This is a genomic window from Bacillus cereus group sp. N21, assembly GCF_016483395.1.
In the GTDB taxonomy this organism is placed as follows: domain Bacteria; phylum Bacillota; class Bacilli; order Bacillales; family Bacillaceae_G; genus Bacillus_A; species Bacillus_A pseudomycoides.
Genome location: NZ_JAEHBX010000006.1, coordinates 1 through 57,338, shown reverse-complemented (window position 1 = coordinate 57,338; position 57,338 = coordinate 1). Strand labels below are relative to the sequence as shown.

Genomic DNA, 57,338 nt, shown 5'->3' with positions numbered 1-57,338 from the left:
AAATGCCAGCCACCCCAACCACCAAGTATCGCGATACAGATAAGGAAAGGATAGCTTCCTACATCTACGTTTATGCCTAAAATATTGGCTATCATGAAAGTAATTCCAACAGCTAATGAAGCGAAAAATACTCGAATCAAATAGTCTTTCAACTGAACCACTCCCGTCATTTGATAGTGATAGTACCTAAATGATGAATTTGGAAAAGTATTGTCTAGACGTAACTATTAGAAGGCTATTTTCTATATTTTAACATAAAAACGGTTGAGATATATCGATATAATAATAAATCCCCTCAAGTGAATTGAGGGGATTTATTGACCGAGCTGCTTGCGCTTTTAATATTATCCAGCTCCAGCGGCTAGAACAGTCGGTCGTTTCACTCCTTTATCTGAGGCGAAAAGCGCCTCTGAATCAGGAGTTCCAACGCCCTCCTGTTCTGAGCGAGCCTCTTGCGCTTTTAATAGTATTATTGATTCAAGAACGCACGTAGCATCCAAGCGTGTTTTTCTAGTTCTGTGTAGATGCCAAGTAGTAAGTCAGATGTCGTTTCGTCGTCAGCACCCTGCGCGATTTCCATACCTTTTTTCAGTTCGCCTAGCATCATTTGGTAGTCTTTCATAATTGCTTCGACCATCCCTTCTGCAGTCTCTCCGTAAGCCGCTTCTTGAACAGAAGATCGTTCTAAGTATTCTTTCATTGTCGCTACTGGTTTGCCACCAATTGCTAAAATGCGTTCTGCAATTTCATCGATGTGTCCAGCTGCTTCTGTGTAAAATTGTTCGAATTTCTCATGTAATGTAAAGAATTGAGGTCCTTTTACATACCAATGGAAATTGTGTAGTTTTGTAAATAATACGTTCCAGTCTGCTACCTGTTTGTTTAATACTTCGATTACTTGTGTGTTCATATGATCAATCTCCTTTTGAGTTATTATATCTTTTATTAATTTATAATTATTATAATCTAGTAATTGATATAAATCAACCATTTACAAACATTATTTTTGAACTATATAAATACAAATTGAAAAACGAGATAAAACCCTTCTTTTTAGGTGGGAGAGAGCATCTAGCCATGCATAGAAGCGGTCAGATCCTTTTCCTGCCCCATGCCAAGTAAAAACAAAGAGAGAAAACAAGTAGGGGTCACCTTTTGTTCTTCAAAGCAGCGACTTATATGTTGAAAAATCAAAATGGATTTATATAGATGTAATGTTGTATTGCAATATGTGTTTATTTTTCCTATATGGTGGCATACATATAGAAAAAGGGAATATAGAAAGGAGAATGGAGGGCAATGGAACTCCAGTTTCAAAACGTATATCAGCAAGCTGGAAATTGGTATGTGCTGGACTCAGAGTTTCCGTGGGATATTCAGCGGGTGAAAAATGATATATTTTCACTTATTGAGAAACGCGAAATTCCAGTTATTTTTTGCGATACGTGTGATACAAATAATGTGCTTGTAAACTTAGGAGAAGAGGAAGAAGAATTTTTATTTCCTTTAAGCGGTTTTTATCATAAAGAAAGACAAATGATTTTTGTTTGTATGTGGGAACAGTATGAGCAAGTGCTCAAAACATTACTACATGAATTCAGGCATTCAATGCAACATGAGAAAAATGTATTATACATTGGAAAAGAAGCGTATGAAGCACGTTGGATTGAAAAGGATGCCCGAGCATTTGCAGAACGTAAAATGAATGAATATATAAGAAGAAACTTAAACTAAGGCATAGTGAGAGAAATTGAATATTCTTTTGTTTGTTACTTACTAAAATAAAGTGATTGACATTTTTAAAGTTTAGTTCTAAACTAAAGATATCAAGTAGGCGAGGTGATGGAATGAAAACAGAAGAAAGATTAGGATTATTGTTATGGTTTCGTTTATCACGCTTTTATAACAAAAGCATTCGTGAGACAAATCAACATTTGAAAGAATGGAGTTTATCTGCTGCCCAGTTTGATGTTCTAGCCCAAATTGGTGGGCACGATCGATTAACACAGCAAGAACTCGGGCGAAAGCTATTTGTTACAAAAGGGAACATCACGCAGCTTTTAAATAAAATGGAGCAGCTTGATTGGATTAAGCGAGAACAGGAAGGTACTACGAAATACCTTTCGTTAACTGAAAAGGGCAGAGTTTTGTATGAAGAGGTTGTTCCACCGCAAGAGACGTTTCAAGCAGAACAATTTGATAAGTTAAATCGTAATGAACAAAAACAACTACTAGAATTACTTCGAAAGTTACAATAAAAAATTTTAAATAAATATCTCGAATTCGAGATAATATGAGGTGAAGGATATGTTTAAAAAAGTTGATCATAAAAATATGGGAAGAGCAAATCACGGTTGGTTAAATACACATTTTCATTTTTCATTCGCAGATTATTATAATCCAGATAATATGAGATTTGGGGCGCTTCGCGTTATTAATGATGATTTAGTAGCAACGCAAACAGGATTTGATATGCATCCGCACCGTGATATGGAGATTATTTCTTACGTTGTAGATGGTGCATTAACACATCAAGATAGCATGGGGAACCGCGGTACAATTGAGCGTGGACATGTACAATATATGAGCGCTGGTACAGGTGTTTTTCATAGTGAACATAATTTAGGGAATGAGACATTACGCCTATTACAAATTTGGATTTTACCAGACCGCGCAGGGCACACACCAAACTACGGCGAGTTCAAGTTTGATTGGAATAAACGTGAAAACAATTGGTTCCATATGGTATCTCCAATTGATGGTGGTGCACCAATTGAAATTCATCAAGACGCAAATTTATATTCACTATCTTTAGAAGCAGGAAAAGAAATCACTTTCCCTGTTAGCGAAGATCGTCAAGTTTATCTTGTGCAAATTGAAGGAAGCGGTGTTGTAAATGGTGAGACACTTGTAATGCGCGATGCAGCAGAAGTAGTTGAAGAAGATATTCGTATTCAAGCAACAGAACAATCGCATTATTTAGCGATTGAGATGAAAAAGCAATAAGAGACACTATGATTGAACTACTCCCACCTTCACTTCGTTTAGAGGTGGGGGTCTTTCGGTTAAAATGATAAAAAGAGATAGCGCATTATTTTTCATGCGCTATTTCTTTTGCACTTTTTTAATTCTTCATAAGAAACATCCTGAATAATTTTAAGATTAGAATGAAAAATAGATGTGCTAATGCTGTACCTATAAAGAAAATAGCGAGAACAAATTCATTTAGCCCGTTAGTGAATAAAAACTGAGCATAGCAGAGAACGCCTAATATTGTTGAAACGATAGTAGGTAGAAAATATAAGATTGCTTTTTGCTGTAGTTTTATGAAAAGGAGGAAAGTCGCTAATAATGTTATCGGACAGAAGGAATACATAATAATTTGCGGTAACATTATATCACCACCTTTCAAAGATAAAATATGATTCTAGTTAAGAAGGCTATGCAATTTTATCTTTATTTTTTATATGTAGATATTTTTAAGTGTAATATAATGGGAATGTTTTGTGAATTTAAAACGGGGATTTTTGGATGGAATTGTAAAAAAAGTTTCTCAATATTTTTTAATAGGAGATATTTTCCTTTTCTCGAAATGTATAAGAGTGTCAAAAATTTTTGGGGAATGGGGAGTGTTAGATTGAAAAAGCAAGTCGTTTCATCAGCATTAGCTTTATCCGTTATCGTTGGGGGTTTTGGTGCATTTGGAGCAACAAAAACACAAGCGGCAGAGCAGCAAATTCAGTATCACCAAGAATTTAAAACACCGGCTTACATAGGTGAGGAATGGAAAGCACCGCAAGGATTAGATAAAAAAGAAACAGTATTTCAGTATTTAGAGAGTAAGAAGGATATGTTTAAATTAGCAGGAAATATTGACAAACATTTTAATATTGTAGGGGAAGAAAAGGACGCTGAATCGGGTACAACACATGTGAAGTTAATTGAGAAACATAATAATGTTCCTGTATATGGATCAGATCAAACAGTCACGCTTGATAAAGACAATAACGTAAAGGCGTTCTTCGGGCAAGTTATCCCGAATTTAGAAGATAAAAATATTCCAGCTGCAGCTAGCATTACTGATGAGAAGGCGGTAGAAGTTGCAAAGGCTGATATTGAGAAAGAAATTGGCAAAGTAGATAAATATGATGGTGTGAAAAAAGATTTATATGTGTATGAAAAAGATGGACAATACTATCTTGCATACCTTGTTAAAGCGTCTATTTCAAAACCAGCACCAGGATACTGGCATTACTTTGTTGATGCAACAAATGGAAATATCATTGAGAAATATAATGCAATCGACCATATTACTGGTTTTGGCTATGGCGTTTTAGGAAACAAGCAATCATTTGAAATTGCTCAAGATGAAAAAACAGGAGCATTTAACTTGTTTGATGGAAAACGTGGAAATGGTGTTCATACGTTTGATGCACAAAATATGGATGAGAACTGGTTTAATCTCTTCTCACAATGGCTTGGATATACAGGTGAAGAAGTAGAAAGTAAATCAAAATTCTTTGAAGATAAAGCGGCTGTTGACGCACATGTAAATGCAGGAAAAGTATACGATTATTATAAAAAGACATTTAACCGTAATTCTTTCGATAATAAAGGTGCGAGGCTGATTTCTACTGTTCACGTAGGTGAAGGGTGGAATAACGCAGCTTGGAACGGTGTACAAATGATGTATGGAGATGGGGATGGAAAAACATTCATTCCATTATCTGCAGGTTTAGACGTTATTGGACATGAGCTAACACATGCTGTAACAGAGCATACGGCGAATCTTGTTTACAAAGATGAGTCAGGAGCATTAAATGAATCATTATCTGATATTATGGGTGTAATGGTTGAGAAGAAAAGCTGGGATTTAGGTGCTGATATTTATACACCTGGTGTTGAAGGGGATGCGCTTCGTTCTCTGAAAGATCCAGCATCTATTCCGAACCCATTAAAACCTGGTGAAGGTTACCCAGATCATTACAGCAAACGCTACACTGGAAAAGCTGATAATGGCGGCGTGCATATTAACAGTAGTATTAATAACAAAGCCGCATATTTAGTATCTGAAGGTGGCACGCATTATGGTGTGAAAGTAAATGGCGTAGGCCGTGAAGCAACAGAAAAAATTTACTACCGCGCTCTTACAAAATATTTAACTGCAAACTCTAACTTTAAAATGATGCGCCAAGCTGCACTTCAATCTGCGACAGACTTATATGGTCAAAACTCTAAAGAAGTACAAGCTGTAACGAAAGCTTATGACGCAGTTGGTGTGAAATAAGATGAAAAAAGACCTGACTTGGTTGTCAGGTCTTTCTTTGTTATTTAATCGCGAATACCGAGAGCGATTTTTGCCATACGTGACATACGCTCTTTTGACCAAGGTGGATTCCAAACCACATGGACCTCTATTTCATTTACTTCGGGTACATTTGTTGATAATACTTTTTTGACATCCGATACGATCTGCCCAGCCATTGGACAACCGATAGAAGTCATCGTCATTGTAATAACAGCATTATTATTTTCATCTGCTGTCACATCATATACTAAACCAAGATTAATAATATCTACACCTAATTCAGGATCGATAACAGCCTCTAAATTGGCATATAATTTTTCTTCGAACGCTTGCGACATGCACAACACTCCTAATATTAATGATATCCATTCTCATTATAAAGGAAATAAGATAAAGATGCAGTGAAATAGCTCACAGTGTTTTTTTAGAATCTTTCCTATACTGATTATAAGTATGTAGGAAGGAGCAAGATTGAAAATGAACTATGATGAAAATCCTTTTATCGTGATATGGGAAGTTACACGAGCTTGTGAATTAAAATGTCTGCATTGCCGGGCTGAAGCGCAGTATAGGAGAGATCCGAGAGAATTAACTTTTCTTGAGGGGAAGAGATTAATTGATGAAATATATGAAATGAATCAGCCGATGCTAGTTTTTTCAGGCGGGGACCCGCTTATGAGAGAAGATATTTATGAGCTAGCAAATTATGCAGTGCAAAAAGGACTACGCGTTTCGATGACGCCTAGTGCGACTCCAAATGTGACGAAAGAGGCAATACAAAAAGCAAAAGGGGTTGGACTTGCACGCTGGGCCTTTAGTATCGATGGTGCTACAGCTGAGACACATGATCGTTTTCGCGGTGTGGCAGGGTCTTTTCAGCTTACGATGGATGCGATTCAGTATTTAAATGAGTTACAGATTCCTGTCCAAATCAATACAACTATTTCTAAGTACAATGTTCATGAAGTAGAGGAGATGGCGGCGCTTGTTGAAAAGTTAGGTGGTGTACTATGGAGCGTGTTTTTCCTTGTTCCAACTGGAAGGGGAAGTGTAGAGGATATGATTTCACCAGTAGAACATGAACTTGTATTTCGTAAATTATATGAAATAGGAAAAAGGGCTTCATTTGATATAAAGACGACAGCTGCTCAGCATTATCGCCGCGTTGTGATGCAGCAAAAGAATAAGGAAGGTAAAAGCAAGCAAAGAATGTGTTATGAAGATGCGCTGCAAAATGGGTTAACTGGAAAAATTGATGGTTTAGGACGAGCGCCAAAAGGAGTCAATGACGGTAACGGCTTTGTTTTCATTTCGCATATTGGTGATGTATATCCAAGCGGGTTACTACCGATTCAAGCTGGGAATGTGAGAGAAAAGCGTTTACGAGATATTTATCGTGATTCTCCAATTTTTCAAGCATTACGTAATCCAGATAGCTATAAAGGAAAATGTGGGAAGTGTGAATACCGTTATGTGTGTGGTGGTTCTCGCTCAAGAGCATATGCGATAACCGGTGATTATTTAGAGAGCGAGCCATATTGTGTATATGTACCGAAAGCTTTAAGAAGCTAGCTAATAAAAAATGTGAGATTCCTATTGTCTTTTTAGGATACATCATGTATACTTCTAATTAGTTGATAACGATTATCAGTATCAACTAAACGTTACTCTTCGTTATGTTGGTCATACCCCTTTTGACTGCGTAAGTCAGAGACAAAATGTTGAAATACCTTGTGTCCTATTCTACAGAATTATGGTAATCTCCAACCTCAACTTATATGCGTTAAGCATGCAAAAAGGATCCTATCCGTGAAGGGATCCTTTTTTGCATGATCCCGCTAACGGAAATGGGCAACAATAAGTAATCAAAGAGCCGCTAGGATAGACCAAAATCACCATAATAACTCTCAAATTAGATAGTTAATATCCATATAAAAGTAAGAAAAGCTGTCTCCAAAAGGTCGTTATTCAACGACCTTTTGGGACAGCTTCTTTCATTTAATCTGCTTCCGTAAATTTCCCATATTGACGCTTATGCATCCAAGTTAATGTACCAATTGTTCCAAGTGATAACAGAACGATGAACATCATTAAAATGCCTGCGTTTTGCCACATAAAGCTGTAGTCTCCACTTGAAATAACCGCTTTATATCCTGATACAGAATATGTCATCGGGAACCATGCGTTAAAGATTTGCAGCGGTTTTGGAATTAACTCAAGTGGGAATGTACCCGCACTTGTTGTTAATTGTAAAATCAATGTCAAGATCGCAATAAAACGTCCTGCATCGCTGAAAGTCGTTACTAAAAATTGAACTAACGCAATAAACGATAAGCTTGTAATAATACTAAACAATATGAAGTATGGAACACTTTGTACTTCAACACCTAACCCAAGCAGTAACACTGCGTCTGCCACAAGTGCTTGAATCACACCAACGGCAAGTAGTACACCAAACTTACTAACAAACCAGCTAAATCCTGATTTCGGTATACCAACTGTTTCGCGTAATGGGAACACGATAGATAATAAGAGTGCCCCAACGAATAAACCAAGAGATAAGAAGTACGGCGTAAATCCTGTTCCGTAGTTTGGAACCTCTGTCACTTTCTCAGTTTCCACTTTCACAGGACTCGCGAACATGTCATATTTGTTCTCGTCACCTTTTGTTTCACTTGTTTTCTCAGCGCCTTCGCCAAGTTTTGTTGCGAGTTCTTTTGAACCGTCATTTACCTTACCAAGACCCTCTGTCACCTTACCAGAGCCATCTGCTAGTTGGTTAACACCATCTGCCATTTGTTTCGAACCAGAAGATAATTCACCTAAGCCACCTGACAATTGGTTTGCTCCTGTAGATAATTGACCTAAGCCTGCTGTTGCTTTACTAGACAGTTGATTTAAACCGCTATTTAAATCACTTGCACCTTTTGATGCTTCTCCTAATTTCTCACCAAATACTTGGAAATTCGTTACAAATGACTGTTGACCTTCTGCTAATTTACCGGCACCGGCAACAAGTTGCTGTTGACCATTTTGTAATTGATCAACACCGTTTTGAAGCGCTACCTGACCAGCATGAATAGCATTTGCGCCACCGGCAAGTTTTGTAGCACCGCCTTGAATTTCATCTGTTTTTCCAGCAAGTCCTTTCACACCTTGTGAAACTTGTTTTGTACCTGCTGCCACATCTTTGCTACCTGCTTCTAATTGTTGAACAGTTGCTTGTAATTTTTGTTTCGCTTCACCATCAGGTAGATTTTTGATTTGTTCATTTAAAGCAACTAAACCGTCCGCAACGCCTTGAGCGCCTTTTGCTGTTTTCTCAGCGCCACCACTTAACTCATTTGCTTTTTGCTGCCAATTTGTTGCACCCTGCGCTAACTCAGAAGCACCTGCGCTAAGACCTTCAGTTCCTTTTGTTAACTCTGGCAATTTCTTTTGCATTTCTTGAACGCCAGCTGATGATTTTTCTAAACCACCATGTAAATCATTAATACCTTTTTGAATTTCTTTTGCTCCACCAGCTAACTTTCCTTGTCCTTCTTGAAATTGAACAAGCCCATCTGCTAACTGTTTAGAACCGTTTGTTAATCTTCCTAGACCGCCTTGGAAGTCTCCTTTTGGATCTACAAATTGACCTAATCCTCCTGAAATTTTCTGGGAACCATCTAATAATTTTCCAACTCCAGTTTGCATTTCACCAGTCTTACTATTTAAAGTATTTAATCCATCTGTTACTTTTCCAGACCCATCCTTTAACTCACCTGTTCCATCATGAATCTTACCAGCGCCCTCACTTCCATCAGCAAAGCCTTTAGAAACATCTTTTAATGAATCAAACATTGTCTCAGCATATGTTTTTGTTACTGAAGCTGATACTTCACCTTTGATTTTTTCAATAGCTGATCCACCAATTTGTGAAGATAAGAAGTTTAAGCTTTCATTTGGAATGAACTCTAGTTTTGATTTTTTAGGGTTTGCATCCAACAATGTTGTTGTATTTTCAGAGAAGTCTTTTGGAATGCGGATCGTCATGTAGTATTTACGATCGTCCATTCCTTTTTTTGCTGTTTTCTCGCTGACAAACTCCCATTTGAAGCCTGTATTTTCTTTCAAATTATCAACAAGTTCCTTACCGGCTTCAACCGGTTTTCCGTTATACACTACACCTTTATCAAGGTTTACAACTGCAACTGGTAAATCATCTAATTGGTCATATGGATCCCAAAACGCCCATAAGAACATACCAGCGTACAATACTGGAATAAATAAGACTGCAATAATTGGAATTAAGATTTTTTTGCTTGTCATAATCGTAGCAAACTCTTTTCCAAGCAGTTTCAATCCTCGCATTGTTTACTCCTCCTTTTTTAAATAATTGACTGCTTTGCTCGATTGGTCAATTTTTGCAAAAAAAAGAAGAAAATAACGACCAATTCATCTTCTCGTATATGTTGCTATTTTCTTGCAATTTTCCCTTTGCTAACCAATGACCGAAACGTTCAATTAGTCATATTTTATGATAATAAGAGGATTATCTCATTTCGACAATCCTTTTAATAAATATAATTCAAAAAGTTCAGCGATATGCTCTTTTTCTAACGGTTCATGATGTTTTTCCCAATCAAAAATGAGCGATACATATAAACGAAGCATAATAAATGCTGTAATTTCTGGATCACATTCTGTAATCTCACCTTTTGCAATTGCAACTTCAAGACGCGATTTAATAAACGTAATAATTGTGGAATCCAATTTTCTCATCACATCTTGCACTTCTTTTGTCCCCATATCTCGCTCTTCTTGAATAAGCTTAATCATGAGTTGATGATCTTTTCGAAACTCTAAAATACGATATAAAGAACGATGTACGTTTTCAAAAAATGGTACATTTGAATCAATTGCCATTTCTGCTACTTGCTTCATTTCTGCAATTAGATCGGAAATGATTTCACCAAACAGTTCTTCCTTATTTTTGAAAAACGTATAAATTGTCCCTTTTCCAACATTGGCAAGCTTTGCAACTTGATCCATTGTTGTTGCTTTATAACCAAATGCAGAAAAAGACTTTGTTGCCACTTCAATAATTGCTCGTTTTCGATCAATTGCCACGTTTTCACCTCCTGAAAATGACTAAATGGATATTTCGGTCAAGTGGTACGTTTGTGATAATACCATAGATTCCTAATGTTCTCAAGTTTTATTTTTACAAACGTACATCTTTACTCCGTCACAAATAAAATTTATTGTATCAAACGAACATGAAAATAAACAAATGCACCCTTCTGTATAATGGCAGGTGCATTTTATTTTCTTCTTATGAAGCTTTCTTTAAATAAATCTGTGCAAGCACCGGATCATGATCACTCATTTGGCCATTCTTTTCCATAAAAGCCCGATTAGTGAGGACTGATGAAAAGTTTCACTTTATGTTGTAGCGATTAATGTGTATAGCCCTGGGATGCGTTTTTCTATTTCTTCTGGTGCAGAAGCGGGAAAGACCCAGCGCTGGTGTGGACCACGTTCCTCAATAAGTTCTTCAATGCGTAAGTTTGCTTTAGCAATCTCTGTAATAATTTCTCCTAACGTCCAGCGACGAATCTTCGTTTTTGGTAGTAGATCTCGCTGCGTTTTATCCAGTAGACTGCTATAAGCAACGTTATCTTCAATAATCTCTTCATAAAAATAATTCCCGTTTGCCTGGAACATTTCATGATCTATCGCTACTAACTTTGTATAGAGAGGATGATAATCCCGAAGTATGAAAGTGCCACCGTCTTTTAGCAGCCCAGCGATTAATTTAAAGAGTGGCTTAAGATCTAAAAAATAGTGGAGTACACCTAGCTCTAATAAAACAACATCGAATGTTTTGGAAGAAGAAATGTCTAGTACATCAGAAACAATATATGTAATAGAGGTTCCTGCAGCATCCGCTAGCTCATTTGCATATTTGGCATTGCTTTCAGAAATATCTACAACTGTTACGTCAGCACCTAATAATGCGAATGCCACAGCTTTATTTCCTTTCGAACCAAGTAAATTTATGATGCGTTTTTCCTGTATATTCTCTATGTAAGGTAAGTAATAGGATACTTCATGGGCTGGATCTTGTAATAATTTCTTTGCATATTCCTTGGGTGTACCGTGCCGATTGGTCCACGCCTCATAGGCAGCAGCGTTCCAACTTTGCTTATTAATTGCGCTTAATTGTTTTTGATTCAATGAGATCGCTCCTTTCTTTAAACATGTATATATTCGGAAGGGATTATTTATTTCCTGTTTTCTTTTATAAAAAGTTTGATTTTTCTGTATTTTAATTGTAAAATACGTGTTATATATGAAAAGCATTGAAAAGGAAAAGTAGAATGAAACCATTCTTTCCAGAGAGCTTCGGGAGCTGAGAAGAAGCAAGAATGTTCATTTGAACAATGGCCTTTGAGCTGCGTCCTGAACTTATCAGATGATAATAGTAGGCGGCGACGAGAGTTGGTTCTCGTTATCAAAACCACAGTATAAGAGCGTAATATTGCTCCGTACTTGACGAGGTCAGTTGTGTGAATAGCTGACGAAATAAGGTGGTACCGCGACTGTTTATACAGCCCCGCCCTTATCTTTTTAGAAGATAGGGGTGGGGCTTTTTATATTTAAAAGGAGGAATAGATGATGAGTACTTTTATTGGTGGAGCTTGGCCGTATGCGAATGGCTCTTTACATCTTGGGCATGTTGCGGGTTTATTACCTGGGGATATTTTAGCTCGCTATTATAGAACGAAAGGTGAAAATGTTCTTTACGTATCAGGAAGCGATTGTAATGGAACTCCGATTGCTATTCGGGCAAAACAAGAAGGGGTTACTGCAAAAGAAATTGCAGACTATTATCATGAGGAATTTGAGCGATGTTTTAAGGAGCTTGGTTTTACGTATGATTGTTATACACGTACAGATGCACAGCATCATCATGAAACGGTACAGAAGATTTTCTTACGTTTGTTAGAAGAAGGATTTATTTATAAAAAGACAGTTGAGCAAGCATATTGCGAAACGTGTACACAATTTTTACCGGATCGCTATGTGGAGGGGGGGTGTCCACATTGCCATGAACCAGCACGTGGGGATCAATGTGATGCATGCTCAGCTATTTTAGATCCACTCGATTTATTAGAAAAGAAATGTAAGCTGTGTGGAAATACGCCAGCAGTTAAGGAAACGGAGCATTTCTATTTTGCCTTGCATAAATTTCAGCCGCAGATTAAAGATGCCGTAGCAGTTGCAAAACGAGAAGGAGCATGGCGTGATAATGCAATCCAATTAATAGAGCGTTACTTAGAAGAAGGATTACAGGACCGGGCTGTATCACGTGATTTACCAATTGGAGTGCCAATTCCAGTTAAGGGATATGAGGATAAGAAAATTTATGTGTGGATTGAAGCTGTTGCTGGTTATTATTCAGCGAGTAAACGATGGGCTGAAGAAACAAGGCAAGATGATGGGGAGTTCTGGAGTAGCAGCGCGAGGACATACTATGTTCATGGGAAGGATAATATTCCGTTCCATTCTATTATTTGGCCAGCTGTATTACTTGGGATAGGAGAAAAGGCAATTCCGCGTCATATCGTTTCCAATGAATATTTAACTGTTGAGAAACGAAAGTTATCGACAAGCAAAAACTGGGCAGTATGGGTACCGGATATATTAGAGCGGTATGATCCAGATTCGATTCGTTATTTCTTAACGATTAATGCACCAGAAAATCGCGATACCGATTTTTCTTGGCGCGAATTTATTTATAGCCATAACAGTGAGTTACTAGGCGCATATGGGAACTTTGTAAATCGTACATTAAAGTTTATTGAGAAATATTATGACGGTGCGGTACCAAAAGGGCATATAAATCTAGAGCTAAAAGAAAGAATAGAGGAATTATATCGCAGTGTAGGAAATGCAATTGAGCAGGCTCATTTTAAAGTAGCAGTAGAAACAATCTTTGAAACGGTACGCTTTGCGAATAAATATTTTGATGAGCAGGCGCCTTGGAAGCAAAGGGAGGAAGAGCCTGTTGCTTGCGAAGAGACGATTTACACCTGTGTATATTTTATTGTGAATTTTGCGCAGTTACTGGAGCCGTTTTTACCGTTTTCAAGTGAAAGAGTGCGGAATATGCTAGCTATTACGAATACGGGCTGGAAATGTGAAAATATATTGCCAGAGCGGATAAGTCATGTACAGCCTTTATTTGAAAGAATTGATATAAAACAAATTGAAAAAGAGGTAGAAAGGTTATATGGAGCATGGAAGTAAAAAGAGCACATGATGTGCTCTTTTTTTAGGCGCTATGCTCTATGCTCTTTTTCTTCTCCTTCCGTGCAGTCAAAATTTGTGGTGTGAAAATACCAAGCAATATGCAAACAATGCCGAGCCATTGCATCGGTGATACGACTTCATGAACAAGAGTGATAGAAGCAATGATTGCTGTTGGTAGTTCTGCAGCACCTAAAATGGTTCCCAATCCTATACCGACCTTTGGTACACCGATGGAGAAGCAAATTACCGGTACAACAACACCGAAGAATCCAAGGAAGAAAGCGTACTTCCATAATCCAGCTTGCAAGGCACCATCCATTAAAAAGGTTGGTGGAAAGAATAAACACACAATAAGTGTAGCACTTGTTGTCATAAGGAAGCTTTTTGTATAGGGTGGTACATTTGTAGCAACGCGGCCACTTGCAAAGACATAAAAGGAAAAAGAGACAGCGGCTAATAGTCCAAAGATAATACCCTTTGTAGAGAAGTTTTGACCAAGCCCTTCAAACACACCGCCTGCAAATAATGTTCCGGCAAATAAAATAATAATAGATATTACCTTTTCGCGGCTTGGTAATGTCTTGTTAGCGACTGCTTCAATGACTACTCCAATCCAGGTAAATTGAAAGAGTAGAACAACAGCGATGGAAGCAGGTAATTCTTCTACAGAAATCGCGTAGAAAATCCCGGTCATGCTCATTGTTGTTCCGACAGCTAATAAGGTCAATGCTTGTTTTTTCGAGACTTTATGACGCGAGAAGAAAAGAACGAGCAATAAAAGTCCCACCCAACCAAATACATATTGTCCACCTAGTAACTCATGTGCAGAAAACCCGTTCATAAAGCCAAGTTTGAAAATTGTAGAAAGTACGCCGTAGCTGCAGGCGCCAAATAAAACTAATAATGAAAACTTAAATTTCTCCATAAAAAATCCTCCTTCGACAAATAAAAAACGCCCGCTGTCCAATTCAGGACAGCGGGCGAACGAAACAGAGTGAAAACTCTACAAAATTCCGCCACTCACAATCGTGTGTGAGTTTGGATATAAAACATTTGATAATGACTATGACTCTAGTTTATAGCAATCTCTTTTACATTTTCAATATAAAGTAGATGTAATTCTTTTCGCAAGTTTTGTGTGTTTTTTTAGAAATCACATGTGAGAAGAGTTGCGCGTATCTTCTAAAATAAGGATAAGTGAATTTCTAAAAGTTAACTATGCGAAAATGAGAGAAAAACGCAATTTTTTCGTATATAATAAAGGAGAAATGAAAAAATTTGAAAATATATAATAGATATTAGGAGAATTTGCATGAATATGGGGTATTTTAGTATTTCCCTTACAAAAATGTAATCTAAATGTAAGCTATTGTGATAGTTATTTCGACAATTTTTTTATACAATAATAGTAACAGTTTGAACGTGATAGATGCTGTAGATAAGAGAGAAAAGGAGAGATCGACATGGAATGGATTCATGAATTATTTCAGCAATACGGTTACTATGTAGTACTTGTAGGGTTGCTGTTAGAGTATATCGCGCTTCCGTTTCCGGGAGAGCCAACACTAGCATACGCGGGTTTTTTGGCGCATCAAGGGGATTTACAATTACCACTTTTAATTATCTTATCATGTATTGGAACGAGTGTTGGGATGACAATTCAGTACTTTTTAGGTAATAAACTTGGTATGCCGTTCGTACAGAAGTATGGGAAGTATGTGTTTTTAACGCAAAGAAAAATTGATTTAACGAGAATGTGGTTTGATAAATATGGATACTTCCTTATTTTTATCGGATTCTTTATTCCAGGTGTACGCCATTTTACTGGATACTTTGCAGGCATTATTAATTTACCATTCCGTCGCTTTGCTATAACGATTTACTCTGGTGCTCTATTCTGGGTATCTTTCTTCTTAATCGGTGGCTATTGGTTAGGTGGAAACTTACATGATATATTTGGAGTACTTGGACAACACATTGGGAAAATTATCTTTGGAGTGATTGTTATTGTAGCAATTACGTTAGGAGTTCGTTTCCGCAAACAATTAAAACGCGTATTTGTACAAAGTGCAAATTAATATGGAATCCATTCTATGTCGGAAATTGGAAGAGGTAGTGCTGATAGGCACTGCCTTTTTTATTTTCCTTTTAAGTTTCATGTGAAAGTTTGTTTTATAGAGTCATTTTGACATACATTAATGTCAAAATGACAATGATAATTGACAACTATGAGGATATTATTTACAATTTTAATTAAATAAACGAAAAAGAGGTCGAATATGAAGCTTCAAAATCGAGTGAGAGAATTTCGAGCAAAGCATCGAATGTCACAGGGTGATTTAGGGAAAGTAATTGATTCATCGCGGCAGACGATTAGCTTAATTGAGCGCGGAGATTATGCGCCTTCAATTGTTTTGTCGCTGAAGATTGCGCATGTTTTTGGAGTACCGGTGGAGGAGATATTTACATTAGTAGAGGGGGAAAAGGACGATGAGAAGTAAAAAGAAAGGGAATTTGTTTACGATTTTGAAGATTTTAATGGCTATGATGGGTGGTTTTGGTGTTGGTTTTATATTAGCGGATGCTTTTGTACCAGGACGAAGAATAGTACCTGCGCCTAGTTATTTAGTAATCATTGCGCTTATTTTATTTGCCGTAGGGATTATGTATCGAATTTGGAAAACGACACGTTTCTTAAATAAATTACGTGATGAAGAGGAAAGCATTCAAGGTAGACGGTTAGGAGCACAATTAATTTATTTACGTGCAAGTGAAATCATTATACCGTCTTGGGGAGTTTATGCATACATATCTTGCTATCGCTCTTATATAACAAATACAATGTCATTATTTGAAGTTGGAAATGTAATTGCATCTTCAGTAGGGATCATTGTCGTTATCTTATTAGGCGTTATTATGAAAAATCGATACAACGCACTGTATCCAGAACAGAGCGTAACATATTCACAATCACTTGAGATGTGGGCAAAAAATGCAGATGAAGGACAAACTCACATCGTTCATGAAGCAGGGTATCGAGCTTATCAATCTACAAATATTGTTCTTGTATGCGTATGGTTGGCTGCGATTATTTATACGCTTTGGACGGGAGAAGGTTTCTTCTTTATTGGTATGATTTCATTTGTATGGGTATTGCATATTGGGAAATACATGTATGAAATGCATAAGGAAATGATTTATTAATGTTAAAGATTACTGAGGGGAGAAACAAGGTGGATATTTTGAAAAGGCCAGTTTTTTCTATAGTTATTGCTTTTGTTTGTTCAGTTATATATGGATGGATCAGACCAGAAAAAATGCAAGGGTTTATGGAAATATGGGGAGTACTGCTTATTGGAGTACTTGTTCTTGCAATTCATGAACTTGGGCATGTTATTTTTGGTTTGCTAAATGGTTTGAAGTTTAAATTTATGGTAGCAGGCCCTATTACTATCCAAAAAGAGGGAGAGAAAATACGGATAAGAGAAAATAAATTGTGGTTGTATTTTGGAGGCGTAGCTATGTTGTTACCTCCGTCTATACATACACCAAATCTTTCAAAGAAATGGGCATGGATGACGCTAGGTGGACCGATAACAAGTTTGGTGTGCGGTTTGTTAGCTGGTTATGTATACATGGTGAGCTACTACCAATTTCTTTTATATTTTTCTGTATTACATTTAGCAATCTTTTTAGCTACAGTGATTCCAATGAAGGGAATTATGCTTAGTGATGGCAAACAATTTTTAATCTTAATTAAAGGTGATGAAACGGCGCAGCAGCATTTACATAGTATTCAAGTATCTAGCGAGTTGTGGAGCTTCAAGCGGCCAAAAGATTGGGACGAAAAGTTAGTAGAAATAAGTGAAGAAAAAATAAAGGGCGATGAAGAGGTAAGGGAAGTACTGAGTGATCTTATGCTCACGTTTTATTCGCGATGTGATAGAGAAGGAATGGAAACAGGGATCATTTGCCTAGAACAGGTTTTACAAATACCTGTTACAAAAGAAAATAAATATTTTGTTGGTGGTTTTCATAGCTGGTATTTGTTATATAAAGTGATATATGATATGGACGATGTTTCTTTACAAGATATGAAGCAGCACGCGAAGGCTATAACAAAATTGGACCCGCATGGGTATTACCGTACACATGCAATCTTAAAATATTTAGAGAAGGATGCGGAATCCTTTCATGCATATATGAAGAAGGCAGAAAGTGAGTTAAAGAATGCTGAAAAGAGTGGAGTCGGTTATTTACAATTAGAACGAGAATGGTTCCAGCTTTTGCAAAAGAAACTCGTAATCTAGAGGATATCTTACGCTGAGTAAGATATCCTCTTTTCTATATATAATTTTATATAGCTTGATATAGTGAATGGTGAGGATCAAGGCGTGTCGTATTTTGTGGAACGGTCGATATATTGCAAAAAGAGGCTGGAAGATTCATCTTCCAGCCTCTTTTGTATTAAGAGTTGCTCTCGATCCCTCGACCATTTTCTTCTTCAGGGTCTTGTAATAGGTTAAACACATCTGCTAAGCAAAATGCGATAAACCAAGTCCAAAGACCGTGGAAGAAAGCTGAGCTTAATTGTAATGGTAATGTGTAATTCGTCATTGAGAAGGAAATACATCCTCCAACGATTCCGATCATTGTTAATAACATTGTTTTTTGAGCATTTTCTTCTGGATTAAAGAGGAAGAAAATGTATCCGCCTAATATTGAAGCGCTTACAAGTGATTCGATGCCATTAAAAATGATATGTTCTCCAAGCTGAATGTTTGTCCAGAAGAAAATCATGCCGCCGATAAGAGCAAACAGGACAGCTACCATGTACCGTATATGTTGATTCATATGTTCATCTCCTTATGTAATAAGATGATTTGGAAGTCAAAAAGGTAGGTATAGTAATAGAAGTAAATTTTAGTTGTACGTATCTTTTTTAGAGTAATGAAGAATAATTAAGATAATTGGTCACTTTGAACCGTTTCTTGTATGATGCGAAAATGATTCGTTATTACGTAAACTTGCACTTGAGATATACCCGACTTCTCGTTTCTTTTTGCTTATACAAGTAAGAGAAACTCCCAAGTCTATACATTCTTTTTTGTGAGTCTTATTGTATTATAACATATTTAGTTTAATAATAATAATAGAATTATCTGATTTTACAATGAGTGTAAAAATAAAAGCGCAAGGAATTCGAATTCCTTGCGCCTTCTTATATACGTTTGAAACGTCCAACGATTTCAACGGTTTCTGTAATATTCATAAACGCATGATTGTCTACATGACGAATGATACGCTTTATTTCTCCTAATTCGTAACGGGTTACGACAGTGTAAATCATTTTTTTCTTATGGTTGGTATAGCCGCCGACAGCGTCTACCATCGTTACACCACGTATGCCGTGATGCAGTAGTGCGCTTTTAATTTCCTCGCCTTTTTCTGTAATTGTCATTATCGTTAATTTAATGTGTTTTGTATGTACAGCATCAATTACTTTGCTGACAACAAAACGACTAATTAATGTGTACAGTGTAATATCCCATCCGAAAATAAAGCCAGCGACAACAAGTAAGATTAAGTTGAAGCCAAAAATAATAGCACCAATCGAAATGTCTTTATATTTCGCTACAATCAATCCAACAACATCAAAACCACCTGTTGAAGAAGCAAATCGGAATATAATCCCTGAGGCTGCACCACAGATGACCCCACCAAATACAGAAGAAAGTAAAATATCATCTGATACTTGATGTACTGGGATAATGTTCATGGCAAGTGATGATACAGCCACGAAATACGCTGTTAAAAAGGTTGTCTTCTTTCCTAAGTAAAAGTGACTTAAAATGAGAAGAGGGATATTTAGTAAAAAGATAAGTGCACCGATATTATAATGCATTAAATAACCGATAATCATCCCAACTCCAGCGAAACCACCGCTAATCATATTATGCGGGATAAAAAACATATTCATTGAAATAGCATACAAAATGGAAGCTATAAAAATAACAATCAACTGTATTACAAATTCTAAATGAAATGTTCTAGCTGCTGGGAAGGATAAAAAGGCGGTGTCGGGAACGTAATCGGCGTCTCCTAATTGACCCATAGTATGTTTCATCTCCATATTCATTTTTGATTACAAGAAGAGAATAATGCTTTTTTCAAAAACTGGCAATAGTTTTATTATAATACGAAAATTTTATAAATTTCTAACAAATCAAGCCTATTCAGTTATATGTGTGAATATACTAAAGAAAGCGAATACAATGATTTTCTATATTGTTTTTGTGAGAGAATATGCAAAATTCATTTTTTGAAAATAAAAGGAAATAGAGAATGTTTGTTGAATGTGCTACAATGAGCTCATTAAGGATGTGAAGCAATGGAATTTTTATTGCAAGATGCAATTCTATATATAACTTTTGTAACGACAGCGCTTTGTTTATTAGAAGTCTTTTTTCTCGCTAATGTTTCTCGCTTTGTACGCCAACAAACATCAAGCGGTAGACAAAAAGCTTTCGCGATAGTTGATACGTGTGAAGAGCGTATAGGGAATATCCCGCTTTTCTCTATCTTCTATAAATATGGAATGGTTCGTTCGGTTCGCAGACAAGAATCGAGCGGAGAGAGTGACGAGGTCGGTCCGTATACACCAATGTTTCGCTAACTAATTACGAAACATTGGAGGAATAAGTATGTTAAAATCATACCGAGCTGTGCTCGTTAGTTTATCATTATTACTTGTTTTTGTTTTATCTGGTTGTAGCAGTACGGCACCAATTGATGCACATAGTACGGGGGTTTGGGATCACTATTTTGTTTATCCAATCTCGCTTATGCTTCAATTTGTTGCTCATCATGTACCTGGTGGAAGCTTTGGGATTGCGATTATTATTATTACGCTTTTGGTTCGCTCAGCAATGATCCCATTAGCTGTTTCGCAATATCGTAGTCAAATGAAAATGAAAAAAATGCAGCCACAGATGCAAAAGTTGAAAGAAAAACATGGTGATGTAAGCAAAGATATTGAAAAACAAAAACAATATCAAAAAGAAATGTCAGAACTAATGAAAACAGGCGGGTGGAATCCTTTGGCTGGTTGCTTGCCACTTCTAATACAAATGCCGATTTTTTCAGCATTGTATTATGCGATTAGCAGGACTGAAGAGATTCGTACATCTTCATTTTTATGGGTAAACTTAGGACATGCAGATCCGTATCATATTTTACCGATTCTTGCAGCGCTAGCAACATTTATTCAAATGAAGGTTATGCAGTCAAATGTGACACCTGGAGAGCAAGTTCAAATGCTGAAAGTGCAACAGTTCATGATGCCAGCAATGATTTTATTTATGGGATTTGCGGCGCCATCAGGACTTGTATTGTACTGGATTACAGGTAACATATTTACAATGCTACAAACCATTGTGCTTAGAAAAGTAATGGATCGTGAAGAAGGACAATTACAAAATGCATAGAAGAAAGCCGCTCAATTGAGCGGCTTTTATTGATTTGTTGAAGTTTATCTAATGGTTAAGGAAAAATTAAGAAAACCAATTTACTATGTGAATTGTATACGAAGGTGTACAAGTTTTAGAAAGTTATTTGATATGAAATGAAGGAGGAATTTTCATATGAAGAAGAAAACAATTGGGTATGTAGTAGCTGCAGGAGCTTTATCACTAGGAATTATGGGAGGGGCAGGTATCCCTGCTTTTGCTGCAGCTAGCACAGACAATTCTACACAAGCCACAGAACAAACTAAGAAAGGGACTTCGTATCAAAACTTGGATGAAGCAACGAAACAAAAAGTGCAAACGATCATGCAGGAAGCGAAAAAGCAATTAGCAGAACTAGGTGTGAAACTTCCTGAAAAAGGGAAACGAGGAGAAATGTTTGCTAACCTGGATGATCAGGCAAAAGAAAAGGTAAAAGCAATCATGGAGCAGAAAAAGTCTGGTACATTAACACATGAACAAGTAAAAGAGAAATTGGCTGAGCTAGGTGTGAAGCTTCCTGAAAAAGGGAAACGAGAAGAGATGTTTGCTAACCTGGATGATCAGGCGAAAGAAAAAGCGAAAGCGATCATGAAGAAAGAAAAAGCAGGAACATTAACTCATGAACAAGCAAAAGAGCAATTAGCAGAACTAGGTGTGAAACTTCCTGAAAAAGGGAAACGAGGAGAAATGTTCGCTAACCTTGATGAGGCGACGAAAGAAAAAGCGAAAGCGATTATAGAGCAGAAAAAAGCAGGAACATTAACTCATGAACAAGCAAAAGAGAAATTGGCAGAACTAGGTGTGAAGCTTCCTGAAAAAGGGAAACGAGAAGAAATGTTTGCAAACCTTGATGATGCGACAAAGGAAAAAGCGAAAGCTATCATGAAAAAGGCAAAAGAGCAATTAGCGGAGCTTAACGTTAAATTTCCAATCAAGGATTAATGGGAGCAAGCGAATAATTGATTAAAATACAGAAGATACGAAGACTTTTAATAGAACGGTCTTTCGGATGGTGAAATGAAAGAGACTGTGTATAGGATTTATTTGAGGCTAAACTTCTCCCACTGGAGAAGTTTGGCCTTTTTCATTATGCAAATGATTTCTATACCAGAAAGAATTTATTCGGTATTGGGCAGTAGGGCACCATACGAGGAAGATAGATGGGGATTATTATATTAGGATTAAAAAAGTGTTAAAATAATTATGAAATGAGCGTTTATGAAGCTTGTAGAAAATTTTAAGAAAAAAATTTTTCATATGATATATATATAAACACTCTTGATTTTTTTGAAAAATTCAATATAATGAACATTAACTACAAAATTCGACATCAAGAAGTGATGATGAGGACACGATCGATTTTTTACGATTCTCAGAGAGGGAAGTCTTTGGCTGTGAGCTTCCTAATACGGAAAAATAGATTACCACCTCTGAACTGCAGCAGTGAACGAACAATTAGTAATTGCTTGCCGGCAAACACCGTTATCTAGACTTGAGGAATTGGTGAAGTATGTTATTTTACTGATGAAACAAGGGTGGAACCACGAATACAACACTCGTCCCTTTTTTAGGGAGGAGTGTTTTTTTATTTTATTTTTGCATCACACTAGAATTGGAAGGAGGATACGCAGCATGCATCATGATGAGAAAAACAAAATTGGTTTAACTGTAGCACTATCTATCGTTGTGGGGACTATTATTGGGTCTGGTGTATTTATGAAGCCAGGAAGCGTATTAGATTACTCGGGGAGTTCGAATATGGCAATTCTCGCTTGGGTAGTAGGTGGCTTGTTAACGCTAGCTAGCGGTTTAACTGTAGCTGAAATTGGAGCGCAAATTCCGAAAAATGGTGGATTGTACACGTATTTAGAGGAGATTTATGGGAGCTTTTGGGGGTATTTATCCGGCTGGATGCAAACAATTGTATACGGCCCAGCTATTATTGGAACATTAGGTTTATATTTTAGCTCTTTAATGATTAACTTTTTCTATTTAGATAAAGTATGGAATTTACCAATTGCAATTGGAACAGTTGTGTTCCTTGGTGTTGTTAATAGTATGGGAACGAAGTATGGGGGGATTGTCCAAACAATTACGACATTCGGAAAGATGATTCCAATTGTATTAATTGTTGTGTTAGGTTTTTGGAAAGGGAATAGCGATATCTTTAATGTAGTTGTACCATTATCAGAAAACCAAAGTATTGGAATGGCAATTTTAGCAACGTTATTTGCTTACGATGGCTGGATTTTACTTGCTTCTATTGGCGGTGAAATGAAGAATCCAACAAAGTTATTACCAAAGGCAATGACAGTGGGGATTTTAATTGTAACAGTTGCTTACGTATTAATTAACTTAGCTCTACTGAAAGTATTACCAGCTGCGAAAATCGTGGATCTTGGTGAAAATGCGACAGCGACAGCAGCAAGTATGTTGCTTGGAGAATATGGCGGGAAAATCATTAGTATCGGTATTATCATTTCTATTTTTGGATGCTTAAACGGAAAGATTTTAACATTCCCGCGTATTCCAATGTCAATGGCGGAACGTGGACAACTTCCATTTTCTAAGTTTATTGCAAAGGCACATGAAAAATTTAAAACACCAGCAAATGCGATTACTTTTGAAATTATATTAGGGATTATTTTAATGATTATGAGTGATCCAAATAAGCTTTCCGAGATTTCCGTATTTATTATTTATATTTTCTATGTGATGACATTTATCGGCGTCTTTATTTTACGAAAACGTAATGAAGGGAAAGAACGTGCATACAGTGTACCACTATTCCCGATCGTACCAATCGTGGCGATTTTAGGATCACTATTCGTAATTGGAAGTGCGATTATTAATGATTGGAAAAGCTGTTTCTTATCGATTGGAATGGTATTTACAGGTCTTCCGGTTTATTGGTATTTAAATAAGAAAAAAGAAACGCAGTCTTAAAGAATAGGGATAGTGAAAAGAGCGGGCATATGATATGTCTGCTCTTTTGTTTGTAAAAAATTTCCGGGTGTGTGCAGGAGAATTTACACTTGATTGCAAATGTCGTTTTGGTTACTATGATTGTAGTAACCAAAAGTGAACGAGAGAAAGTGTGGGGAAAAACTTGAATTTTCGTGTATATATTTTAGCTATTGCGGCATTCGTAGTCGGGACGGTTGAATTAATTATTGGGGGTACGCTGGATTTAGTAGCAAATGATTTAGGCGTATCTATTAGTGTAGCTGGGCAATTAATTACAATATTCTCTGTTGTATTTGCTCTTTCAGGGCCAATTTTATTAGCGATGACAGGGAAAATTGAGCGTAAAACATTATATATCAGGGCATTATCTATTTTTTTAATTGGTAATATCATTTCAGCATTTAGTTTGAATTACGGGATGCTCATGTTCTCAAGGGTCATTTGTGCAGCAAGTGGGTCGTTGATTATCGCATTGTCAGTAACGTTAGCTTCTAGTGTGGTGGCACCGCATTTTCGTGCGCGTGCAATCGGAATTATTTTTATGGGGATTAGCGGGTCGCTTGTACTTGGTGTACCACTCGGTCTTGTCCTTGGGAATGCATACGGATGGCGTGCTCCATTTGTTTTAATTTCAGTATTAACGGTTATAGCAATTGCGAGTATTTCTTTATTCTTAACAAAAGTTCCACCAGTAGCTGTATTGTCGATAAGAGAACAAATTGCTACTTTGAAAGATAAAAAGATCGTTAGTGCGCAGTTAACATCATTCTTATTTTTAACAGGGCATTTAACACTGTACGCATATTTAACACCCTTTTTAAAAGATGTGATGCATGTGGAAGCAAACTGGATTAGCGTATTTTACTTTATTTTCGGCATTGCAGCAGTAATCGGCGGCGGATTTGGTGGTTGGCTTGCAGATAAGTGGGGCTCGAAGAAAAGTATTATCTCCATTATTATCATCTTTGCATGTGCCATCTTTATCTTACCGATGATGACATTTTCATTTCCGCTATTTATTATCATGATGGGGCTTTGGAGTATGTTAAGCTGGGCAATTTCACCAGCGCAGCAAAATTATTTAATTGAAATTGCACCGGAATCAGCTGGTATTCAGCAAAGCTTAAACAACTCAGCGCTTCATTTAGGAATTGCACTTGGTTCAACGGTAGGCGGAGCTGTTATTGAACAATCGTCGGTTATATATAATGCATGGGTAGGCGGAGGCTTTGTGATTTTAGCACTGCTTTGCGCGGTCTTCTCGATTACGAGAGGGCAATCTACTCATGTGGCAAAGAAGGAATCTATCGTTTGATAGATTCTTTTTTGTTTGAAGTGAATTGAAGGATTTACCATTATGATATAGAAGGGTACAGGGAGAGGAGTGATGGTATATGGATTTGGAATCGGCGATTGGCTTTTTTGCGATGGTGTTACCAGTTTTTCTGATTGCTTTTGTACTACGATGGATTCGCTTCCTCTACCATAATTCTGAGAAACAGGTTCAGCAAAATGAGAAGATTATTGAGTTATTAACTGAAATAAAAAAGCAAAATGAAAAATAGCAAAGAGAGCTCCTTTGCTATTTTTAATATCGTAACTTTATTAAAATGCTGCGTATTTCCTCATCATTCATAAAGAGATCGTGATGTTTCTGTGTAATTTTTGCAAGTGCAACATCATGATAGAAGAACTCCGTAAAGAATTTTACGAATGGCGGAGACATTGTTTTCATCGCTTGCCACGATTCTTGCTCTACCCCAGCAAATAAAATTTCACGATCATCAACAATAAGAAGTAAGTAACGTTCTAATGCGTTAGGTTCTTCAGTTGGAATGAGAAAATGAACATTTGACAGTTCTGTTTTCACATCTCCAACTACAAGTGCTTCAATATCAATGCCTTGCTTTGCTTGTTTCTCAAGTAAGGGAAGATATTCTAAAAAGGTATCATTCCAAGCGGAAATACGGATAGATTGTTTCGCGTCTTCTACTAACTGCTTACTTTGTACTTGAATAGAAGACTGCATTTTTAAGCTCCAAACGCGGTCATCTGTAAAGGATCGTTTTGAAATATTTGTTTGAAGTTCTTTAATATTCGATTGAAATTCTGTCGTTAATTTTTGAATGGCAAGATCCAGTGGTAGGGCGGTATATAGCTTTTTCTTTTCTGAGACGGAATCCATAACCATTCCTTTATCGATGAGGCGCGCTAATACTTCATATATTTTTGCTTTTGGAACACCCGAATGTTTTACAATCGTTGTTGTATCTAGTGGTTCATCGCTTGAAACTACGACTTCATATGCCTGGCTTTCGTATTGTGAGAAACCGAATTTTTGTAACATAATGCCCTCCGAACAAGTTAGATTCTATACTAAGATTGAACTACTCCCATCTACCTCTACACGAGCTTGAGGTGGAGGATTCTCCTGTTTCTGCCCTAGCAAAAACAGTTCCCCTCGTTCAACAAAGAGGATACAACGATATAGAAGTTCAGTAGTGTCCTTATGTAAGACAACCCATTCTATCTTCCAAGGAAAGGAAAACAAAACAGGTACAGCTACCTTCTTCTTATATCGAGAGTAGAACACCTTGTCATGCATCCAGTTCCTAGACTTGTTATCTGCTCTGGTAATAAGCGTAAGAGACTGGGACAAGGCGTTCTTTTTTATGATGCAAATAGTTTTGCTAGTTTTTTCTTTTCATTTTCAAATAAGTGTAATCGTTCGGTTTGTAATGCTTCTTTCAGCAAATCCACATCGTATAGCTGATAGAAATGATGCGTGCGAATATCCAATCGATTATTTAGTTGATGCCAATGACTCCAGTGATGTGCGTCTTTCTTTGGAATATAAGAATGCAGTACCTGGGGCACTTTTTCTTTATATCCTAACCCCCGGCGACCGATCGTAAAAGCCGCAGATTGATGAATAGAGATACCGAATTTCCGCATATATTTCATCTTTCCTGCAATCGAAGTGTAAGCGGGATTGACTTGAAAGACAGCCACGCCCCTTTTATCCGCGCGACTGAGGAGCGCACTTGTCATCTTCTCGTAAGCGAACATACTTTTCATTCGATTCACCCGCTTATTTCCGTATCGATCCCCTGTTTTCGATTGAGTCGTATCTAACTTCTCTATTACGATCGGCTTGTTATACCGCCCGGCTAAGTCCACTAAGCGAACGGCTTCCGCTTCGATTATCTTTGTGATTTGTCCGGTAGATTTAACCATGATAGAAAAGCGAAGGGAACCACTTCCTTTGTAATTCCCATCCTTCGTTACATTTACCCAAGCAAAATGCTCGAGATTGCAATCCACACCAATTACACCATCCGATTTACTATAATTTATGTGGGGATTTTCCGGTACATCGACTAAGCATTTCACAACATAATACGCCCCATAGTCTTCCACAGACCACGCAATCGGTTTGCCATGTTTTTTCTTATTCTTACACTGTAATTGGGTTGTAATGATTTTCTCAATAATTTTTTGTCCATATGGGAATGTAACAACTGGAAACATAATCGGTTTCCCTGTACTTGTCGTCATCCATAATTCCTGCTTCGCAAGCACATAATGAAACACAAAATTTCCATGTTTGGCATCTTTACGACCAGATGGAATAAGTTGTTTATTTCGAGCACGAGAAAATAATATTTTCCATTTGTCATGGTTACGTACAAACCCATCGATGGTAAATTGAGAGCGAAACAGTTTTTTACTTCCAAATACTGCGCTTGGAATATGCGTTTTATATGATGCAAGTTTCTGTGTTAAACGGAATTGTCTGTGGGTTAAAAGGCCGATTTTCGCCTGGATTCTTTTGATTTGAACATCTAAGTACTGGTGCTCAAACAGATATTCATTCAGCCAAATCAATGTGTCTTCTTTACGAGACAAAAAGATAATATTGTTGTGCTTCGCAAAGCGGGTGTTTTTCGGAAACGCTAACTTTCCTTTCACACAACTTTGTTTGATTTTACGAAAGTTTGTCAGTTTTGTCCGTTCTTGTTTCAACTTTTTCTTGAGTTTCTTGATTTTCTCTTGTGTTTGTTTCTCATATGTTTTTTGTAACTCCATTAAACCTGTAAACAACGCCTTTGCTTCTTGTACCGCACTGTTTGCATAGTAATCATTTAATTGATAGTTCCGCTTGAGAACCAGATGAAGACTGTCTGTATGCCTCTTACGGTTCCAACGTTTTTCTCGGACGATTGTTTGAAACGCAAAGCGTTTCGCCTGATTAAATGTTTCGATTGTCTCTGTTAGTGCATCTACCATTTCATGCGGTAAATCTATCTTATAGATCCGTTTCGAAAAATACGCTTTCTTCACCTGTTCTCACCTCGTTTTATTTGATAAGATCATTATACACCGAAACAAACGTACGTTCTGCAAAAAGAGACGTTTTCTTTAAAAAAGAAAAAAACGATTCATCCCCCACCTTCACCTCGTTTAGAGGAGGGGGTCTTCTCAGTTAAAATGATAAAGAAGTATAAGCATTTACACAAGTACTTCACTTTTTAATCAGGAAAAAGAAAAAATAGAGTCATCATACATAGACTCTATTCTTTGTTGTATGTTTAATTATGAACCGCCTTGAACATAAGTGCGCCATTGTTTTCAGTAACAGTTAATGTACCGTTAATTGCTCGAGTTGAGAATTGCTTTGTTTGAAAATAATCTTTCGAACCGAGTTGTTCTAGAATAGTGTTCATGTCTTGCTCACTTAGAGCTGAGTCAATAGAACGAATGACAGTCTTTATTGTGGAATAAAAGGCGTCAATTTGTTCTTTAGATGTACCGGATCCAGCGATAGCAACAGCAGCGATACCGCCAGTTGCTTTATAAATGGAAACGCCTAATCCAAATTTAGTATTAAAGATTCCGTTATATGTTGCGATTTGTGCTGTTTCAGTAAAGAGTTTAATGCTGCTTACGTTAATGCCATTTGAATTTCCAACTGAGTTAATTGAATTTACCAGTTTTTGCATGACTTGAGCCGTATCTACTGAAGCTGGTGGAGGAGTTGGATTAGGTGGAGGAGTTGGATTAGGTGGAGGAGTCGGAGTTGGAGTTGGAGTCGGAGTCGGTGCTGGATCGGGTTTCGGCTTTGGATCAGGCTTTTCTACTGGTTTTGGATCCTTCTGCCATAAGTCACAAGCTGTTGTTCCAAATAAGAGGGGAATGGCTAATAGAGTGAGAAGTAACTTTTTCAATTGTCCACTTCCTTTCAAAAGGATAAGTTGATTATGGTGGTTCTTAAAAGGATAACACCAATATATGCACAACCAGTGGAAAAGGATTACAGAGGATAAGTATATTATGAAAAATAAATTAAAAGTATAGTTATGGTTAGTAAAGTAGGGGAGAGTTTTGTACAATAGAAATGAAACAAACATAGGAGGGAACTACCATGGCAATTGTTGATGTATCGATTATTCCAGTTGGAACAGGTAATCCAAGCGTAAGTGAATATGTAGCAGAAGTACAAAAAGTGTTAGAGAAAAACGCGGATCGCGTGAAGTACCAATTAACACCGATGAATACAGTAATTGAAGGAGATCTCCCTGTATTACTTGAAGTAATTCAACAAATGCATGAAGTGCCATATACAAAAGGTGCAAAGCGTGTAGCGACAACAATTCGTATTGATGATCGCCGAGATAAAGAAAGCACAATGGAGAAAAAATTAAATTCTGTTCGTTCGAAATTATAGGAGAAAGCAGCGATTTTCGCTGCTTTTTTGTATGGGTAAATTAGGTAAGATAAGTGTATCCATGGTACACTTTTTTATTATTGATTGTGGTACCTAGGGAAGGAGGAAAGGGAAATGAGTGACAAATTTAATGAGCAGTTTGATGGCTTACTTGAAAAGTATACAGAATTGTTACTAGGGGAAGGCAGTGAAGAGAGAAAAGAACAAGTGCAAAAGTGGGCACTGTACTCTTACATTGCTAAAACAATGCCAGCTTTAGTCAAGCATTGGAATGAGACATATCCAGAGGCAAAAGAAGAGATGGTAAAGTTAATCTCTGATATTAAAAGGTTAAATGAGGAACATCGTAATCAGAAATAAGAATGAGAAACCATTTTGTGATTTTTTACAAAAAAAGCTTGGGGATCAATAGACCTCAAGCTTTTAATTCATATAGAGGAATTGTTTGATGGTTTCGTAGTTATCTCTAAACACCAATTATTGCATCGCATGACACTCCCTGGCGGATATTCGAAGTCACACTCACTAATAAATAAGAAGTCGAGCTTTTGGCAAATAGCGTTTGAAGCAGGATTATTGATGGCGGGAAAAGCATGAATGAATCTGTACTTTTGTTCCATTTTAGCATGAGCGATAGCTTTTTCGACGGCTTTTGTTGCTATTCCTCTCCCTTGAAATGGTGGTAGGACGCTCCAGCCAATTTCGTATACGTTCTCTTCTTTCCGGTAGCTGTCCCAATATCCTACACTACCAATAATTTCGAGTTGCGGAAGAAGGACAATGCTAAACATACGTCCAGTTCCCAGCTCACTAATCTTAAGGTACCGCTCGTGACGAGCAAGTAGTTGTTCTTCAGTCTCAGGCCCTCCTAAGTATTCTAGCATCTCAGGTACATTCATAAGACGAAGTAAAGTAAGATTAGCATTGTTCCAAGGCTCAATTCGAATTTGTTGTACATTCATTCTTTCTGGCATTTTTCACACTCCAATACGTGTTTTCCATCCGGGTAAAATTTTATATACTATGCAGGGATAGTACCTTTCAATGAAACCGGGATTCTATGTTTTTACACTTGATTTTCTATGGGAGAGAACTAAGTACCTCAGGATTTTATATTTGTATTCATTTTTAGTCGTATTAATATCTTTGTATAACTTATAAAGAGAAGTAAGAGGTATGACGAGTATTGTCGAATTTTTATTTTAGGCTAGTTGTTCACCTGTTTTTCTAGTTTTATTTTAAATGTCGAAAAATTTTTATGGATATTTAAAAGCGAGAATATGGGCTTTTGAATATTTTTATAGTATTTTATAAATTATCTAAATAATTATTTGTATCAAATAATTTTAAAGAATGATATAATTTTGAAGAGGGGCAAAAAACAGACAAAGTACAGTCATAGGGGTGAATTACATGGAACAATTAATGCGAAATTCGTTTCTTTTCTTGTCAAAAAATAAAGCGCTAACAAAACTGGCTAAGAAGTACGGTTTACGCTTTGGTGCAGGGCGCTTTGTCGCAGGGGAGACAATTGATTTAGCTGCTGCAGCTATTAAACAATTAAATCAACAAGGGCTTTGTGTGACAATCGATTATTTAGGTGAGTTCGTTGATAATGAAGCAGAAGCAAATGAAATGGCAAGCCAATCGATTGAAGCAATCCGTGCAATTGGACGCGAAAAACTTGATTCACAGCTTTCTTTAAAAATGACTTCTATGGGGTTAGACATCTCAGATGAAATCGTAATGAATAATATGCGCCGCATTTTAGAGGCTGCAAAAGAAAACGGTGTGTTTGTTACGATTGATATGGAAGACTATACACGCTGTGGAAAAACAATTGAGATCTTTAAGCAATTAAAATCTGAATACGATAATATCGGTACTGTTATTCAAGCTTACCTATATCGTACAGAAAAAGACATCGAAGATTTAAATGCATATAGTCCTAATTTACGTCTTGTAAAAGGGGCTTATAAAGAACCAGAAGAAGTGGCGTTCCCGGACAAAAAAGATGTAGATGAAAATTATAAAAAAATTATTAAAATGCACTTATTAAATGGAAATTATACTGCTATTGCTTCACACGATGAGGCAATTATTGAATATACGAAGAAACTTGCCGAAGAATATAATATTTCACGTGATCAATTTGAATTCCAAATGTTATATGGTATTCGTACGGAACGTCAACTTGAACTTGTTAAAGAAGGCTACAAAATGCGTGTTTATGTACCATATGGAAATGACTGGTATGGTTATTTCATGCGCCGCTTAGCTGAACGTCCAGCAAACGTTGCGTTCGTTTTAAAAGGAATGGTAAAAAAATAACCAAGGAGCTAAATACTCCTTGGTTATTTTAATTGTTTAAATGCGTAATGTGCCATTTTTTTTGTGTCTGGATATAACTGAGTGCGAGTAGAAGAAAGTACAACGTTAATAACACGCTTTCCATCTTTTTCATCGACTGTTACGACAGTATATTGTCCTAAAGCGGATAAACCACTTTTACTTCCAATTGCATATGGATCATTGTAAAGTTCTTCACGACCATAGTTTGCAATTTTGGGAGCGCGCTGTGAAGTATGCAATGTTGTACGCGTTGTGTTCATATATTCTAGCACAATCGGATATTTTAATGCTTCTTTTGTAATGATTGCGATGTCATACGGGGAAACCTTATTGCCGAGTGCGTCAGCCCCGCTCGCATTTTTGAAAGTCGCATGTTTTGTTCCGAGTTCTTTCGCTCTTGCATTCATCATTTTTACAAACTTCTCTTTTGATCCTGCAATATGTTCTGCGATAGACTCAGCAATTGGATCGGCGCTGATGATAAGCATCAGTTTTAATGCCTCGTCTCTTTTTAATTTTTCACCAGCACGAAGCTTAATTTTCGCACTCTGACTTTCCGTTTTTATCGCATTTTCTGTGATAGTAATTTCCTCATCTTCTTTTACATTCTCTAGTAACAGAATGGTTGTCATCATTTTGGCTACACTTGCTGGATAAGAACGTTCTTCTTCCCGTTTTCCGTACAAAACTTCCCCCGTATTTGCATCGATTGTAACACCATATTTTCCTGTGATATCAGGCTGATTACTTCTTACGTCTTTTTGTCTTTTTGTGTAAGAAAAGAAAATCATACTTGTAAATAGTGTAGCAATCATCACAATCATGATTATTGTTCGTTTCATTATGTAGTCCCTCTTTTGTCTTTCCTTATGTACAAATAAATTGGGCAGAAAAGCAGCCCAATACTCATTATGCCACGTTTTCTGCCCAAAAATATAGAGGAAGTTCAAAAAGTCCGGTAAAGATAGCTCTCGCATTTCTTCGTTACGTCGCCAGTCCGGTACTCATGTAGTTCCACCTACACTCCGTATCCTCCCGGCTTCCGCGCCTCGAACTGCTCGGCTCTCTTTATCCTCCTTTTTGAACAAGCACATATAGCGTTATTTTTCGCCCATGTTGTGCTTTTTGTATTGCTGGTTATTACCTTGGCGTCCTTTTTCGATGCCGCGATCAACTGGACCTGCATTTCCTGTTACACTCGCTGCACTAACACCTGCTTTTGAAGGGTCTTTCTTAAGTCTAGCCATATATATTCCTCCATTTTTGTCAAATTCTAAAAAGGGAAAAGCGTATTTTATCAAGAAAATACACAATTATAGAGTACCCAAACAAAAGAAAAGTATTTGTTTCAGAAAATTTTATCAATAAATATATTGCGAAAATTTAAACAGTATCATATATTTATTAGTAGAGGCTCACTCATTGATTGCGACGCATGTCGAAAAATTGAATGAGCATTCATTCAAGAATAGGGGGAGAAATGGATGTTCCAAATTAAAAAGGCTGCTGTTCTCGGTTCTGGCGTAATGGGCTCAGGGATTGCTGCACATTTAGCCAATATCGGTATACCAACATTATTGCTTGATATTGTACCACAGGCGCTTACGAAAGAAGAGGAAGCGAAGGGGCTTACATTAGAACATAAAAGTGTGAGAAATCGTTTTAGTAACGGGGCACTGCAAAAATTAGTAAAGCAAAAGCCAGCTCCTCTTACAGTGAAAGGCAATCTGGCATTGATTGAGGCAGGAAACTTAGAGGATGACATTGAGCGCCTTGCTGATGTAGATTGGATTATCGAAGTTGTTGTTGAAAACTTAGATGTTAAAAAGAAACTATTTGAAAAAGTAGATGCTGTTCGTAAAGCTGGCTCTATTGTGAGCTCAAATACATCAGGTATTTCCGTTGAGAAAATGGCAGAAGGGCGTTCAGATGACTTTCAAAAACATTTCCTAGGAACGCATTTCTTTAACCCACCACGATATTTAAAACTTCTAGAGATTATACCGACAAAAGAAACAGATCCACAAGTGTTAAACTTCATGAAATTATTTGGCGAAGACGTTCTTGGAAAAGGCGTTGTTATTGCGAAAGATACACCAAACTTTATTGGGAACCGCATCGGTACGTACGGTTTACTTGTAACGTTGCAAGAAATGATCAAGCGCGGCTATAGCGTTGGGGAAGTTGATTCTGTAACAGGCCCATTAATCGGTCGTCCAAAGAGTGCAACGTTCCGTACGTTAGATGTTGTTGGGTTAGATACATTTGTTCATGTTGCAAACAATGTATATGAAAACGTGCAGGAAGAAGAAAGAGATGTATTTAAAGTACCAGCTTTCATGCATGACATGCTAGATAAAAAATGGCTTGGAAGTAAAACAGGTCAAGGTTTCTTCTTAAAACAAGGAAAAGAAATTTTAGAGTTAAATCCTGAGACGATGGAATATGAAGCGCGTAAGAAATTAAAAGCCGCATCCGTAGAGTTAAGTAAACAAGAAAAAGGATTAACGAACAAATTGAAAGCGCTTGTATATGCGAAGGATCGTGCAGGAGAGCTATTATGGAATATTATCACGCCAACTCTTTTATATTCTGCGAAGCTTCATAAAGAAATCGCAGATGATATTGTCGCAATTGATCAAGCGATGAAATGGGGATTTGGCTGGGAGCAAGGTCCATTTGAAGTTTGGGATGCAATTGGCGTAGAAAAATCCATTCAAAAGATGGAAGAGAACGGCCAAGTTGTTCCTGTGTGGGTAAAAGACATGTTAGAGAAAGGCTTTGGTTCTTTCTATAAACATGATAATGGTGAAAGCTATTACTACGATAACGGTGAATATAAGCTTATCCGACGTAATAAAAAAGCAATTTCTCTTAAGCAATTAAAAGAGAAAAATGGCGTGTTAAAGAAAAACAGCGGAGCGAGCTTAATTGATTTAGGCGATGGCATCCTTTGCTTAGAATTCCATTCGAAGAGCAATGCGATTGGTATGGATATTACGCAAATGATTAATTACGCTGTTGACGAAGTGGAAAAGAATTATAAAGGACTTGTTATCGGAAACCAATCGAAGAACTTCTGCGTTGGTGCAAACCTTGCGATGATCTTAATGGAAGCACAAGATGACAACTACTTTGAAATTGAGTGGGTCGTGAAAAACTTCCAAGACGCAATGATGAAAATTAAGTACAGCTCTAAGCCAGTCGTTGCAGCGCCATATGGTATGACGCTTGGTGGCGGTACAGAAGTTTGCTTACCAGCAGCTAGCATTCAAGCTTCTAGCGAAACGTACATGGGATTAGTAGAAGTCGGCGTTGGTTTAATCCCTGGCGGTGGCGGTAACAAAGAACTATATATTAAACATTTAAACAAAATGGCAAACGGTGTGGAGTTTGACCTGCAAAAGGTTGCGAATAAAGTGTTCGAATCAGTTGCGATGGCAAAAGTATCTACATCAGCGCAAGAGGCTGTTTCTCGCAACTTCTTAGGCGATAAAGATGGTATTAGTGTGAATGGTGATCACTTACTATATGATGCAAAACAAAAAGCACTGGCTTTATATGAAGCGGGTTACAAAGCACCGATTCGTAAAAAGATACCGGTTGTTGGTGAGACAGGATATGCAACGCTTTTACTTGGAGCTGAAGCAATGCATTTATCTGGTTATATTTCCGAGTATGATTTACACATTGCGAAAAAGCTCGCATATGTCATTGCCGGCGGAAAAGTACCGTATGGAACAGAAGTTGATGAGCAGTATTTATTAGATGTGGAACGTGAAGCATTTATCAGTTTAGTAAGTGAGATGAAATCACAAGCAAGAATGCAGCACATGCTTGTAAAAGGAAAGCCATTACGTAACTAATAACGAGGGGAGATATCGTTCATGAGAGAAGCTGTCATTGTTGCGGGAGCAAGAACACCAATTGGTAAGGCAAAGAGAGGTTCATTAAAAACAGTTCGACCTGATGATTTAGGGGCATTAGTAGTAAAAGAAACGTTAAAACGTGCGAATAATTATGAAGGGCCAATTGATGATTTAATTTTCGGTTGTGCGATGCCAGAAGCAGAGCAAGGCTTAAATATGGCTCGTAATATCGGCGGATTAGCAGGGCTTTCTTATGATGTTCCAGCTATTACAATTAACCGTTACTGTTCTTCAGGACTGCAAAGTATTGCTTACGGTGCAGAGCGCATTATGTTAGGACATTCAGAAGCAGTATTATCTGGCGGAGCAGAGTCTATGAGCTTAGTTCCAATGATGGGGCATGTTGTTCGCCCAAATAGTCGACTTGTAGAAGCAGCTCCAGAATATTATATGGGCATGGGACACACAGCGGAGCAAGTTGCTGTAAAATATGGAATTTCCCGTGAAGAGCAAGATGCATTCGCAGTAAGAAGTCATCAGCGTGCAGCGAAAGCGTTAGCTGATGGGAAGTTTGCTGACGAAACAGTAGCTGTGGATGTAATGCTACGCACTATTGCAGCGAATAACAAAATTCAAGAAGAAAAAATTATCTTCTCACAAGATGAAGGCGTAAGAGCGGACACAACATTAGATATCTTAGGAAAATTGCGTCCAGCATTTAACGTTCGCGGTTCTGTCACTGCTGGTAATTCTTCGCAAATGAGTGATGGAGCAGCGTCAGTACTTCTTATGGATCGTGAAAAAGCAGTGAGCGATGGCATGAAGCCACTTGCGAAATTCCGTTCCTTTGCAGTAGCTGGTGTACCACCAGAAGTAATGGGAATTGGACCAATCGCAGCGATTCCGAAAGCGTTAAAATTAGCAGGATTAGAGCTATCTGATATCGGCTTATTTGAACTAAATGAAGCATTTGCTTCTCAAGCGATCCAAGTTATTCGTGAGCTTGGTCTAGATGAAGAAAAAGTCAATGTCAACGGCGGTGCAATCGCACTTGGTCATCCGCTTGGCTGTACAGGAGCAAAATTAACATTATCTCTTATTCATGAAATGAAACGCCGCAATGAGCAATTCGGTATTGTAACAATGTGTATCGGCGGCGGTATGGGAGCTGCTGGGGTGTTTGAACTACTATAAAAAAGTGCAGGCGGCTCGCTCAGAACAAGAGGACGTTGGAGGCCCTGACGAAGAGGCGTTTTTTGCCTCACAGGAAGGGGTGAAATGGCCGATTGTTCCAGCCGCTGGAACTGGATTATATAACGAAGAGTGGAAACGACTAAAGGGTATAAAAAATAAAGGAAGAGCCAGCTTCTCTCAAAGTGAGAGAAGTGGCTTATGAAAATATGAAGGAGGAAATTTTCATGGAAAAAACAGTGGGAAATGCAGTTAAAGGCGGTAGCTTTTTAGTTGATGAGATTACGATTGATCAAGTATTTACACCGGAAGATTATAGCGATGAGCATAAAATGATAGCGAAAACGACAGAGGACTTTATCGTAAATGAAGTTCTACCAGAGCTTGAATATTTAGAGCAACATGAGTTTGATCGCTCTGTTCGTTTATTAAAAGAGGCTGGCGAGCTTGGATTATTAGGCGCTGACGTACCAGAAGAATATGGCGGAATCGGTCTTGATAAAATCAGCTCAGCATTAATTGCAGAAAAATTTTCTCGCGCTGGCGGCTTTGCAATTACACACGGTGCCCACGTTGGTATCGGATCTTTACCAATCGTTTTATTCGGTAATGAAGAGCAAAAGAAACAATATTTACCGCTACTTGCAACAGGTGAAAAATTAGCTGCATACGCATTAACTGAGCCAGGATCCGGATCTGATGCATTAGGTGCGAAAACAACAGCACGCTTAAATGCAGAAGGAACGCATTACGTGTTAAATGGTGAAAAACAATGGATTACAAACTCTGCTTTCGCTGATGTATTCGTTGTATACGCAAAAGTTGATGGTGAGCACTTCACAGCGTTTATCGTAGAGAAAGAATATCCAGGCGTATCTACAAGCCCTGAAGAAAAGAAAATGGGTATCAAATGTTCTTCTACTCGTACATTAATTTTAGAAGATGCATTAGTACCAAAAGAAAATGTACTTGGTGAAATTGGTAAAGGTCATATTATCGCTTTCAACATTTTAAATATTGGCCGCTACAAATTAGGTGTTGGTACAGTTGGTTCTTCAAAACGTGCGTTAGAAATTTCAGCACAATATGCAAATCAGCGTCAACAGTTCAAACAACCAATCGCTCGCTTCCCATTAATTCAAGAAAAACTTGCAAATATGGCAGCGAAAATTTATGCAGCAGAAAGCTCTGTATATCGTACAGTTGGTTTATTTGAAAGCCATATGAGCACATTAACAGAAGAGCAAGTAAAAGATGGTAAGGCTGTAGCAGCTTCTATTGCTGAATATGCAATTGAGTGCTCGTTGAATAAAGTATTCGGTTCTGAAGTATTAGACTATGTAGTAGATGAAGGCGTGCAAATTCATGGTGGTTACGGATTTATGGCAGAGTATGAGATTGAAAGAATGTACCGCGATTCTCGTATTAACCGTATTTTCGAAGGCACGAACGAAATCAACCGCTTAATCGTACCAGGTACGTTCTTACGTAAAGCGATGAAAGGTGAATTACCACTTCTTCAAAAAGCGCAAAAATTACAAGAAGAGTTAATGATGATGATGCCTGAAGAAGTAGGCGATGAGCCATTAGCACTTCAAAAATATTTAGTAAATAACGCGAAGAAAATCGGCTTAATGGTAGCTGGATTAGCTGTTCAAAAATACGGTAAAGCATTAGATAAAGAGCAAGAAGTTCTTGTTAACATTGCAGATATTGTAAGCAACTTATACGCAATGGAATCAGCTGTTCTTCGTACAGAAAAAGCAATCAAAGCAACTGGTCTTGAAAAGAATAAACAAAAAGTATTGTACACTGAAGTATTCTGCCAAGAAGCGTTCAACCAAATCGAAGCAGATGCGAAAGAAACAATTATCGCAGTTGAAAATGGTGATATGCTGCGCATGATGTTATCAGCGCTTCGCAAATTCACACGTCACACACCGCTTAACGTAATTCCGAAGAAACGTGAAATTGCAGCGAAAGTGTTAGAGGATGAGCGTTATACAGTTTAATGAGTAATTAAAAACAGTAGTCACGTTTGTGGCTACTGTTTTTCTTAGTTTTGTTAAAAGAACGGCGAGCATAGTAAAAATAACAGTTTAAATTAACCTTCACTAATTACTCCGTATCGCATTTTATCTCCCATCCACGAACTAACATCTCTCCACTGTACACTTTTCGCAGCAATCCAACTTACTTCATATTCTGTAACCTCGTTAGGCTTCCAGCCAATATCATCTGCCCAATAAAATAAATTGTTTTGTAATAGAAGAGATGCACCGAAAATGGTTGAATCATGATTTTCAGGAGGCGGAGTTAAATGAAATTGTGTAACACCTTCAAAGAGTAACTCTATTGCGGAGGGGTTCTCATACTGTCTTTGAAAAAGTATTCTTACGTTTGTACCAGATAATACCCTCATAGATAAATTCTCATCTACACAGCTATCTGTCCACATATACAACTCTTTCAAACAACTATCGTGAAAACCTCCAAATAAATGAAGGAGATCATTAAGGTCTTCTTTAGTTTTGATTTTATTCCAACTCATATAGCACCTACTTTATATACATTTAGATATAATTTCCTGTTAATTCCATTGTACTAAAGTACCATTACTTTAACTAATGATTTTTTTGTAAGGGTGTTAAAAATAAATTACAATAAAAATATAGAAGATAATGTAAAAAGTGGAGGTGACTATGAATCAAAGAGGAAGTTTAGTAAATAATCTAATTGTACTTCGAGCAGAGAAACGTTGGTCACAAACGGAATTAGCAAATCGCGTGGGCGTTAGTAGGCAAACAATAGCTTCTATTGAAGCAAATCGATACAATCCATCTCTTATTTTAGCTTTTGAAATTGCTCATGTTCTTGGTAAGGAGTTTCATGAAGTCTTTCAATATACGATAGAGGGGGAAATGGAATGATAATAGCAATAGGAATGGTCGCATCAATCGCAGGGTTAATTGGGGTGTTATATTCAACACGTTTTGAAAAGAAAGAGGGAAATGATGAGAGAGGGGATCAAATTACAGGAAATGCTGCAAAAATCTCGTTATTTGTATTCTTACTTTCGTATTTAATTATTTTTTTAATCGGTAACCTATATTCATTAACGAATGAACAGTATAAATTAGCAAATGCATGTTTATTGGCAGGAGTATTATGCTCCTATTCATTATCTATTTTAGTTTTGAGAAAAAGATATTAGATGAGAAAGAGCTGTTTTACATATTAATTTGTAAACAGCTCTTTTTGTTATGTTTGATTAGAAAGGATGAATGAGATGCGAATCGTACATAAAAGTACAATTTATCAATTAGCATTTTTTCCAAATCTATTTCCAATCAATTGCTATTTCGTTGAAGAAGAAAAAGGATTAACTTTAATTGATGCAGCATTGTCGTTTAGTGCAAAGAAGATTTTAGAATCAGCTCGAACAATCGGAAAACCAATTACGAACATTGTTATAACACATGTACATGATGATCATGTAGGTGCAATTGATGCGTTGAAGCAGGTACTTCCTGATGTTCCTGTTCATATTTCAAAAAGAGATTCCCGCTTGCTTGAAGGAGACATGTCATTGCAGCAAGGGGAAGCGAACGTTCCAATAAAAGTTGGAGTATCTAAAAAAATACAGACGATCCCAGATGTGCTTCTGCAGGAGGGAAATCAAGTTGGTTCTCTTTTAGCAATTATGGCACCAGGACATACACCGGGTTCGATGGCCTTTTTGGATACAAGAAATGATGCACTGATTGCTGGAGACGCATTTCAAACCAGGGGAGGGGTTGCGGTGGCAGGCCAGATTAAGTGGCTCTTTCCGTTTCCTGTGTTTGGAACGTGGCATGCAGAAACAGCATTAAAGAGCGCTCAGAAACTGCTACGATATAAACCGTCTGTATTGGCGACAGGGCACGGAAAGATGATTGAGGATCCGATGTTACGTATGCAACGAGCGATTGAAGAAGCTGAGCGAAATTTAGCTAGAAAGGTGTAAAGAAATGGGGAGATGAAGTGATGTGGGGGGAGTTTTAATTGAAAAGGTCCCTCAATAATTTAGAGGATTCTTTACTAAGAATGAACCTTTTATTTTTTAGTGAATCATCATCTTATACCCTCACTTTACATGCATACAATCCGAAAAAGAATAAATACTAAATGTTGAATGACTAAAGAAAGGAAGGTTTTTATTATGCCAAACTTAACAGAGCTTGAGCTTGAAAATTTACGTCATCTTATTGGAGGGCATGCGACAGTTGCAAATAAACTAGATCAGTATGCGCAGCAGTGTACAGATCCTCAATTGAAACAAATGCTACAACAAGATGCACAAGCTGCAAGAAATACAAAACAACAATTAATGTCCTTTTTAGGCTAGGAGGGTATCGATTATGAATGAAAAAGATATGGTTAACGATTATTTATCGGAATTAAATGCTAGTTTGACTAGTTATGCGAATTACATAGCAGAGTCAAATAACGAACAGTTACATCAAACGCTGATTCACATTCGAAATCAGGATGAAATGAGACAACGTAATGTATATAAATATGCATTACAAAAAGGACATTATAAGCCAGCTGCTCCTGCGAATCCAACGGTTGTTCAGCAGCTGAAAAGTCAATTAAGCGCACAGTAATGAATAAAAAAAGCGAGTGAATATCAGATGATAATTCACTCGCTTTTTTATTTATATATATGTCAATAAAGATGTATAAAACATTTTTCCAGTTGTAACAAATATGACGAAAACAGAGTAGAGTGTTTCACAAAATATACACAAACTTTGTTCAATGTTTCACAAAGTATCCATGGTTTCTATAGTGAGAATCTCTATAATGAAGAGTGTAAAGAACAAAAACATTACATGATTACATAGGAGAGGTTCTTATGAATAGAAACACAAGAAAAATCGCAATTATTGGTACTGGATTAGTTGGATCAAGCTGTGGGTATTCAATTGTGAATCAAGGTATCTGTGAAGAGTTGGTATTAATTGATATAAATCATGAACGTGCAGTTGGAGAAGCGATGGATTTATCACACTGCATTAACTTTACAAATACAAGAACAAAAGTGTATGCAGGCGATTATGAGGACTGCAAAGATATGGACATTGTTATTATTACAGCGGGTCCAGCTCCAAAACCAGGACAAAGTCGTTTGGATACTTTAGGAGCAAGCGCGAAAGTTATGGAAAGTGTTGTAGCAGGTGTAATGGAAAGCGGATTTGACGGTATCTTCTTAATTGCATCGAATCCAGTTGATATTATTACTTATCAAGTTTGGAAGTTATCTGGTTTACCAAGAAATCGTGTGCTTGGTACAGGTACATCATTAGACTCTTCACGCTTAAGAACAATTTTATCTGAAATGCTTGAAGTAGACCCTCGTAGCATTCATGGTTATTCATTAGGTGAGCATGGTGATTCACAAATGGTTGCTTGGTCTCACGTAACAGTTGGTGGAAAACCAATTTTGCAAATTTTAGAAGAGCAAAAAGAACGTTTCGGTGAAATCGATTTAGATGAAATTGTTGAGAAAACTGCTAAAGCTGGTTGGGAAATTTATAAACGTAAGGGTACTACTTATTATGGAATTAGTAACTCACTCGCTTATATTGCAAGTTCTATCTTTAATGATGATCACCGCGTGATTGCTGTTTCAGCAATTTTAGATGGTGAATATGGCGAATATAATATTTGTACAGGTGTACCAGCAATTATTACAAGAGATGGTGTAAAAGAAGTTGTAGAACTAAACTTAACAGAAGCTGAAGAAGACCGATTTGCACAATCAAATGATGTTTTACGTGACTATATGAAAACAATTGGTTACTAAACTAGGAGAAGGTGAAATAGATGAAGGAATATATAATGTCTCGTGTATTTAAAGGTTCTGCCGGAATTGCACAAGGTATTTTCGTATCCCTTGGAATTGGTTTACTTATCGAAAACATAGGAAGAATTGTTGATATTCCGATGTTAATTACAATTGGAGTTGTTGCGAAATCACTGATGGCACCAGCAATTGGAGCAGGGATTGCTTTCATGCTTGGGGCAAACGGACTTGTCATTTTCTCAGCGATGGTTGCCGGAGCGATTGGAGCAGGGGCGATTTCGATGACTGAAGCCGGCTTAATTATTAAAACTGGTGAACCAATTGGTGCGTTATTAACAGCAACTCTAGCGGTTTATATCGGTAAAAGATTAAGCGGAAAAACTGCTTTAGATATGATGCTCGTTCCATTTGCAGCAATATTAGGGTCTGGTATAGTTGGTATTTGGTTATCTCAAAATATTAGTCCTGTATTAAATACAGTTGGCGCATTTATTAAAGACAGCTCAGCTGGTAGCCCATTTATTGCTTCGATCGTGCTTGCGGTTGTTTGGGGGCTATTACTTATCTCTCCAGCTTCATCAGCAGCTCTAGCAATTGCACTTAGCCTAGACGGTGTTGCAGGCGGCGCAGCACTTGCAGGATGTGTCGCTCAATTTATCGGATTCGCTGTTATCTCCGCAAAAGAAAACAATTTAGGTGGTATTTTAGCACAAGCACTTTGTACTCCGAAAGTACAGTTGCCAAACATTACTAAAAATCCAATGATTCTCGTCCCAACTGTCGTTGCTAGCGCCATTGTGGGTCCTGTTTCTGCACTGATTTTCCACTTGGAAGCAGGTAAAGAAATTGCAGGTCTTGGATTAAGCTCTCTTATTGCACCAATTAACTTAATTTCCAGCCAAGGATTCGGTGTTGTACCAGCAATGGTCATCACTTATATCGTAATCCCAGTAGCTGTTTCTTATATACTTTACAGCGCGTTAAAAAAAGCCGGCCGTATTCATTCTGGCGATATGACTGTGCCACAATCTTAAGTTACAATTGAAAATCTCCTTTATATAGATAAAAGCAGACTGAAGAAGCCACAGTCTGCTTTTTTGTTTACATTTTATAGGTTTGTCTCGCAGGAATTGTAATCGTGTCTTTTCGGTTTACTAGTAAAAGCTGCACACCGAAGTATAGTGTACTCGCAACTGCCATACCGGAAACGGCATCTAAGAAGGCATGCTGCTTTGTAAATAGCGTTGATAAAACAATGAGTGTACCAAAGAAAGTAAGGATCAAATATTCCCATCTATGCTGCTCTCTTCGCTTATAAGCAGCTAACATAATTACAAATGTTGTGAGAACGTGGATGCTAGGAAAACAGTTTACAGGTTGATCAATGCTATAAATATAGCGAACTAAGTCAGAAAATACATCTGTCCCTACTACTGTTGGACGTGGTACGGTTGTTTGCCAAAAGTAGTAAATCGAAAAGCACGTAAGCTTTCCTAGGATAACGCTGCTTAATGTTACATAATATTGTTTTCGATCTTTAAAGCAATAATAAATGAGTGCGCCGTATAAGTATGGGAACCAAATTAAATACGGAATAATAAATGCCTTCACAAATGGAATCCAATCATCAACTACTGTTGTAACATCAACAGCATGAACACCAGATTTATTCAGTACATCGTAAAGGGGACTTACGAGTACGAGTAGAAGTATATAACTTAATGGAAGAAAAGATGAAAGTTTATATTTTTTCATGACTATCTCCTAGTGTTTAGTAATGTAAGTAAATCCAGTTGATTATAATATAGAAAATCAAAATGGGCTATTGATTTTACTTACATTTTTTTGCATTAACCTTACATTTTTGTCACTTGACTTTTAATGGGAGGATGAGATATGAAACGTTTGCTTATTTTGTTGGTTCTTATATTGTTATGTGTCGTGGGAGCTGGATGTGCAAAGAATAAGGATGTGCCATCTGCTTTAGAGTATAGCGGGAGAGCGCTTGTAATTGGAGTTATCGGTGAGGCGCCAAAGGATACATTTAGAAACATAAAGTTTGTGAAGGTGAATTTAGATCAGATAAAAGAGAAATCAGAGAAAGTCGACGGATTTCTCGTTATGAAAGAATATTTTCAAGAAGCATCAGAAGAAAAATATACAGAGCTATTTTTAGGGTTAAAAAAGCCAGTGTTTTTTATCGGTTTAAAGGATAAGCCATATTTGATTTTTATAGAAAAAGATTTGGATTATAACAATGCACCAACAGATAAAGCAATGATGTATACACAAGGATTTGTAAATCTAGGAAGTAGTGAAGGGCAGTATTGGGGCACTGGTTTATACAATGATACGATTTCGGAGCAAAGTATTCATAATATGTATATATACGTATTTCAAACGATTGCAGATTATTTGAGCAGGCATTGAGAAGCTCCGGACTAGGGGCTTTTTATTTTTTAGTTATTTAAATAAACGTTTGTTTAAGATGTATGTTCGGTCTAAATGATACATAATGAATGAAGAGGGGAAATTTTTATATTTATTTTTTTATATATTATTTTTCTTTAAATGGCGGAAAATAAGGAAAATTTGCAGGATAAAAGAAAATTGTCGCGAAATAAGTTAAAGTTTGGAGAAGAATCGTTTGAAATAATAAAACGTTTTCTATATGATAAAGGTAAAGGTTAGTAAAAAGTAGGTGAATTTATGGCAGTAACATTTTATTCATATCCAAAGTGTGGCACATGTCAAAAAGCAAAAAAATGGTTTGAGGCAAACGATGTAGCATATGAAATGATTCATATTGTTGAAAATCCACCATCAAAAGAAGATTTGCGTAATTTACATGCGAAAAGTGAATTGCCATTAAAAAAATTCTTTAATACAAGTGGAATGCGTTACCGTGAACTTGGCTTAAAAGATAAGTTAAAAGATGCAAGTGAAGACGAAATGTTTGAGCTATTAGCATCTGATGGCATGTTGATTAAACGTCCAATCGTAACAGATGGCACGAATGTAACACTTGGTTTTAACGAAGAGCAGTTTGAAAGTGTGTGGAAAAAGTACCAATAAGGTATTTTTACATAATTAATACATTCACTGGAGGTACAGTCATGAGCATTCCAAATCATTTACGTTACTCTGAAGAACACGAATGGGTAAAAACTGAAGGCAACGAAGTTGTTATCGGTATTACTCATTTTGCACAAAGTGAGTTAGGCGATATCGTATTCGTTGAACTTCCTGAAGTAGGTGCGACACTTGAAGCTGACGAGCCATTCGGAAGCGTAGAATCTGTTAAAACAGTTTCTGAATTATACGCACCTGTAAGTGGTAAAGTTGTGGCAGTAAACGAAGAATTAAGCGACCAACCAGAACTTGTTAACGAATCTCCGTACGAAGGTGCATGGATGGTTAAGATTGAACTTTCTGATGCAAGTGAAGTAGAGAAGTTATTATCTGCAGAACAATACGCAGAAATGACAAACCAAGACTAATTTTAGTCGAGATAAAAAGGACAGCCTATGTGCTGTCCTTTTTATTTTTCATTGCGTAAAAGGACACCTTCTGTGCTAGAAGCTCCATCCCCCTCACATTCTGAGCGAGCCACCTGCGCTTTTCTTTTAATCCAGCTCCAGCGGTAAGGATGCTCGGTGGCTTCCCTTCTTCCTGCGAGGCAAAAAAGCGTCTTTACGTCAGGAATTCCAACGTCCTTCTGTTCTGAGCGAGCCGCTTCCACTTTTCTTTGTCCAGCTCCGCCTCCTAGCCCTTCATGTCTAAGAACCTTCCGCACAAGAAGACAAAAAACGCCTTCATGTCTAAGAACCTTCCGCACAAGAAGACAAAAAACGCCTTCTGTGCGAAAGAGCCTTAGCCAACAGGGCTAAACAGTTTCACAAAAATAAACAGGAAACAACATGAAAAGAACGAATATACTATATACTAAAGTAAGGTTGTTTTATAGTATATGGTGATCGGGTGATGACATATGGTCTATGTAGAGAAAGTCATTATTGTCGAAGGAAAATCAGATAGAAGAAAGATTGAATCTATTATTCGCGAACCAGTGGAAATTGTTTGTACAAATGGTACAATTGGTTTGTCGAAAATGGATGAACTCATTGATCAGTTTTTTGATAAAGAAGTATATGTGCTAGTGGATGCTGATGCTGCAGGTGAAAAGCTCAGAAAACAATTTCGTAAAGAATTTCCGCAAGCTGAGCATATTTACATTGATCGTTCGTATCGTGAAGTGGCAACTGCTCCTTCTAATCATTTAGCGAACGTATTATGGGGAGCTGACATTGACGTTTATACAGAATATTTACGGTAAGGAATGATAGAAGTGATTGACTGGACAGGTGCTGAAGCTACAGCTTTAATAGCAGACCAAGAAAAAACAGTGTTATATGTATATACACCGATGTGTGGAACATGCCAATTAGCAAAGAAGATGTTAACAGTTGTAGAAGCTACTATATCTAATTTGGAAATAGGAATGCTAGATTTAAATTACGCTCCGCATTTAGCGCGAGAATATGAGGTAGAAAGTGTACCTTGTTTACTCGTATTTGAGCGGGGAACACTTATGAAGAAAATATATGCATTTCATTCAGTTGAATATTTATATACGGAATTACAGTAGGCGGCAATGTTTTTGCCGCCTCGACATATTTCTTGGGAAATATGCCTGAAAGATAGAAGTGATACGTTATTTGTCGAGAGAAAGTAACAGGATTGCCCTTTAAGAAGATGGAATGGTATTTAGTAGAAAGTGATATGAAGGATGTGATTAGAATGGGATTATATTCGTTGCTTCAATCATTTGTAACGTATGCCAATAGCCAATATCATTTAGAGCCACTTCTACGGCAAGGAGAAAAAATAATTAATATCCGTTTGGGAGCTGAGTGTTATTCACTTCAAATCTCAAGAGAGTATATACAAATTTTGGAAGGAACCGAGGGAACAGAACAAATTGTTTGTTTTGGGGAGGAAGACCTACAGCGATTAGTTACTGGGAATATTCGGTTACAAACTTTAATTAATAATGGGCGTGTACACTATTCTGGAACGTATCGCACGATGCTATTATTTGAATCAGTGTTTCATATATGTAAACCAATGCCGGTAGGTGCTTAATATTCCGAAGTTTCGTTTTTTGTGAAAATTCCTGTTGACATAGTGGGTGTATATTGATAGAATTCAATTCATAAAATATAGACAATTTCATAAATTTCAAATCAGACGAAAATTGAATCTGATTTCTCTTATCAAGAGAGGTGGAGGGACTGAGCCCTATGAAACCCGGCAACCGTCAACTTTTATGTTGAAATGGTGCCAATTCCTGCAAAGCAAATGCTTTGAGAGATGAGAGGAAGGGATAATGTTGATATACGCATATAAACCTTTCTGCTCATTCTAGAGGCAGAAAGGTTTTTTTGTTGTTTGAATGAGGAGGACGTTCGAATAATAAAAAGAGCCGCTTATGCGTTTTAAGAAATCTAGCTCCAGCGGCTAGAATATTCGGTCGTTTCACCCCTTCCTGCGAGGTGAAAAGCGCCTCTATGTCAGGGGTTCCAACGCCCTCTTGTTCTGAGCAAGCCGCTTGCGCTTTTTAAATCAAAAAGGGGTGATACACCATGATTCTATTAGAGAACGTAAAGAAAATATATAAGTCAAAAAGCGGTGATGTCACTGCTGTGGATAACGCCAATTTAAAAATAGAGAAAGGTGAGATATTTGGTGTTATCGGATATAGTGGTGCTGGGAAAAGTTCTTTAATTCGATTGTTTAATCAATTAGAGAAACCAACTTCCGGACAGATTACGATAGCTAATCGAGTTATTTCCACAATTATAGGGAGTGAACTTCGAAAGGCAAGACAAGAAATTGGAATGATTTTTCAGCATTTTAACTTACTGTGGTCACGAACTGTACGTGAAAATATCGCTTTTCCACTTGAAATTGCAGGTGTAGATAAAGTGCAGCGAAGAAAGCGTGTGGATGAGTTGATTCATCTTGTTGGATTGGAAGGTAGAGGTGATGCGTATCCATCTCAATTGAGCGGCGGGCAAAAGCAACGCGTTGGGATTGCAAGAGCATTAGCGAATAATCCAAAGGTGCTCTTGTGTGATGAAGCGACATCAGCACTTGATCCAGAAACCACAGATCAAATTTTAGATTTACTATTAGATATTAATAAACGTCTTGGATTAACAATTGTACTGATTACACATGAAATGCATGTGATTCAAAAAATTTGTAATCGTGTTGCGGTAATGGAAAAAGGAAAAATTGTGGAGACTGGTCCTGTACTAGATGTATTCCGTAATCCACAGCAGGAGATTACAAAGCGTTTTGTTAAGCAAATAACAGATTCTGAAGATGCGGATGAAGCAATTGAACATTTAGCAGAGAAGTATCCGGAAGGCAAGGTTGTAAAGCTGCAATTTATTGGTGAAGTAGTAGAAAGACCTGTCTTGCAGGAACTCATGAAGCAAGATGGCGTGGAAGTAAGCATTCTGCAAGGGAACATTGCACAAACGGCAAACGGGGCGTATGGAAGTTTAATTGTCCACTTAAATGGTGCTGAAGATGTGGTTGCAAAAGCAATTGCGACGATTCAACAAGAGCAAGTCGAGCTGGAGGTGATTGCACATGGATAATTTGTTTCAAAATGTCGATTGGGACAAAATGCTAGAGGCTACGGGAGAAACGTTATACATGACGGCAGTTGCCGCGCTTGCAACGTTTGTCTTAGGTCTTATTTTGGGATTGCTACTGTTTCTGACAGGAAAAGATAATCTCTGGGAAAACAAGCCAGTTAATATTGTAATTGGTGCGTTTGTAAATATTTTTCGTTCGATCCCGTTTATTATTTTAATCATTTTACTTATTCCATTTACGAAGCTTCTTCTAAACACGATTCTCGGTGCAAGTGCCGCATTACCAGCATTAATTGTTGGGGCAGCACCGTTCTATGCGAGAATGGTCGAAATCGCACTTCGTGAAATTGATAAAGGTGTCATTGAAGCATCAAAGGCGATGGGAGCAAAGACAAGTACAATTATTTTAAAAGTACTTATACCAGAATCTTTGCCAGCGCTTGTTTCCGGGATTACGGTAACAGCTATTGCGCTTGTCGGTTACACAGCAATGGCTGGAGTGGTCGGAGCAGGTGGACTTGGTACACTTGCTTATTTAGAAGGGTTTCAGCGCAATAATAGTGATGTAACGCTTATGGCAACAATTCTTGTACTTGTGATTGTATTTATCATTCAAATGCTTGGTGACTTGCTCACGAAGCGTCTTGATAAAAGATAAAGAGAAGTCTTCGTGTAAGACGAAGACTTCCTACAGATTTTCAATTTTGAATATTGAAAAAAAGAAAGGGTGTCATAACATGAAAAAGGTATTACTTTCAGCACTTCTTGCTGTATTTGTGTTTGCATTAGCTGCTTGTAGCGGCGGAAAAGACGAAAAGAAACTTGTAGTTGGTGCTTCTAACGTACCGCATGCAGTTATTCTAGAAAAAGCGAAACCAATCTTAGAGAAAAAAGGGATTAAATTAGATATTAAGCCATTCCAAGATTACGTATTGCCAAATAAAGCACTAGCTGATAAAGATCTTGATGCAAACTATTTCCAACATATTCCGTATTTAGATAAAGAGATTCAAGAAAAAGGATATAAATTTGTAAACGCAGGGAAAATTCATTTAGAGCCGATGGGGATTTACTCAAAGAAATATAAAAACTTAAAAGATCTTCCAAACGGCGGAACAGTGATTATGAGTAATAACGTATCAGAGCGTGGACGTATGTTAGGACTTCTGCAAAAAGGCGGCGTTATTAAACTGAAAGATGGCGTAGATATCGTCAAAGCGACAGAAAAAGATATTGTGGAAAATCCGAAAAACTTGAAGTTTAAAACAGATGTGGAGCCAGGTCTTACACCAAAATTATATGAGAACAACGAAGGTGACGCATTATTCATTAACTCAAACTATGCAATTGATGCAAAATTAAACCCAACAAAAGATGCAATTGCTCTTGAAGGATCAGAGTCTCCTTATGCAAATATTATTGCGGTTCGTAAAGGTGACGAAAATAGAAAAGAAATTAAAGAGCTTGTAGAAGTGTTACACTCAAAAGAAATTCAAGATTTTATTAAGAAAGAATATAAGGGCGCTGTACTTCCAGTAAGTGAATAGGCGTAGGAAAGGGCTAGGAAATTTCTAGCCCTTTTTTCTTTATATATATAAGAAGAAAAGTGTATCATAAGAGGATGTGAGGGAAGTACTTATATACATTTGTGAAAAATTTTCTCAGCGTTTGCGATAACATTTTATTTGATATAAAATGAGAATGAGAATAAAATGAGAATGTGAATGTTTTAGGAATTTTTAAAATGTATATAGAGGATTAATGGAGGTATTGAGATGGCTGGTTCTACATTAACGGTTAAAGACTTACATGTATCAATCGATGGTAAAGAAATTTTAAAAGGTGTAAACCTTGAAGTAAAAGGTGGAGAAATCCACGCAATTATGGGACCTAATGGAACAGGTAAATCAACTTTATCTTCTGCAATTATGGGTCACCCAAAATATGAAGTAACAGAAGGAAGCATCATCATCGACGGTGAAGATGTATTAGAAATGGAAGTAGATGAGCGCGCACAAGCAGGTCTATTCCTAGCAATGCAATATCCAAGTGAAATTAGCGGAGTAACAAACGCTGACTTCTTACGTTCTGCAATTAATGCACGACGCGAGGAAGGCGATGAAATTTCTCTTATGAAATTTATCCGTACATTAGATAAAAACATGGAATTCCTAGAAATGGATCCAGAAATGGCACAACGTTACTTAAACGAAGGTTTCTCTGGCGGTGAGAAAAAACGTAACGAAATTCTTCAATTAATGATGATTGAGCCAAAAATCGCAATCTTAGACGAAATCGACTCTGGTCTTGATATCGATGCATTAAAAGTTGTATCTAAAGGTATTAACGAAATGCGCGGCGAAGAGTTCGGCTGCCTAATGATTACGCATTACCAACGTTTATTAAACTACATTACTCCAGACTTCGTTCACGTTATGATGAACGGTCGCATCGTTAAATCTGGTGGCCCTGAGCTTGCACAACGTCTAGAAGCTGAAGGTTACGACTGGATCAAAAAAGAATTAGGTATTGAAGACGAAACAGCAGAGCAAGAAGCGTAAGAGAGGAGCATAAATATGACAATCGGTACATTACCTTTCGATCAAGAAACAATCCGTCAGCGCGCAAGCGAAGTAAACGAAGCTGCTTGGTTGACTGAGTTCCGCTTACAAGCTCTTGCACAAGCAACTGAACTTCCAATGCCAACGCCTGATAAAACAAAAATCGATAAATGGGACTTTATCGGAAAAGGCCACACTGCTAAGCAAGAGCCTGTAAGTTCTTTAACGGAACTTCCAGAAGCAGTGAAAAATTTAATCGATGAAAATAACAGCGTACTAGTACAACGTACAGGTACAACTGCATTTGTTTCTTTAGCTGATGAAGCAAAAGAAAAAGGTGCTATTTTCACAGATATCGTAACAGCTGCAACTGAGCATGCTGAATTAGTACAAAAGTACTTAATGAAAGACGGCGTGAAAGTGGATGAGCATCGTTTAACAGCACTTCATGCAGCATTAATCAACGGCGGTGCATTTGTATATGTTCCGAAAAACGTTGTTCTTGAAACACCACTTCAAGCTGTATTCTTAGTAGACGGCGAAGAAGCAAATGTATATAACCATGTATTATTTGTAGCTGACGCGAACAGTTCTGCAACATATGTAGAAAACTACGTAGCAAATGAAACTGTTACAGGTATTGCAAACATCGTGGCAGAAGTAATCGTAGAACAAGGTGCACAAGTGAAATTTGGTGCAGTTGATCTATTAGCGAAAGATGTAACAACTTACGTAAACCGCCGCGGCGTTGTAGGACGTGACGGCCGTATTGAGTGGGCATTAGGTCTTATGAATGACGGAAATACAATTTCAGAGAATGTAACGAACTTAATGGGCGACGGATCATTTGCTGATACAAAAACAGTAACAATTGGCCGTGGTAACCAAACACAAAACTTTACAACTAAAGTTGTTCACTTCGGTAAACACTCTGAAGGATTCATTTTAAAACACGGTGTACAAACAGATAGCGCAACATCTATCTTTAACGGAATTGGTAAAATTGAACACGGTGCATCTAAATCAAATGCACAACAATCTTCTCGCGTTCTTATGTTAAATGAGAAAGCTCGCGGCGATGCAAACCCAATTCTTCTAATTGACGAAGACGATGTAATGGCAGGTCACGCAGCTTCTGTAGGCCGCGTAGATCCAGTACAACTATACTACTTAATGAGTCGTGGTATTCCGAAGAAAGAAGCAGAACGTTTAGTCATCCATGGATTCTTAGCACCTGTAGTGAATGAGCTTCCAATTGAAGGAGTAAAAGCACAGCTTGTTGAGGTAATTGAAAGGAAAGTTCGCTAATGGATATTCATGAAATACGCAAACAGTTTCCAATTCTTGATCAAAAAGTGAACGGCAAACAACTTGTTTATTTCGATAGTGCAGCAACTTCTCAAAAGCCAATTCAAGTCATTGAAACGTTAGAACGTTACTATAAAGAATACAATTCTAACGTGCATCGCGGTGTTCATACGCTCGGTACGAAAGCTACCGATGCGTATGAAGGTGCACGTGAGAAGGTTCGCAAGTTTATTAACGCGAAATCAATGGAAGAAGTTATTTTCACGCGCGGAACAACAACTGCATTAAATACAGTAGCAGCAAGCTATGGCCGTGAAAATGTAAAAGAGGGCGATGAAATCGTCATCTCTTACATGGAGCATCATAGTAATATTATTCCGTGGCAACAAGTTGCGAAGAAAACAGGCGCAACTTTAAAATATCTTCCGCTTCAGCCAGACGGAACAATCTCATTAGAAGATGCACGTCAAACAATTACACCGAATACAAAAATCGTTTCTATTATGTATGTGTCTAACGTACTTGGAACGATTAACCCTGTAAAAGAAATTGCAGAAATCGCTCATCAAAATGGTGCAATCATGGTCGTTGACGGTGCACAAAGTACACCTCATATGAAAGTGGATGTACAAGATTTAAACTGTGATTTCTACGCATTATCCGCTCATAAAATGTGCGGGCCTACAGGTGTCGGCGTATTATATGGTAAGAAAGAATTGCTAGACAATATGGAGCCAATTGAATTTGGCGGCGAAATGATTGATTTCGTAGACTTACAAGATTCTACGTGGAAAGAGCTTCCGTGGAAGTTTGAAGCAGGTACACCGATTATCGGTAATGCGATTGGACTTGGAGCGGCAATTGATTTCCTAGAAGAAATCGGTCTTGATAATATTGAAAAGCATGAACATGAATTAGCGCAGTACGCTTTAGAAAGACTATCAGAAGTAGATGGCGTTACAATTTATGGACCAAAGCATCGCGCTGGTCTTGTTACATTTAATATTGATGAAGTACATCCGCATGATGTAGCAACAGTATTAGATGTAGAAGGCATTGCGGTTCGCGCAGGACATCACTGTGCACAACCGCTTATGAAGTGGCTAAAAGCTTCTTCTACAGCACGTGCAAGCTTCTATTTATATAATACAAAAGAAGAAATTGATACATTTGTTGAAGCGCTAACGAAAACAAAGGAGTATTTCACAAATGTCTTTTAATAATTTAGATACGTTATATCGTCAAGTTATTATGGATCATTATAAAAATCCTCGTAACCATGGCGTGTTAGATGATAGTGTTACAGTTAATTTGAACAATCCAACTTGCGGCGATCGTATTCAACTTACGATGAAAGTAGAAGAGGGAATTGTTAAAGAGGCGAAGTTTGAAGGAGAAGGTTGTTCGATTTCTATGTCTTCTGCTTCGATGATGACGCAAGCAGTAAAAGGAAAGAAAATTGAAGAAGCACTTCAGCTTTCTAAAATTTTCTCTGATATGATGCTAGGAAAAGAGTATGATGACAGCGTAGATTTAGGAGATATTGAAGCATTACAAGGCGTATGCAAGTTTCCAGCACGTATTAAATGTGCAACATTAGCTTGGAAAGCGTTAGAAAAAGGCTTAAACGAAGATAAGTAATGTTACAGGTTCCTAAACACGAGGTTATCTAAGGAGGGACATACCAACATGGCGAAGAAACTGCCAGATATCGGCGATTATAAATATGGTTTCAAGGATAAAGATGTTTCGATTTTCCGTGCTGGACGCGGTTTAACAAAAGAAATCGTTGAAGAGATTTCACGTATGAAAGAAGAACCACAGTGGATGTTAGACTTCCGTTTAAAATCACTGGATAAGTTCTATGAAATGCCAATGCCACAATGGGGCGGCGACTTAAATGACTTAGATTTTGATGAAATTACGTACTACGTAAAACCATCTGAGAAATCTGAGAAGTCTTGGGATGAAGTACCTGACGAAATTAAAGCGACATTTGATAAATTAGGTATTCCAGAAGCTGAGCAAAAATATTTAGCTGGTGTATCTGCACAGTACGAATCTGAAGTTGTATACCACAACATGAAAGAGGACCTAGAAGCTCTAGGAATCGTCTTCAAAGATACAGATAGCGCATTAAAAGAGAACGAAGATATTTTCCGTGAGCATTTCGGAAAAGTAATCCCACCAACTGACAACAAATTCGCAGCATTAAACTCTGCAGTTTGGTCTGGTGGATCGTTCATCTATGTTCCAAAAGGTATCAAAGTTGATACACCACTTCAAGCGTATTTCCGTATTAACTCTGAAAATATGGGACAATTCGAGCGTACGCTTATTATCGTAGACGAAGGCGCACATGTACACTACGTAGAAGGTTGTACAGCTCCTGTTTACACAACAAATTCACTGCACAGTGCGGTAGTAGAAATCATCATTAAGAAAGATGCATATTGCCGTTACACTACAATCCAAAACTGGGCGAACAACGTATACAACCTAGTTACAAAACGTGCTGTTTGTGAAGCGAACGCAACGATGGAATGGATTGACGGTAACATCGGATCTAAATTAACGATGAAATACCCAGCAGTTATCTTAAAAGGCGAAGGCGCTCGTGGTTTAACATTATCTATTGCGATTGCTGGTAAAGGCCAACACCAAGATGCTGGTGCGAAAATGATTCACTTAGCACCAAACACATCTTCAACAATCGTTTCTAAATCGATTGCGAAACATGGTGGTAAAGTAACGTACCGTGGTATCGTACACTTCGGACCAAAAGCGACAAACTCTCGCTCTAACATCGAATGTGATACGTTAATCATGGATAACCAATCAACATCTGATACAATTCCTTACAACGAGATCAAAAACGATCACGTTTCACTTGAGCACGAAGCGAAAGTATCAAAAGTATCAGAAGAACAATTATTCTACCTAATGAGCCGTGGTATCTCTGAGCAAGAAGCTACAGAAATGATCGTAATGGGCTTCATTGAGCCATTCACTCGCGAACTTCCAATGGAATACGCAGTTGAAATGAACCGTCTAATCAAGTTTGAGATGGAAGGTAGTATCGGTTAATTTAAAAGTAGAAGCGCCCTGTTTACAGGGCGCTTTTTTAATTGGATGAAAATATATCAATCGTTTCTCCCGATATATCGGTGTTATTTTTGAAATAACGGTGCTTTGATACGATATAAAGACCTTGCGACGATGTTGGACATGTGAAAAACCGCTGAAAAACTATCTAGTTTGAGTAAGTGAAAAAATTTTATCAATATACAAAAATTAAGATTTTATGATATAATTTTTTTAAAAAGGAGGTGAGTATTTTGAGAGTTCTAAACCATGTTGAAGGAATAAAATTACTAGTGTGTTTATTAGTTGGTTTATGTACTATTAATTATTCGTTTATTTCCTTCGCTGAAACATAAACAAGTAATTTAGCTGATGCAACAAAATTATTCTAAAAAAGGAGTTGAGTTTTTTGAAAATTAAAAAAAGTATTAAAGGAATAAAATTACTAGCATGTTTATCAATTGGCTTATGCACTATTAATTATTCTTCTATTTCCTTCGCGGAAACAAAAACAGGTAATTCAGCGGATGTAACAAAAAATGCTAGTGGCATTGATACTGGTATAGCAAATCTTAAGTATAATAATCAAGAGGTTTTAGCAGTAAATGGTGATAAAGTAGAGAGTTTTGTTCCGAAAGA

General features: G+C 37.4%; 62 protein-coding genes, 1 pseudogene, 1 riboswitch and 2 other annotated features (1 of these 66 running past the window's edge). Of the genes and pseudogenes, 45 read left to right on the top strand and 18 right to left on the bottom strand.

The features are described 5' to 3' along the window. Both JDS96_RS05335 and JDS96_RS05330 read right to left on the bottom strand, forming a co-directional pair. Positions 1–152 carry the 5' portion of a hypothetical protein gene (locus JDS96_RS05335; protein ID WP_018765062.1) on the bottom strand. Its footprint begins 46 nt before the window's first position, so only the first 152 of its 198 coding nucleotides appear in the window; it begins with the start codon at positions 150–152; its stop codon lies off the left edge, out of view. Positions 153–469: 317 nt separating this feature from the next. Next, entirely contained in the window at positions 470–910 is a 441-nt protein-coding gene (locus JDS96_RS05330) for a Dps family protein (RefSeq protein WP_018765061.1), read from the bottom strand. A 389-nt stretch (positions 911–1,299) separates the two neighbouring features. On the opposite strand from JDS96_RS05330, the gene JDS96_RS05325 reads away from it, so the two are divergent. From JDS96_RS05325 to JDS96_RS05310, 4 genes are all read left to right on the top strand, one after another. Then, the gene (locus tag JDS96_RS05325) at positions 1,300–1,734 is read left to right on the top strand and encodes a DUF3920 family protein (protein ID WP_097795010.1); all 435 of its coding nucleotides are present in this window, start codon (positions 1,300–1,302) and stop codon (positions 1,732–1,734) included. Positions 1,735–1,847: 113 nt separating this feature from the next. Further along, positions 1,848–2,258, top strand: a complete 411-nt coding sequence (locus JDS96_RS05320; protein ID WP_018765059.1) for a MarR family winged helix-turn-helix transcriptional regulator — start codon at positions 1,848–1,850, stop codon at positions 2,256–2,258. A 49-nt stretch (positions 2,259–2,307) separates the two neighbouring features. Further along, positions 2,308–3,006: a pirin family protein gene (locus JDS96_RS05315; RefSeq protein WP_018765058.1), complete on the top strand. Its 699-nt coding sequence runs from the start codon at positions 2,308–2,310 to the stop codon at positions 3,004–3,006. Positions 3,007–3,637: 631 nt separating this feature from the next. Next, positions 3,638–5,287: a M4 family metallopeptidase gene (locus JDS96_RS05310; RefSeq protein ID WP_199666303.1), complete on the top strand. Its 1,650-nt coding sequence runs from the start codon at positions 3,638–3,640 to the stop codon at positions 5,285–5,287. A gap of 44 nt (positions 5,288–5,331) precedes the next feature. Here JDS96_RS05310 and JDS96_RS05305 read toward each other — a convergent pair whose 3' ends face one another. Next, on the bottom strand, positions 5,332–5,646 hold the full coding sequence (locus JDS96_RS05305; protein WP_199666302.1) for a metal-sulfur cluster assembly factor: 315 nt from the start codon (positions 5,644–5,646) through the stop codon (positions 5,332–5,334). 139 nt (positions 5,647–5,785) lie between these two features. Here JDS96_RS05305 and JDS96_RS05300 point away from each other — a divergent pair, with 139 nt between their 5' ends. Further along, on the top strand, positions 5,786–6,880 hold the full coding sequence (locus JDS96_RS05300) for a TIGR04053 family radical SAM/SPASM domain-containing protein (protein ID WP_018782752.1): 1,095 nt from the start codon (positions 5,786–5,788) through the stop codon (positions 6,878–6,880). 426 nt (positions 6,881–7,306) lie between these two features. Here JDS96_RS05300 and JDS96_RS05295 read toward each other — a convergent pair whose 3' ends face one another. The 3 genes from JDS96_RS05295 to JDS96_RS05285 form a co-directional block, all read right to left on the bottom strand. Continuing rightward, on the bottom strand, positions 7,307–9,661 hold the full coding sequence (locus JDS96_RS05295) for a YhgE/Pip domain-containing protein (RefSeq protein WP_199666301.1): 2,355 nt from the start codon (positions 9,659–9,661) through the stop codon (positions 7,307–7,309). A gap of 186 nt (positions 9,662–9,847) precedes the next feature. After that, positions 9,848–10,420 carry a TetR/AcrR family transcriptional regulator gene (locus tag JDS96_RS05290; protein WP_199666300.1) on the bottom strand — a complete coding sequence of 191 codons (573 nt, stop codon included), beginning with the start codon at positions 10,418–10,420 and terminating at the stop codon, positions 9,848–9,850. 315 nt (positions 10,421–10,735) lie between these two features. Beyond that, complete coding sequence (locus JDS96_RS05285; RefSeq protein WP_199666299.1) at positions 10,736–11,530, bottom strand: class I SAM-dependent methyltransferase; 795 nt, start codon at positions 11,528–11,530, stop codon at positions 10,736–10,738. Positions 11,531–11,646: 116 nt separating this feature from the next. Then, positions 11,647–11,920 (top strand) — a binding site (T-box leader). A gap of 51 nt (positions 11,921–11,971) precedes the next feature. On the opposite strand from JDS96_RS05285, the gene metG reads away from it, so the two are divergent. Then, complete coding sequence (metG, locus tag JDS96_RS05280; protein ID WP_199666298.1) at positions 11,972–13,606, top strand: methionine--tRNA ligase; 1,635 nt, start codon at positions 11,972–11,974, stop codon at positions 13,604–13,606. A 25-nt stretch (positions 13,607–13,631) separates the two neighbouring features. Here the strand turns inward: metG and JDS96_RS05275 are convergent, their stop codons facing one another. Beyond that, the gene (locus JDS96_RS05275) at positions 13,632–14,534 is read right to left on the bottom strand and encodes an EamA family transporter (protein WP_006096476.1); all 903 of its coding nucleotides are present in this window, start codon (positions 14,532–14,534) and stop codon (positions 13,632–13,634) included. Between the two features lie 538 nt (positions 14,535–15,072). On the opposite strand from JDS96_RS05275, the gene JDS96_RS05270 reads away from it, so the two are divergent. From JDS96_RS05270 to JDS96_RS05255, 4 genes are all read left to right on the top strand, one after another. Further along, positions 15,073–15,687: a DedA family protein gene (locus tag JDS96_RS05270; protein ID WP_003201786.1), complete on the top strand. Its 615-nt coding sequence runs from the start codon at positions 15,073–15,075 to the stop codon at positions 15,685–15,687. Between the two features lie 201 nt (positions 15,688–15,888). Then, entirely contained in the window at positions 15,889–16,110 is a 222-nt protein-coding gene (locus tag JDS96_RS05265; RefSeq protein ID WP_003201788.1) for a helix-turn-helix transcriptional regulator, read from the top strand. After that, a complete protein-coding gene (locus tag JDS96_RS05260; protein WP_199666297.1) occupies positions 16,100–16,813 on the top strand; it encodes a DUF3169 family protein in 714 nt (237 codons plus the stop codon). The genes JDS96_RS05265 and JDS96_RS05260 overlap by 11 nt, the downstream gene beginning before the upstream one ends. Beyond that, the gene (locus JDS96_RS05255) at positions 16,813–17,919 is read left to right on the top strand and encodes a M50 family metallopeptidase (protein WP_199666296.1); all 1,107 of its coding nucleotides are present in this window, start codon (positions 16,813–16,815) and stop codon (positions 17,917–17,919) included. The genes JDS96_RS05260 and JDS96_RS05255 overlap by 1 nt, the downstream gene beginning before the upstream one ends. Positions 17,920–18,076: 157 nt before the next feature. On the opposite strand, the gene JDS96_RS05250 is transcribed toward JDS96_RS05255, so the two are convergent. Beyond that, positions 18,077–18,463, bottom strand: a complete 387-nt coding sequence (locus JDS96_RS05250) for a DUF3938 domain-containing protein (protein ID WP_199666295.1) — start codon at positions 18,461–18,463, stop codon at positions 18,077–18,079. 367 nt (positions 18,464–18,830) lie between these two features. Further along, complete coding sequence (locus JDS96_RS05245; RefSeq protein WP_018765048.1) at positions 18,831–19,724, bottom strand: YitT family protein; 894 nt, start codon at positions 19,722–19,724, stop codon at positions 18,831–18,833. 276 nt (positions 19,725–20,000) lie between these two features. On the opposite strand from JDS96_RS05245, the gene JDS96_RS05240 reads away from it, so the two are divergent. The 6 genes from JDS96_RS05240 (at position 20,001) to JDS96_RS05215 (ending at position 25,649) form a co-directional block, all read left to right on the top strand. Further along, positions 20,001–20,285 carry a hypothetical protein gene (locus JDS96_RS05240; RefSeq protein WP_003201798.1) on the top strand — a complete coding sequence of 95 codons (285 nt, stop codon included), beginning with the start codon at positions 20,001–20,003 and terminating at the stop codon, positions 20,283–20,285. 28 nt (positions 20,286–20,313) lie between these two features. Then, on the top strand, positions 20,314–21,096 hold the full coding sequence (locus JDS96_RS05235; protein WP_003209000.1) for a membrane protein insertase YidC: 783 nt from the start codon (positions 20,314–20,316) through the stop codon (positions 21,094–21,096). A 156-nt stretch (positions 21,097–21,252) separates the two neighbouring features. Further along, a complete protein-coding gene (locus JDS96_RS05230) occupies positions 21,253–22,059 on the top strand; it encodes a hypothetical protein (RefSeq protein ID WP_018782758.1) in 807 nt (268 codons plus the stop codon). A 389-nt stretch (positions 22,060–22,448) separates the two neighbouring features. After that, positions 22,449–22,684: a binding site (T-box leader), on the top strand. 65 nt (positions 22,685–22,749) lie between these two features. Beyond that, entirely contained in the window at positions 22,750–24,063 is a 1,314-nt protein-coding gene (locus JDS96_RS05225) for an APC family permease (protein ID WP_003209004.1), read from the top strand. A 163-nt stretch (positions 24,064–24,226) separates the two neighbouring features. Further along, positions 24,227–25,399, top strand: a complete 1,173-nt coding sequence (locus tag JDS96_RS05220; RefSeq protein WP_029427618.1) for an MFS transporter — start codon at positions 24,227–24,229, stop codon at positions 25,397–25,399. A 79-nt stretch (positions 25,400–25,478) separates the two neighbouring features. Next, positions 25,479–25,649: a hypothetical protein gene (locus tag JDS96_RS05215; protein WP_003209008.1), complete on the top strand. Its 171-nt coding sequence runs from the start codon at positions 25,479–25,481 to the stop codon at positions 25,647–25,649. Between the two features lie 23 nt (positions 25,650–25,672). Here JDS96_RS05215 and JDS96_RS05210 read toward each other — a convergent pair whose 3' ends face one another. The 3 genes from JDS96_RS05210 to JDS96_RS05200 form a co-directional block, all read right to left on the bottom strand. Further along, positions 25,673–26,431 (bottom strand): TrmB family transcriptional regulator, encoded by a 759-nt coding sequence (locus JDS96_RS05210; RefSeq protein WP_199666294.1) that lies wholly within the window; start codon positions 26,429–26,431, stop codon positions 25,673–25,675. Between the two features lie 323 nt (positions 26,432–26,754). Next, positions 26,755–28,428 carry an IS200/IS605 family accessory protein TnpB-related protein gene (locus JDS96_RS05205; RefSeq protein ID WP_199666293.1) on the bottom strand — a complete coding sequence of 558 codons (1,674 nt, stop codon included), beginning with the start codon at positions 28,426–28,428 and terminating at the stop codon, positions 26,755–26,757. Between the two features lie 248 nt (positions 28,429–28,676). Further along, positions 28,677–29,312: an adhesin gene (locus tag JDS96_RS05200; RefSeq protein WP_199666292.1), complete on the bottom strand. Its 636-nt coding sequence runs from the start codon at positions 29,310–29,312 to the stop codon at positions 28,677–28,679. A gap of 197 nt (positions 29,313–29,509) precedes the next feature. On the opposite strand from JDS96_RS05200, the gene JDS96_RS05195 reads away from it, so the two are divergent. Both JDS96_RS05195 and JDS96_RS05190 read left to right on the top strand, forming a co-directional pair. Next, positions 29,510–29,812: an MTH1187 family thiamine-binding protein gene (locus JDS96_RS05195; protein ID WP_001018864.1), complete on the top strand. Its 303-nt coding sequence runs from the start codon at positions 29,510–29,512 to the stop codon at positions 29,810–29,812. A gap of 114 nt (positions 29,813–29,926) precedes the next feature. Then, positions 29,927–30,172 carry a YusU family protein gene (locus tag JDS96_RS05190; protein WP_006096491.1) on the top strand — a complete coding sequence of 82 codons (246 nt, stop codon included), beginning with the start codon at positions 29,927–29,929 and terminating at the stop codon, positions 30,170–30,172. A 68-nt stretch (positions 30,173–30,240) separates the two neighbouring features. On the opposite strand, the gene JDS96_RS05185 is transcribed toward JDS96_RS05190, so the two are convergent. Further along, positions 30,241–30,786: a GNAT family N-acetyltransferase gene (locus JDS96_RS05185; RefSeq protein ID WP_199666291.1), complete on the bottom strand. Its 546-nt coding sequence runs from the start codon at positions 30,784–30,786 to the stop codon at positions 30,241–30,243. A gap of 439 nt (positions 30,787–31,225) precedes the next feature. Between JDS96_RS05185 and JDS96_RS05180 the strand changes: the two genes are divergently transcribed. Then, on the top strand, positions 31,226–32,143 hold the full coding sequence (locus JDS96_RS05180; RefSeq protein WP_003201679.1) for a proline dehydrogenase family protein: 918 nt from the start codon (positions 31,226–31,228) through the stop codon (positions 32,141–32,143). Positions 32,144–32,166: 23 nt separating this feature from the next. On the opposite strand, the gene JDS96_RS05175 is transcribed toward JDS96_RS05180, so the two are convergent. Together JDS96_RS05175 and JDS96_RS05170 are read right to left on the bottom strand one after the other, a co-directional pair. Continuing rightward, a complete protein-coding gene (locus tag JDS96_RS05175; RefSeq protein WP_006096493.1) occupies positions 32,167–33,006 on the bottom strand; it encodes a D-alanyl-D-alanine carboxypeptidase family protein in 840 nt (279 codons plus the stop codon). 258 nt (positions 33,007–33,264) lie between these two features. Further along, complete coding sequence (locus JDS96_RS05170) at positions 33,265–33,411, bottom strand: YuzL family protein (protein ID WP_003201682.1); 147 nt, start codon at positions 33,409–33,411, stop codon at positions 33,265–33,267. Positions 33,412–33,648: 237 nt separating this feature from the next. Here JDS96_RS05170 and JDS96_RS05165 point away from each other — a divergent pair, with 237 nt between their 5' ends. The 4 genes from JDS96_RS05165 to JDS96_RS05150 are packed head-to-tail and all read left to right on the top strand — an operon-like array spanning position 33,649 to position 39,236. Next, positions 33,649–36,030, top strand: a complete 2,382-nt coding sequence (locus tag JDS96_RS05165) for a 3-hydroxyacyl-CoA dehydrogenase/enoyl-CoA hydratase family protein (protein WP_003201684.1) — start codon at positions 33,649–33,651, stop codon at positions 36,028–36,030. A 21-nt stretch (positions 36,031–36,051) separates the two neighbouring features. After that, on the top strand, positions 36,052–37,227 hold the full coding sequence (locus tag JDS96_RS05160; protein WP_199666290.1) for an acetyl-CoA C-acetyltransferase: 1,176 nt from the start codon (positions 36,052–36,054) through the stop codon (positions 37,225–37,227). Further along, a complete protein-coding gene (locus tag JDS96_RS05155; protein WP_018765012.1) occupies positions 37,214–37,429 on the top strand; it encodes a hypothetical protein in 216 nt (71 codons plus the stop codon). The genes JDS96_RS05160 and JDS96_RS05155 overlap by 14 nt, the downstream gene beginning before the upstream one ends. Positions 37,430–37,451: 22 nt before the next feature. Then, entirely contained in the window at positions 37,452–39,236 is a 1,785-nt protein-coding gene (locus JDS96_RS05150; RefSeq protein WP_199666289.1) for an acyl-CoA dehydrogenase family protein, read from the top strand. Between the two features lie 92 nt (positions 39,237–39,328). Here JDS96_RS05150 and JDS96_RS05145 read toward each other — a convergent pair whose 3' ends face one another. Further along, the gene (locus tag JDS96_RS05145) at positions 39,329–39,775 is read right to left on the bottom strand and encodes a hypothetical protein (RefSeq protein WP_199666288.1); all 447 of its coding nucleotides are present in this window, start codon (positions 39,773–39,775) and stop codon (positions 39,329–39,331) included. A 151-nt stretch (positions 39,776–39,926) separates the two neighbouring features. Here JDS96_RS05145 and JDS96_RS05140 point away from each other — a divergent pair, with 151 nt between their 5' ends. The 7 genes from JDS96_RS05140 to JDS96_RS05110 all read left to right on the top strand — a co-directional run bounded on the left by JDS96_RS05140 (position 39,927) and on the right by JDS96_RS05110 (position 44,109). Beyond that, entirely contained in the window at positions 39,927–40,154 is a 228-nt protein-coding gene (locus tag JDS96_RS05140; protein ID WP_018782766.1) for a helix-turn-helix transcriptional regulator, read from the top strand. Next, complete coding sequence (locus tag JDS96_RS05135) at positions 40,151–40,438, top strand: DUF2178 domain-containing protein (protein WP_018765009.1); 288 nt, start codon at positions 40,151–40,153, stop codon at positions 40,436–40,438. Before JDS96_RS05140 ends, JDS96_RS05135 begins: the two co-directional genes overlap by 4 nt. 75 nt (positions 40,439–40,513) lie before the next feature. Continuing rightward, positions 40,514–41,230: an MBL fold metallo-hydrolase gene (locus JDS96_RS05130; protein ID WP_003201700.1), complete on the top strand. Its 717-nt coding sequence runs from the start codon at positions 40,514–40,516 to the stop codon at positions 41,228–41,230. Between the two features lie 195 nt (positions 41,231–41,425). After that, positions 41,426–41,611: a hypothetical protein gene (locus JDS96_RS05125; RefSeq protein ID WP_006096499.1), complete on the top strand. Its 186-nt coding sequence runs from the start codon at positions 41,426–41,428 to the stop codon at positions 41,609–41,611. 13 nt (positions 41,612–41,624) lie between these two features. Further along, on the top strand, positions 41,625–41,873 hold the full coding sequence (locus JDS96_RS05120) for a spore coat protein (protein WP_003201703.1): 249 nt from the start codon (positions 41,625–41,627) through the stop codon (positions 41,871–41,873). A 251-nt stretch (positions 41,874–42,124) separates the two neighbouring features. Beyond that, positions 42,125–43,075: an L-lactate dehydrogenase gene (locus tag JDS96_RS05115; protein WP_199666287.1), complete on the top strand. Its 951-nt coding sequence runs from the start codon at positions 42,125–42,127 to the stop codon at positions 43,073–43,075. A gap of 20 nt (positions 43,076–43,095) precedes the next feature. Then, entirely contained in the window at positions 43,096–44,109 is a 1,014-nt protein-coding gene (locus JDS96_RS05110) for a PTS sugar transporter subunit IIC (protein ID WP_199666286.1), read from the top strand. A 67-nt stretch (positions 44,110–44,176) separates the two neighbouring features. On the opposite strand, the gene JDS96_RS05105 is transcribed toward JDS96_RS05110, so the two are convergent. Further along, positions 44,177–44,830, bottom strand: a complete 654-nt coding sequence (locus tag JDS96_RS05105) for a phosphatase PAP2 family protein (protein WP_003201709.1) — start codon at positions 44,828–44,830, stop codon at positions 44,177–44,179. 141 nt (positions 44,831–44,971) lie between these two features. On the opposite strand from JDS96_RS05105, the gene JDS96_RS05100 reads away from it, so the two are divergent. From JDS96_RS05100 to gcvH, 3 genes are all read left to right on the top strand, one after another. Next, the gene (locus JDS96_RS05100) at positions 44,972–45,505 is read left to right on the top strand and encodes a hypothetical protein (RefSeq protein WP_199666285.1); all 534 of its coding nucleotides are present in this window, start codon (positions 44,972–44,974) and stop codon (positions 45,503–45,505) included. Between the two features lie 279 nt (positions 45,506–45,784). Then, the gene (locus JDS96_RS05095; RefSeq protein WP_003201715.1) at positions 45,785–46,150 is read left to right on the top strand and encodes an arsenate reductase family protein; all 366 of its coding nucleotides are present in this window, start codon (positions 45,785–45,787) and stop codon (positions 46,148–46,150) included. Between the two features lie 41 nt (positions 46,151–46,191). Then, the gene (gene gcvH, locus JDS96_RS05090) at positions 46,192–46,575 is read left to right on the top strand and encodes a glycine cleavage system protein GcvH (protein ID WP_003201716.1); all 384 of its coding nucleotides are present in this window, start codon (positions 46,192–46,194) and stop codon (positions 46,573–46,575) included. Between the two features lie 41 nt (positions 46,576–46,616). Here gcvH and JDS96_RS05085 read toward each other — a convergent pair whose 3' ends face one another. Then, entirely contained in the window at positions 46,617–46,871 is a 255-nt protein-coding gene (locus tag JDS96_RS05085; RefSeq protein ID WP_199666284.1) for a hypothetical protein, read from the bottom strand. Between the two features lie 195 nt (positions 46,872–47,066). On the opposite strand from JDS96_RS05085, the gene JDS96_RS05080 reads away from it, so the two are divergent. The 12 genes and pseudogenes from JDS96_RS05080 to JDS96_RS05025 all read left to right on the top strand — a co-directional run. Then, complete coding sequence (locus tag JDS96_RS05080) at positions 47,067–47,411, top strand: toprim domain-containing protein (RefSeq protein ID WP_000263236.1); 345 nt, start codon at positions 47,067–47,069, stop codon at positions 47,409–47,411. Between the two features lie 3 nt (positions 47,412–47,414). Further along, positions 47,415–47,723 carry a thioredoxin family protein gene (locus JDS96_RS05075; RefSeq protein ID WP_003201723.1) on the top strand — a complete coding sequence of 103 codons (309 nt, stop codon included), beginning with the start codon at positions 47,415–47,417 and terminating at the stop codon, positions 47,721–47,723. A gap of 152 nt (positions 47,724–47,875) precedes the next feature. Continuing rightward, positions 47,876–48,220: a hypothetical protein gene (locus tag JDS96_RS05070; protein WP_199666357.1), complete on the top strand. Its 345-nt coding sequence runs from the start codon at positions 47,876–47,878 to the stop codon at positions 48,218–48,220. A gap of 125 nt (positions 48,221–48,345) precedes the next feature. Further along, positions 48,346–48,455, top strand: a riboswitch (SAM riboswitch). Positions 48,456–48,720: 265 nt separating this feature from the next. Beyond that, positions 48,721–49,746, top strand: coding sequence for a methionine ABC transporter ATP-binding protein (locus tag JDS96_RS05065; RefSeq protein WP_199666283.1), 1,026 nt, complete (start codon positions 48,721–48,723; stop codon positions 49,744–49,746). Continuing rightward, positions 49,739–50,404: a methionine ABC transporter permease gene (locus JDS96_RS05060; RefSeq protein WP_018765001.1), complete on the top strand. Its 666-nt coding sequence runs from the start codon at positions 49,739–49,741 to the stop codon at positions 50,402–50,404. Before JDS96_RS05065 ends, JDS96_RS05060 begins: the two co-directional genes overlap by 8 nt. 79 nt (positions 50,405–50,483) lie before the next feature. Continuing rightward, positions 50,484–51,293 carry a methionine ABC transporter substrate-binding lipoprotein MetQ gene (gene metQ / locus JDS96_RS05055; RefSeq protein ID WP_018765000.1) on the top strand — a complete coding sequence of 270 codons (810 nt, stop codon included), beginning with the start codon at positions 50,484–50,486 and terminating at the stop codon, positions 51,291–51,293. 228 nt (positions 51,294–51,521) lie between these two features. After that, positions 51,522–52,307: a Fe-S cluster assembly ATPase SufC gene (sufC, locus tag JDS96_RS05050; protein WP_000929159.1), complete on the top strand. Its 786-nt coding sequence runs from the start codon at positions 51,522–51,524 to the stop codon at positions 52,305–52,307. Between the two features lie 15 nt (positions 52,308–52,322). Beyond that, complete coding sequence (gene sufD / locus JDS96_RS05045; RefSeq protein ID WP_199666282.1) at positions 52,323–53,615, top strand: Fe-S cluster assembly protein SufD; 1,293 nt, start codon at positions 52,323–52,325, stop codon at positions 53,613–53,615. Then, complete coding sequence (gene sufS, locus JDS96_RS05040; protein WP_006096509.1) at positions 53,615–54,835, top strand: cysteine desulfurase SufS; 1,221 nt, start codon at positions 53,615–53,617, stop codon at positions 54,833–54,835. Before sufD ends, sufS begins: the two co-directional genes overlap by 1 nt. Further along, a complete protein-coding gene (gene sufU, locus JDS96_RS05035) occupies positions 54,825–55,256 on the top strand; it encodes a Fe-S cluster assembly sulfur transfer protein SufU (RefSeq protein ID WP_018782777.1) in 432 nt (143 codons plus the stop codon). The genes sufS and sufU overlap by 11 nt, the downstream gene beginning before the upstream one ends. A gap of 48 nt (positions 55,257–55,304) precedes the next feature. Beyond that, positions 55,305–56,702 (top strand): Fe-S cluster assembly protein SufB, encoded by a 1,398-nt coding sequence (sufB, locus tag JDS96_RS05030; protein ID WP_003201740.1) that lies wholly within the window; start codon positions 55,305–55,307, stop codon positions 56,700–56,702. Between the two features lie 397 nt (positions 56,703–57,099). Then, positions 57,100–57,338 (top strand): annotated as a pseudogene (locus tag JDS96_RS05025) (alveolysin); the annotation flags it as partial.

Coding starts and splice junctions, on each gene's coding strand:
- JDS96_RS05185 (WP_199666291.1), bottom strand. CDS start 30,786: ATGCCAGAAAGAATGAATGTACAACAAATTCGAATTGAGCCTTGGAAC.
- JDS96_RS05265 (WP_003201788.1), top strand. CDS start 15,889: ATGAAGCTTCAAAATCGAGTGAGAGAATTTCGAGCAAAGCATCGAATG.
- JDS96_RS05130 (WP_003201700.1), top strand. CDS start 40,514: ATGCGAATCGTACATAAAAGTACAATTTATCAATTAGCATTTTTTCCA.
- JDS96_RS05105 (WP_003201709.1), bottom strand. CDS start 44,830: ATGAAAAAATATAAACTTTCATCTTTTCTTCCATTAAGTTATATACTT.
- JDS96_RS05180 (WP_003201679.1), top strand. CDS start 31,226: ATGGAACAATTAATGCGAAATTCGTTTCTTTTCTTGTCAAAAAATAAA.
- JDS96_RS05135 (WP_018765009.1), top strand. CDS start 40,151: ATGATAATAGCAATAGGAATGGTCGCATCAATCGCAGGGTTAATTGGG.
- JDS96_RS05100 (WP_199666285.1), top strand. CDS start 44,972: ATGAAACGTTTGCTTATTTTGTTGGTTCTTATATTGTTATGTGTCGTG.
- metQ (WP_018765000.1), top strand. CDS start 50,484: ATGAAAAAGGTATTACTTTCAGCACTTCTTGCTGTATTTGTGTTTGCA.
- JDS96_RS05320 (WP_018765059.1), top strand. CDS start 1,848: ATGAAAACAGAAGAAAGATTAGGATTATTGTTATGGTTTCGTTTATCA.
- JDS96_RS05305 (WP_199666302.1), bottom strand. CDS start 5,646: ATGTCGCAAGCGTTCGAAGAAAAATTATATGCCAATTTAGAGGCTGTT.
- JDS96_RS05240 (WP_003201798.1), top strand. CDS start 20,001: ATGGAATTTTTATTGCAAGATGCAATTCTATATATAACTTTTGTAACG.
- sufC (WP_000929159.1), top strand. CDS start 51,522: ATGGCTGGTTCTACATTAACGGTTAAAGACTTACATGTATCAATCGAT.
- JDS96_RS05325 (WP_097795010.1), top strand. CDS start 1,300: ATGGAACTCCAGTTTCAAAACGTATATCAGCAAGCTGGAAATTGGTAT.
- JDS96_RS05070 (WP_199666357.1), top strand. CDS start 47,876: ATGGGATTATATTCGTTGCTTCAATCATTTGTAACGTATGCCAATAGC.
- JDS96_RS05250 (WP_199666295.1), bottom strand. CDS start 18,463: ATGAATCAACATATACGGTACATGGTAGCTGTCCTGTTTGCTCTTATC.
- JDS96_RS05125 (WP_006096499.1), top strand. CDS start 41,426: ATGCCAAACTTAACAGAGCTTGAGCTTGAAAATTTACGTCATCTTATT.
- JDS96_RS05330 (WP_018765061.1), bottom strand. CDS start 910: ATGAACACACAAGTAATCGAAGTATTAAACAAACAGGTAGCAGACTGG.
- JDS96_RS05170 (WP_003201682.1), bottom strand. CDS start 33,411: ATGGCTAGACTTAAGAAAGACCCTTCAAAAGCAGGTGTTAGTGCAGCG.
- JDS96_RS05150 (WP_199666289.1), top strand. CDS start 37,452: ATGGAAAAAACAGTGGGAAATGCAGTTAAAGGCGGTAGCTTTTTAGTT.
- sufD (WP_199666282.1), top strand. CDS start 52,323: ATGACAATCGGTACATTACCTTTCGATCAAGAAACAATCCGTCAGCGC.
- JDS96_RS05165 (WP_003201684.1), top strand. CDS start 33,649: ATGTTCCAAATTAAAAAGGCTGCTGTTCTCGGTTCTGGCGTAATGGGC.
- JDS96_RS05245 (WP_018765048.1), bottom strand. CDS start 19,724: ATGGGTCAATTAGGAGACGCCGATTACGTTCCCGACACCGCCTTTTTA.
- sufU (WP_018782777.1), top strand. CDS start 54,825: ATGTCTTTTAATAATTTAGATACGTTATATCGTCAAGTTATTATGGAT.
- JDS96_RS05235 (WP_003209000.1), top strand. CDS start 20,314: ATGTTAAAATCATACCGAGCTGTGCTCGTTAGTTTATCATTATTACTT.
- JDS96_RS05275 (WP_006096476.1), bottom strand. CDS start 14,534: ATGGAGAAATTTAAGTTTTCATTATTAGTTTTATTTGGCGCCTGCAGC.
- JDS96_RS05210 (WP_199666294.1), bottom strand. CDS start 26,431: ATGTTACAAAAATTCGGTTTCTCACAATACGAAAGCCAGGCATATGAA.
- JDS96_RS05120 (WP_003201703.1), top strand. CDS start 41,625: ATGAATGAAAAAGATATGGTTAACGATTATTTATCGGAATTAAATGCT.
- sufB (WP_003201740.1), top strand. CDS start 55,305: ATGGCGAAGAAACTGCCAGATATCGGCGATTATAAATATGGTTTCAAG.
- JDS96_RS05060 (WP_018765001.1), top strand. CDS start 49,739: ATGGATAATTTGTTTCAAAATGTCGATTGGGACAAAATGCTAGAGGCT.
- JDS96_RS05270 (WP_003201786.1), top strand. CDS start 15,073: ATGGAATGGATTCATGAATTATTTCAGCAATACGGTTACTATGTAGTA.
- JDS96_RS05160 (WP_199666290.1), top strand. CDS start 36,052: ATGAGAGAAGCTGTCATTGTTGCGGGAGCAAGAACACCAATTGGTAAG.
- metG (WP_199666298.1), top strand. CDS start 11,972: ATGAGTACTTTTATTGGTGGAGCTTGGCCGTATGCGAATGGCTCTTTA.
- JDS96_RS05225 (WP_003209004.1), top strand. CDS start 22,750: ATGCATCATGATGAGAAAAACAAAATTGGTTTAACTGTAGCACTATCT.
- JDS96_RS05295 (WP_199666301.1), bottom strand. CDS start 9,661: ATGCGAGGATTGAAACTGCTTGGAAAAGAGTTTGCTACGATTATGACA.
- JDS96_RS05145 (WP_199666288.1), bottom strand. CDS start 39,775: ATGAGTTGGAATAAAATCAAAACTAAAGAAGACCTTAATGATCTCCTT.
- JDS96_RS05230 (WP_018782758.1), top strand. CDS start 21,253: ATGAAGAAGAAAACAATTGGGTATGTAGTAGCTGCAGGAGCTTTATCA.
- JDS96_RS05095 (WP_003201715.1), top strand. CDS start 45,785: ATGGCAGTAACATTTTATTCATATCCAAAGTGTGGCACATGTCAAAAA.
- sufS (WP_006096509.1), top strand. CDS start 53,615: ATGGATATTCATGAAATACGCAAACAGTTTCCAATTCTTGATCAAAAA.
- JDS96_RS05115 (WP_199666287.1), top strand. CDS start 42,125: ATGAATAGAAACACAAGAAAAATCGCAATTATTGGTACTGGATTAGTT.
- JDS96_RS05260 (WP_199666297.1), top strand. CDS start 16,100: ATGAGAAGTAAAAAGAAAGGGAATTTGTTTACGATTTTGAAGATTTTA.
- JDS96_RS05195 (WP_001018864.1), top strand. CDS start 29,510: ATGGCAATTGTTGATGTATCGATTATTCCAGTTGGAACAGGTAATCCA.
- JDS96_RS05255 (WP_199666296.1), top strand. CDS start 16,813: ATGTTAAAGATTACTGAGGGGAGAAACAAGGTGGATATTTTGAAAAGG.
- JDS96_RS05315 (WP_018765058.1), top strand. CDS start 2,308: ATGTTTAAAAAAGTTGATCATAAAAATATGGGAAGAGCAAATCACGGT.
- JDS96_RS05300 (WP_018782752.1), top strand. CDS start 5,786: ATGAACTATGATGAAAATCCTTTTATCGTGATATGGGAAGTTACACGA.
- JDS96_RS05190 (WP_006096491.1), top strand. CDS start 29,927: ATGAGTGACAAATTTAATGAGCAGTTTGATGGCTTACTTGAAAAGTAT.
- gcvH (WP_003201716.1), top strand. CDS start 46,192: ATGAGCATTCCAAATCATTTACGTTACTCTGAAGAACACGAATGGGTA.
- JDS96_RS05110 (WP_199666286.1), top strand. CDS start 43,096: ATGAAGGAATATATAATGTCTCGTGTATTTAAAGGTTCTGCCGGAATT.
- JDS96_RS05080 (WP_000263236.1), top strand. CDS start 47,067: ATGGTCTATGTAGAGAAAGTCATTATTGTCGAAGGAAAATCAGATAGA.
- JDS96_RS05065 (WP_199666283.1), top strand. CDS start 48,721: ATGATTCTATTAGAGAACGTAAAGAAAATATATAAGTCAAAAAGCGGT.
- JDS96_RS05215 (WP_003209008.1), top strand. CDS start 25,479: ATGGATTTGGAATCGGCGATTGGCTTTTTTGCGATGGTGTTACCAGTT.
- JDS96_RS05075 (WP_003201723.1), top strand. CDS start 47,415: ATGATAGAAGTGATTGACTGGACAGGTGCTGAAGCTACAGCTTTAATA.
- JDS96_RS05140 (WP_018782766.1), top strand. CDS start 39,927: ATGAATCAAAGAGGAAGTTTAGTAAATAATCTAATTGTACTTCGAGCA.
- JDS96_RS05175 (WP_006096493.1), bottom strand. CDS start 33,006: ATGAAACGAACAATAATCATGATTGTGATGATTGCTACACTATTTACA.